50 protein-coding genes and 1 tRNA gene (1 of these 51 cut by a window edge) are annotated in these 55,663 nt (G+C 68.8%); 21 read left to right on the forward strand and 30 right to left on the reverse strand.

Annotated features, from left to right (window positions below; translation table 11 throughout):
- Window positions 1-268: 268 nt before the first annotated feature.
- Window positions 269-751, reverse strand: coding sequence for a hypothetical protein (locus CY658_RS32610; protein WP_143713824.1), 483 nt, complete (start codon window positions 749-751; stop codon window positions 269-271).
- On the opposite strand from CY658_RS32610, the gene CY658_RS30735 reads away from it, so the two are divergent.
- A complete protein-coding gene (locus CY658_RS30735; RefSeq protein WP_101493783.1) occupies window positions 741-2,645 on the forward strand; it encodes an ATP-binding cassette domain-containing protein in 1,905 nt (634 codons plus the stop codon). The genes CY658_RS32610 and CY658_RS30735 overlap by 11 nt on opposite strands.
- A gap of 106 nt (window positions 2,646-2,751) precedes the next feature.
- On the forward strand, window positions 2,752-4,482 hold the full coding sequence (locus CY658_RS30740; protein WP_101493784.1) for a phospholipase D family protein: 1,731 nt from the start codon (window positions 2,752-2,754) through the stop codon (window positions 4,480-4,482).
- 24 nt (window positions 4,483-4,506) lie between these two features.
- Here CY658_RS30740 and CY658_RS30745 read toward each other — a convergent pair whose 3' ends face one another.
- The 4 genes from CY658_RS30745 to CY658_RS30760 form a co-directional block, all read right to left on the reverse strand.
- Window positions 4,507-5,436, reverse strand: a complete 930-nt coding sequence (locus CY658_RS30745; protein WP_101493785.1) for a copper chaperone PCu(A)C — start codon at window positions 5,434-5,436, stop codon at window positions 4,507-4,509.
- Window positions 5,437-5,467: 31 nt separating this feature from the next.
- A complete protein-coding gene (locus CY658_RS30750; protein WP_101493786.1) occupies window positions 5,468-7,807 on the reverse strand; it encodes a TonB-dependent receptor in 2,340 nt (779 codons plus the stop codon).
- A gap of 86 nt (window positions 7,808-7,893) precedes the next feature.
- A complete protein-coding gene (locus CY658_RS30755) occupies window positions 7,894-8,265 on the reverse strand; it encodes a DUF2946 family protein (protein ID WP_101493787.1) in 372 nt (123 codons plus the stop codon).
- Between the two features lie 11 nt (window positions 8,266-8,276).
- Window positions 8,277-9,533: a TraB/GumN family protein gene (locus tag CY658_RS30760; protein ID WP_101493879.1), complete on the reverse strand. Its 1,257-nt coding sequence runs from the start codon at window positions 9,531-9,533 to the stop codon at window positions 8,277-8,279.
- A gap of 65 nt (window positions 9,534-9,598) precedes the next feature.
- Between CY658_RS30760 and CY658_RS30765 the strand changes: the two genes are divergently transcribed.
- Both CY658_RS30765 and CY658_RS30770 read left to right on the forward strand, forming a co-directional pair.
- Window positions 9,599-10,012 carry a VOC family protein gene (locus CY658_RS30765; protein WP_101493788.1) on the forward strand — a complete coding sequence of 138 codons (414 nt, stop codon included), beginning with the start codon at window positions 9,599-9,601 and terminating at the stop codon, window positions 10,010-10,012.
- Window positions 10,009-11,214 carry a toxin-antitoxin system YwqK family antitoxin gene (locus CY658_RS30770; protein WP_257885033.1) on the forward strand — a complete coding sequence of 402 codons (1,206 nt, stop codon included), beginning with the start codon at window positions 10,009-10,011 and terminating at the stop codon, window positions 11,212-11,214. Before CY658_RS30765 ends, CY658_RS30770 begins: the two co-directional genes overlap by 4 nt.
- Window positions 11,215-11,235: 21 nt before the next feature.
- Here CY658_RS30770 and CY658_RS30775 read toward each other — a convergent pair whose 3' ends face one another.
- The 3 genes from CY658_RS30775 to CY658_RS30785 are packed head-to-tail and all read right to left on the reverse strand — an operon-like array spanning window position 11,236 to window position 14,205.
- Complete coding sequence (locus CY658_RS30775; protein WP_101493789.1) at window positions 11,236-12,210, reverse strand: Bug family tripartite tricarboxylate transporter substrate binding protein; 975 nt, start codon at window positions 12,208-12,210, stop codon at window positions 11,236-11,238.
- A 4-nt stretch (window positions 12,211-12,214) separates the two neighbouring features.
- On the reverse strand, window positions 12,215-12,451 hold the full coding sequence (locus tag CY658_RS30780; protein WP_101493790.1) for a hypothetical protein: 237 nt from the start codon (window positions 12,449-12,451) through the stop codon (window positions 12,215-12,217).
- Window positions 12,448-14,205 (reverse strand): FAD-dependent monooxygenase, encoded by a 1,758-nt coding sequence (locus CY658_RS30785; RefSeq protein ID WP_101493791.1) that lies wholly within the window; start codon window positions 14,203-14,205, stop codon window positions 12,448-12,450. The genes CY658_RS30780 and CY658_RS30785 overlap by 4 nt, the downstream gene beginning before the upstream one ends.
- Before the next feature lie 84 nt (window positions 14,206-14,289).
- Between CY658_RS30785 and CY658_RS30790 the strand changes: the two genes are divergently transcribed.
- Window positions 14,290-15,078, forward strand: a complete 789-nt coding sequence (locus tag CY658_RS30790) for a helix-turn-helix transcriptional regulator (protein WP_101493792.1) — start codon at window positions 14,290-14,292, stop codon at window positions 15,076-15,078.
- Between the two features lie 183 nt (window positions 15,079-15,261).
- On the opposite strand, the gene CY658_RS30795 is transcribed toward CY658_RS30790, so the two are convergent.
- Window positions 15,262-16,329 carry a fumarylacetoacetate hydrolase family protein gene (locus tag CY658_RS30795; protein WP_099793295.1) on the reverse strand — a complete coding sequence of 356 codons (1,068 nt, stop codon included), beginning with the start codon at window positions 16,327-16,329 and terminating at the stop codon, window positions 15,262-15,264.
- A 124-nt stretch (window positions 16,330-16,453) separates the two neighbouring features.
- Here CY658_RS30795 and CY658_RS30800 point away from each other — a divergent pair, with 124 nt between their 5' ends.
- Window positions 16,454-17,626 (forward strand): DUF3108 domain-containing protein, encoded by a 1,173-nt coding sequence (locus CY658_RS30800; protein WP_101493793.1) that lies wholly within the window; start codon window positions 16,454-16,456, stop codon window positions 17,624-17,626.
- A gap of 109 nt (window positions 17,627-17,735) precedes the next feature.
- The gene (locus CY658_RS30805; RefSeq protein WP_056577200.1) at window positions 17,736-18,017 is read left to right on the forward strand and encodes a BTH_I0359 family protein; all 282 of its coding nucleotides are present in this window, start codon (window positions 17,736-17,738) and stop codon (window positions 18,015-18,017) included.
- Between the two features lie 69 nt (window positions 18,018-18,086).
- Here the strand turns inward: CY658_RS30805 and CY658_RS30810 are convergent, their stop codons facing one another.
- A complete protein-coding gene (locus CY658_RS30810) occupies window positions 18,087-19,142 on the reverse strand; it encodes an AbrB family transcriptional regulator (protein ID WP_101493881.1) in 1,056 nt (351 codons plus the stop codon).
- 120 nt (window positions 19,143-19,262) lie between these two features.
- Here CY658_RS30810 and CY658_RS30815 point away from each other — a divergent pair, with 120 nt between their 5' ends.
- A complete protein-coding gene (locus tag CY658_RS30815) occupies window positions 19,263-20,036 on the forward strand; it encodes a ChaN family lipoprotein (protein ID WP_257885034.1) in 774 nt (257 codons plus the stop codon).
- Here the strand turns inward: CY658_RS30815 and CY658_RS30820 are convergent.
- Entirely contained in the window at window positions 20,020-21,354 is a 1,335-nt protein-coding gene (locus tag CY658_RS30820) for an aminotransferase class III-fold pyridoxal phosphate-dependent enzyme (RefSeq protein WP_101493795.1), read from the reverse strand. The two genes, CY658_RS30815 and CY658_RS30820, sit on opposite strands and share 17 nt — an antisense overlap.
- A gap of 70 nt (window positions 21,355-21,424) precedes the next feature.
- Here CY658_RS30820 and purU point away from each other — a divergent pair, with 70 nt between their 5' ends.
- Together purU and CY658_RS30830 are read left to right on the forward strand one after the other, a co-directional pair.
- On the forward strand, window positions 21,425-22,282 hold the full coding sequence (purU, locus tag CY658_RS30825; protein WP_101493796.1) for a formyltetrahydrofolate deformylase: 858 nt from the start codon (window positions 21,425-21,427) through the stop codon (window positions 22,280-22,282).
- A 22-nt stretch (window positions 22,283-22,304) separates the two neighbouring features.
- Window positions 22,305-23,546: a S1 family peptidase gene (locus CY658_RS30830; protein ID WP_101493797.1), complete on the forward strand. Its 1,242-nt coding sequence runs from the start codon at window positions 22,305-22,307 to the stop codon at window positions 23,544-23,546.
- A gap of 35 nt (window positions 23,547-23,581) precedes the next feature.
- On the opposite strand, the gene CY658_RS30835 is transcribed toward CY658_RS30830, so the two are convergent.
- From CY658_RS30835 to CY658_RS30850, 4 genes are all read right to left on the reverse strand, one after another.
- Complete coding sequence (locus CY658_RS30835) at window positions 23,582-23,953, reverse strand: YXWGXW repeat-containing protein (RefSeq protein ID WP_101493798.1); 372 nt, start codon at window positions 23,951-23,953, stop codon at window positions 23,582-23,584.
- Between the two features lie 112 nt (window positions 23,954-24,065).
- The gene (locus CY658_RS30840) at window positions 24,066-25,409 is read right to left on the reverse strand and encodes an SGNH/GDSL hydrolase family protein (protein ID WP_257885035.1); all 1,344 of its coding nucleotides are present in this window, start codon (window positions 25,407-25,409) and stop codon (window positions 24,066-24,068) included.
- Window positions 25,410-25,475: 66 nt separating this feature from the next.
- Entirely contained in the window at window positions 25,476-28,781 is a 3,306-nt protein-coding gene (locus CY658_RS30845) for a carboxyl transferase domain-containing protein (protein WP_101493800.1), read from the reverse strand.
- Window positions 28,782-28,797: 16 nt separating this feature from the next.
- Window positions 28,798-30,441, reverse strand: a complete 1,644-nt coding sequence (locus CY658_RS30850) for an AMP-binding protein (RefSeq protein ID WP_257885036.1) — start codon at window positions 30,439-30,441, stop codon at window positions 28,798-28,800.
- A gap of 85 nt (window positions 30,442-30,526) precedes the next feature.
- Between CY658_RS30850 and CY658_RS30855 the strand changes: the two genes are divergently transcribed.
- The 3 genes from CY658_RS30855 (at window position 30,527) to CY658_RS30865 (ending at window position 36,016) form a co-directional block, all read left to right on the forward strand.
- Window positions 30,527-31,207, forward strand: coding sequence for a TetR/AcrR family transcriptional regulator (locus CY658_RS30855; RefSeq protein ID WP_101493801.1), 681 nt, complete (start codon window positions 30,527-30,529; stop codon window positions 31,205-31,207).
- Between the two features lie 33 nt (window positions 31,208-31,240).
- A complete protein-coding gene (locus tag CY658_RS30860) occupies window positions 31,241-32,500 on the forward strand; it encodes a branched-chain amino acid ABC transporter substrate-binding protein (RefSeq protein ID WP_101493802.1) in 1,260 nt (419 codons plus the stop codon).
- A gap of 297 nt (window positions 32,501-32,797) precedes the next feature.
- Window positions 32,798-36,016, forward strand: coding sequence for a bifunctional cytochrome P450/NADPH--P450 reductase (locus CY658_RS30865; protein WP_101493803.1), 3,219 nt, complete (start codon window positions 32,798-32,800; stop codon window positions 36,014-36,016).
- Between the two features lie 75 nt (window positions 36,017-36,091).
- Here CY658_RS30865 and CY658_RS30870 read toward each other — a convergent pair whose 3' ends face one another.
- From CY658_RS30870 to CY658_RS30890, 5 genes are all read right to left on the reverse strand, one after another.
- Window positions 36,092-36,865, reverse strand: a complete 774-nt coding sequence (locus CY658_RS30870; protein WP_101493804.1) for an esterase/lipase family protein — start codon at window positions 36,863-36,865, stop codon at window positions 36,092-36,094.
- A gap of 84 nt (window positions 36,866-36,949) precedes the next feature.
- Window positions 36,950-37,585: a TetR/AcrR family transcriptional regulator gene (locus CY658_RS30875; protein WP_101493805.1), complete on the reverse strand. Its 636-nt coding sequence runs from the start codon at window positions 37,583-37,585 to the stop codon at window positions 36,950-36,952.
- Between the two features lie 30 nt (window positions 37,586-37,615).
- Window positions 37,616-38,128, reverse strand: a complete 513-nt coding sequence (locus CY658_RS30880; RefSeq protein WP_101493806.1) for a phasin family protein — start codon at window positions 38,126-38,128, stop codon at window positions 37,616-37,618.
- A 56-nt stretch (window positions 38,129-38,184) separates the two neighbouring features.
- On the reverse strand, window positions 38,185-38,739 hold the full coding sequence (locus CY658_RS30885; protein ID WP_099793325.1) for a hypothetical protein: 555 nt from the start codon (window positions 38,737-38,739) through the stop codon (window positions 38,185-38,187).
- Window positions 38,740-38,884: 145 nt separating this feature from the next.
- Window positions 38,885-40,579, reverse strand: a complete 1,695-nt coding sequence (locus CY658_RS30890; protein WP_101493807.1) for a WS/DGAT/MGAT family O-acyltransferase — start codon at window positions 40,577-40,579, stop codon at window positions 38,885-38,887.
- Between the two features lie 235 nt (window positions 40,580-40,814).
- Between CY658_RS30890 and CY658_RS30895 the strand changes: the two genes are divergently transcribed.
- Window positions 40,815-42,866 (forward strand): prolyl oligopeptidase family serine peptidase, encoded by a 2,052-nt coding sequence (locus tag CY658_RS30895; RefSeq protein ID WP_101493808.1) that lies wholly within the window; start codon window positions 40,815-40,817, stop codon window positions 42,864-42,866.
- Window positions 42,863-43,810 carry an arginase gene (gene rocF / locus CY658_RS30900; RefSeq protein WP_101493809.1) on the forward strand — a complete coding sequence of 316 codons (948 nt, stop codon included), beginning with the start codon at window positions 42,863-42,865 and terminating at the stop codon, window positions 43,808-43,810. Before CY658_RS30895 ends, rocF begins: the two co-directional genes overlap by 4 nt.
- A 13-nt stretch (window positions 43,811-43,823) precedes the next feature.
- Here the strand turns inward: rocF and CY658_RS30905 are convergent, their stop codons facing one another.
- Together CY658_RS30905 and CY658_RS30910 are read right to left on the reverse strand one after the other, a co-directional pair.
- On the reverse strand, window positions 43,824-44,510 hold the full coding sequence (locus tag CY658_RS30905; RefSeq protein WP_101493810.1) for a DUF2242 domain-containing protein: 687 nt from the start codon (window positions 44,508-44,510) through the stop codon (window positions 43,824-43,826).
- 104 nt (window positions 44,511-44,614) lie between these two features.
- Entirely contained in the window at window positions 44,615-45,889 is a 1,275-nt protein-coding gene (locus CY658_RS30910) for a Glu/Leu/Phe/Val family dehydrogenase (protein ID WP_099793335.1), read from the reverse strand.
- 251 nt (window positions 45,890-46,140) lie between these two features.
- Between CY658_RS30910 and CY658_RS30915 the strand changes: the two genes are divergently transcribed.
- Together CY658_RS30915 and CY658_RS30920 are read left to right on the forward strand one after the other, a co-directional pair.
- Complete coding sequence (locus CY658_RS30915) at window positions 46,141-46,596, forward strand: hypothetical protein (RefSeq protein WP_099793336.1); 456 nt, start codon at window positions 46,141-46,143, stop codon at window positions 46,594-46,596.
- A gap of 143 nt (window positions 46,597-46,739) precedes the next feature.
- On the forward strand, window positions 46,740-47,207 hold the full coding sequence (locus CY658_RS30920) for an Lrp/AsnC ligand binding domain-containing protein (protein WP_062478450.1): 468 nt from the start codon (window positions 46,740-46,742) through the stop codon (window positions 47,205-47,207).
- Between the two features lie 7 nt (window positions 47,208-47,214).
- On the opposite strand, the gene CY658_RS30925 is transcribed toward CY658_RS30920, so the two are convergent.
- Window positions 47,215-47,916, reverse strand: coding sequence for a YggS family pyridoxal phosphate-dependent enzyme (locus CY658_RS30925; protein WP_101493811.1), 702 nt, complete (start codon window positions 47,914-47,916; stop codon window positions 47,215-47,217).
- 51 nt (window positions 47,917-47,967) lie between these two features.
- Here CY658_RS30925 and CY658_RS30930 point away from each other — a divergent pair, with 51 nt between their 5' ends.
- From CY658_RS30930 to CY658_RS30940, 3 genes are all read left to right on the forward strand, one after another.
- Window positions 47,968-49,011 (forward strand): type IV pilus twitching motility protein PilT, encoded by a 1,044-nt coding sequence (locus tag CY658_RS30930; RefSeq protein WP_056576373.1) that lies wholly within the window; start codon window positions 47,968-47,970, stop codon window positions 49,009-49,011.
- A gap of 29 nt (window positions 49,012-49,040) precedes the next feature.
- Complete coding sequence (locus CY658_RS30935; RefSeq protein WP_101493812.1) at window positions 49,041-50,177, forward strand: PilT/PilU family type 4a pilus ATPase; 1,137 nt, start codon at window positions 49,041-49,043, stop codon at window positions 50,175-50,177.
- A gap of 65 nt (window positions 50,178-50,242) precedes the next feature.
- A complete protein-coding gene (locus CY658_RS30940) occupies window positions 50,243-51,151 on the forward strand; it encodes an NAD(P)-dependent oxidoreductase (protein WP_101493813.1) in 909 nt (302 codons plus the stop codon).
- Between the two features lie 30 nt (window positions 51,152-51,181).
- Here the strand turns inward: CY658_RS30940 and CY658_RS30945 are convergent, their stop codons facing one another.
- From CY658_RS30945 to CY658_RS30955, 3 genes are all read right to left on the reverse strand, one after another.
- The gene (locus CY658_RS30945) at window positions 51,182-51,967 is read right to left on the reverse strand and encodes a BON domain-containing protein (RefSeq protein WP_180839091.1); all 786 of its coding nucleotides are present in this window, start codon (window positions 51,965-51,967) and stop codon (window positions 51,182-51,184) included.
- Entirely contained in the window at window positions 51,964-52,614 is a 651-nt protein-coding gene (locus tag CY658_RS30950) for an SIS domain-containing protein (RefSeq protein ID WP_099793368.1), read from the reverse strand. The genes CY658_RS30945 and CY658_RS30950 overlap by 4 nt, the downstream gene beginning before the upstream one ends.
- Window positions 52,615-52,699: 85 nt before the next feature.
- Window positions 52,700-53,071: a YraN family protein gene (locus tag CY658_RS30955; protein ID WP_101493814.1), complete on the reverse strand. Its 372-nt coding sequence runs from the start codon at window positions 53,069-53,071 to the stop codon at window positions 52,700-52,702.
- Between the two features lie 47 nt (window positions 53,072-53,118).
- Here CY658_RS30955 and rsmI point away from each other — a divergent pair, with 47 nt between their 5' ends.
- Entirely contained in the window at window positions 53,119-54,090 is a 972-nt protein-coding gene (rsmI, locus tag CY658_RS30960; protein WP_095746992.1) for a 16S rRNA (cytidine(1402)-2'-O)-methyltransferase, read from the forward strand.
- A gap of 3 nt (window positions 54,091-54,093) precedes the next feature.
- Here rsmI and CY658_RS30965 read toward each other — a convergent pair whose 3' ends face one another.
- The 4 genes from CY658_RS30965 to CY658_RS30980 form a co-directional block, all read right to left on the reverse strand.
- Window positions 54,094-54,822, reverse strand: coding sequence for a glutathione S-transferase (locus CY658_RS30965; RefSeq protein WP_101493815.1), 729 nt, complete (start codon window positions 54,820-54,822; stop codon window positions 54,094-54,096).
- Between the two features lie 88 nt (window positions 54,823-54,910).
- Entirely contained in the window at window positions 54,911-55,135 is a 225-nt protein-coding gene (locus tag CY658_RS30970) for a hypothetical protein (RefSeq protein ID WP_101493816.1), read from the reverse strand.
- Window positions 55,136-55,298: 163 nt separating this feature from the next.
- Window positions 55,299-55,373: transfer RNA gene (locus CY658_RS30975), tRNA-Arg, on the reverse strand.
- 42 nt (window positions 55,374-55,415) lie between these two features.
- On the reverse strand, window positions 55,416-55,663 hold the 3' portion of the coding sequence (locus CY658_RS30980) for a TetR family transcriptional regulator (protein WP_101493817.1). 427 nt of this gene lie beyond the right edge of the window; only the last 248 of its 675 coding nucleotides appear in the window; its start codon lies beyond the right edge, outside the window; it ends in the stop codon at window positions 55,416-55,418.

A 55,663-nucleotide genomic window follows, 5' to 3' on the forward strand; every position in this document is an offset into this window, starting at 1 on the left:
TGAACTTCACTTCTATCTCATGAGCGTTTTTAAGTCTTGCGACTTGTTCCGAAGAACTTACGCAATTACCTTCAAACGCCCACGCTTATCGGCTGTAATTTTTTAACGATCACCGAAGCAACTTATCGTTTACTTCGTTTTGCTTCGCTGCGATCAGCGGAGCCTTGTAGTCTAGCACGATTTTTTAAGTATCGTCAAACTTTTTTCGCTTTCTTCAACTTCTTTTTCCGCATCCCGAATCTTTCGATTCAAGCTGCCGAAGTTGTTTTCAGCGTAGCCTTCGATTATGCACTGTTTTTTCAAACCGCGTCAACTTTCGGAGACTTTTTTCGCTTTCCACTTCTTCTTTCCTGCAACCCGAACCTTTCAGTTCAAGTCGCTGAAGTTGTTTCCAGCGAAGCCTTCGATTATGCACTGTTTTTTCAAACCGCGTCAACTTTCGAAGACTTTCTTCACCACCCACAACCAGCACTCCTGAGAGCACCAGTCGCTTCGAAAACCAGAGGTATTCAGCAGCGAAGCCCACGAGTATATGACAGATTTCGAGCCCTGCAAGCCAAGCCGAAAGAAACTTGAAGAAGACCTTGATCGCCTCGCTCACCGCCAGCCTCAAGCCTCTTTCCTGGTTGTCAGCGCCTCTCCTGGATGACTCCAGACCCTCTCTATATAGAGAGCCACAAAGAAGCCCTCTCCGCTGGTCGCCAAGCGCCTTCACCCGCCCCTCCGATAATCCGTGCCACATGGCACTCATCACACTCCTCAACGCGCAGCTCGCGTTCGGTCACGTCCCGCTGCTGGATCATGCGGACTTCTCTCTTCTTGAATCGGAACGCATCGGCCTGATCGGCCGCAATGGCGCCGGCAAGTCGTCGATGCTCAAGATATTGGGCGGACTGGAAAAGCCCGACGACGGCACGCTGCAACTGCAGCAGAACCTTCGCGTCGCCTACGTGGCGCAGGAGCCCGCGCTGGACATGGATGCGGACGTCTTCACCGCCGCCAGCCAGGGCTTGGGCGAAGTCATCGCCATCCGTGACCTGTACCTCTCTGGCGCCGACGGACTCGACCTGGACGCCCTGCAGTCCAAGATTGAAGCCTACGACGCCTGGAACTGGGAGCAGCGCGTCGAAGAGACGCTGCACCGCCTCCACCTCGACCGCAACGCGCGCGTCGGCTCGCTCTCGGGCGGCACGCGCAAGCGGGTCGCGCTGGCCCAGGCCCTGGTGGCCGCGCCGGACGTGCTCCTATTAGACGAACCCACCAACCACCTGGACCTCGACTCCATCGAGTGGCTGGAACAGCTGCTGATCGACTTCAAGGGCAGCGTCGTCACCATCACCCACGACCGCAGCTTCCTGAACCGCGTCGCCACCCGCATCGTGGAACTCGACCGCGGCAAGCTGGGTTCCTACCCCGGCAACTTCGAGCAGTACCTCCTTCAGAAGGAAGAGCAGCTCGCCCAGGAAGCAATCATCAGCGCCAAGGCCGACAAGCTGCTGGCGCAGGAAGAGATCTGGATCCGCAAGGGCGTCGAGGCCCGCCGCACGCGCAGCCAGAGCCGCATCACGCGGCTGCAGGAACTGCGCGCCAGCCGCTCCGCGCGCCGCGAGGTGCAAGGCAGCGTCAACATGGACGTGGCCTCGGGCCAGTCCAGCGGCAAGATCGTGGCCGAGCTCACCGAAGCCACCAAGTCCTTCGGCGAGAAGACCGTGATCCGCAACTTCAGCGGCACCATCCTGCGCGGCGACAAGATCGGCCTGCTGGGCCCCAACGGCGCGGGCAAGACGACGCTGCTCAAGCTGATCCTCGGCGAGCTCGAACCCGACAGCGGCAAGATCCGCCGCGGCACCAACCTGCAGGTGGCGTATTTCGACCAGATGCGCGACAAGCTCGACCTCGACGCCACGCTCGAAGACTTCATCAGCCCCGGCAGCGAGTGGATCGAAATCGGCAGCCAGAAGAAGCACGTCAAAAGCTACCTGTCGGACTTCCTGTTCTCCCCCGCGCGCGCCAACTCCCCCGTGCGCTCGCTCAGCGGCGGCGAACGCAACCGCCTGCTGCTGGCGCGCCTGTTCGCGCGCCCGGCCAACGTGCTGGTGCTCGACGAGCCGACCAACGACCTGGACATCGACACGCTCGAACTGCTCGAAGGCCTGCTGCAGGACTACGACGGCACCGTGTTCCTCGTGAGCCACGACCGCACCTTCCTCGACAACGTGGTGACCAGCACGATCGCCTTCGAGGGTGACGGCCGCTGGCGCGAGTACGAGGGCAGCGTGGAAGACTGGCTGATCCAGTCGAAGCGCGCGCGCGAGATCGCCGAGCAGCGCCTCGCGTCGGCACCGCCGGCTCCTGCCGCCGCACCGGCCCCGGCCCCCGCGGCTGCACCCGCCGCCGCCCCCACGGGCGGGCCCCGCAAGAAGCTCTCGTACAAGGAGCAGCGCGAACTCGAAGCCCTGCCCGCGCAGATCGAAGCCCTCGAAACCGAGCAGAAGCGCATCAGCGAAATGCTCGAGCTCGACGGCGGCGCCATCTACGCGAGCGACGCCTCGCGCGCGGTCGAACTGAGCGAGCGTCACGCGAAGATCGACGACGAGCTGCTCGCCGCGCTGGAGCGCCAGGAAGAACTCGGCGCCGGGCGCTGAGCGTCGCTTTCCTGCGCCGGTTGGCCGCCCGTCCCACCCACGGCGGGCGCCAACTCGGCTATACATGCGGCACCGCCTTCCCCGGCTCCCGGAAAGATCCCGCCGCATGCCTTCTTCTTCCTTCCACGCGTTGGTCCGCCGCAGCGCCGCGCTGCTGGCGATCCTGGTGCTCGGCGCCTGCGCGCAGCTGCCGAAGGATGTGGACCGTCCCGTCTCGACCGCGCTCGCCTCGCCCGACGGCACGGCGCTGGCCACGCTGCTGAAAGAGCGGCGGCAGGCCGACAAGGCCCGCTTCGACTCGGGCTTCCTCTTGCTGGGCGGTCCGCAGGCCGCCTACGGCAGCCGCTTGGCGCTGATCGAGAGCGCTCAGAAAACGCTGGATCTGCAGTACTACGCCATCCATGCCGACGCCAGCACCGGCCGGCTGGTGCGCGGGCTGCAGGCGGCGGCCGAGCGTGGCGTGCGGGTGCGCATCCTGCTGGACGATTTCCACACCATCGGCCGCGACGCGCTGGTGCTCGGCCTGGCCTTCATCCCGAACATCGAGATGCGCCTGTTCAATCCGCTGGCGGGCTCGCGCGGCACCGGCTTCAACCGCATGCTCAACGCCATCGGCGAGGTCTCGCGCATCCAGCAGCGCATGCACAACAAGCTGTTCCTGGCCGACAACGTGATGGGCGTGACCGGCGGGCGCAACCTGGGCGACGCCTACTTCGGCAATGCCACCAACGGCAACTTCGTCGACGTCGACGTGCTGGCGGCCGGCCCGATCGTGCAGGACCTCTCGCGCAGCTTCGACAGCTACTGGAACAACGAGCGCGCCTACCCGGTGCAGTCGCTGGTCTCGCGCGAGGAGTTCCAGCGCATCCGCGAGCGCGCCCAGCGCGTCGAGAAGGAACTCGGCGACGAAGCCGCCGAAGCCCGCAACCGCCCGAAGCCACCCGACGGCGAGCCCCGCCCCGGCGCGGCGCCCACGGCCGAACAGCGCGCCCGCGCCTGGGACGAGAAGCCGCTCGACTTGCGCAGCGCCGCCTTCGTCTGGGCGCCAGCGCTCATGCTGGCCGATGCACCCGGCAAGATCCCCGCCGACCGCGGCCCCGGCGCGACGCGCAACCCCGACCTCGTGGTGAGCCGGCCCGCGCTGCCGTCGCGCAACGCCGCAGCGCTGGCCGACCTGGCGTCGAGCGGCGACACGGTGGTCGAAGGCCTGCTGCACCTGATCGGCCAGGCGCGCACCGACCTGCTGATCATCTCGCCCTACTTCGTGCCCGGCCCCGACATGCAGCAGGCTTTCGCCGCAGCGCGCGCGCGGGGCGTGCGCATCCGCGTACTGACGAATTCACTCGCTTCGAACGATGCGCCCATCGCCCACGTGGGCTATGCGCGCCACCGCAAAGCGCTGCTGACCGCGGGCGTCGAGCTGTACGAGCTGCGCAGTGAACAGACCGACTTCGGCAATGTGTTCGGCTCCTCGGGCAGCAGCAGCGCGGGCAGCGCCGGTGGTGAATCGCGCGCGATGCTGCACTCCAAGGTGCTGGTGATGGACGGCCGGCTGCTGGTGGTCGGCTCGATGAACCTCGACCTGCGCTCGCAGCTGCAGAACACCGAGATCGCGCTGCTGATCCGCAGCAGCGAACTCTCGCGCGTGGCGGCCGAGCAGATCGAGCGCGGCATGCGCGAGCGCTCATGGCATGTCGAACTCGAGAAGGGCACGCTGGTGTGGCACGCGCCCGAAGGCAGCGGCCTGCAGGACACGGACACCGAGCCCGACGCGAGCGCCACGCTGCGCTTCCTGCTGCGGCTGTTCGGGCCGCTGGCGCCGGACCAGCTGCTCTGACGTTCCGGCGAGACCCCGAGGGGGTCAGTGCTTGTGCTGGTGCGCACCGCCTGCTGCGGGCGCCGGTGCCGCGGCGGCGCCTTCGGGCGCACCGACCGGCAGCTTGAGTTCCAGCGTCGTCTTCGCGCCCTTGGCGTCCTCGAACTTCAGGGTCATGGGCACGGTCGCGCCCTTGGTCATCGCGCCCTTCAGGTCCATCAGCATCACGTGGTAGCCGCCGGGCTTGAGCTCGACGGTCTTGCCGGCCGGCAGGTCGAGGCCGCCGGTCAGTTCGCGCATGCGCATCGTGTCGCCTTCCATCTTCATCTCGTGCACCTCGGCCACGCCGGCGGCGGGCGTCGAGATGCCGACCAGCTTCGTGCCCGTGGGCGCGGTGAGCTTCATGAAGGCGCCGGTGCCGCTCTGGCCCGGCACCGACTGGCGCACCCAGGCGTCGCGCACGTCGACCGTGGCCACGCCCTGCGCGACCACATCGAGCTTGGCGGCGGGCTTCTTCAGGCCGGCCGTGGTGCTGCCCGAGGCGGGCACTTCCGCCCAGTCGACGCTGCCGACATCGCAGTCCTGGCGGACCTTGAACCACAGCGGGCCCGGCGCGGCGGGCACCTTGCCGCGCAGCACGAACTCGCCGCGCTCGCTGCCAGGCAGCGCGTTCTGCGGCGTCTCTGCGGTCCAGCGAACTTCGCCTTCGGCGCTGCCGGCCTTCGGTGCATCGAGCTTCCAGCCCTTGCGCGCCTGCGCATCGGTGAGCACGAAGCCCTTGGGCAGGCGCACCGCGAGGCCGGTGGTGGTCTTGGCGCCTTCGCAGGCGTGGCCGACGCGGAAGGCGGCGTTGTACTCGCTGCCCACGGTAGCGCCGCCCGGGGGCAGGCTCACGTGGGCGCCGGCGGCGCTGGCACCGGCCAGCAGGGCGCAGGCGGCGAGGGTGTGGAAGGTGGGGGTCGAGAGCTTTGTCATGGCGTGTGTCCTTGGAGAGGAAAAGTGAGGGTCAAAGGTCGAACTTGAGTTCGGCCACGAAGGTGCGTTGCGGGTACGGGTGGAAGGCCCAGTAGGTCCGGTTGTTGAGGTTGTCGATGCCGACGGCGGCGCTCCACTGGCGGTCGATGCGGTAGCGGATGCGTGCGTCGACCACGAAGAACTTCGAGAAGCCCATGAAGGCCATCCCGTTCGGGTCGCTGTTGTCGAGCGTGCCGTACTGCCGGCCGCTGTAGCGCGCGCCGACCGTGTAGCTCCACTTGGCATCGGGCCGGTAGGTGGCGAGCAACGAGGCGCGCACCTTGGGCACGCGCGGCTGGTCGCGCCCGACGCTGGCCGGGAAGCCGCTGTTGGCGGTGATCTTCGAATCGGTCAGCGTGAGGCTGCCGCTGAGGTCGAGCCCCTGGATGCCCGCATCGACCGTGTTCAGCGCCACCTCCAGCCCGCGCGTGCGGATGGCGTCGACGTTTTGCACAGTGCTCACGAGGTTGGTGAGCGCCTGGGTGTAGAGCGCGTCTTTCGTGTGCTCGAAGAACAGCGTGGTGCGCAGCACGCCGTCGAGCCCCCAGCGCTTGAGGTCGCGCTCGGCGCTCAGCTCGGCGGTCCACGAACGCTCCGGGCGCAGGTTCGGGTTGGTGTTGACGATGCGGTTGCCCTCGATCGAGCCCTGGTAGAGCTCGCTCACGGTGGGCATGCGCACGGCGCGGCCGGTCGAGGCCTTGAAGAGCCAGTCGGGCGTGGCCTGCCAGGCGAGCGCGGCCTTGGGCGAGACGAAGCGGTTCTTGCGCGGCGCGAAGTCGAGCAGCTTCGCCGCGTTGCCGAGCTGGCCGCTGTACGCCTCCCAGCGCTCGTGGCGCAGGCCCAGCGTGGTCTTCCAGTCTTTGGCGAAGCGCCAGGTGTCCTGCACGTAGAGCGAGCGCAGCCGCGTGTTGCCGTTGAAGGCGGAGAACGGCGACACGGCCGGCCCGCCGATCCAGTCGCGCGTGTTGCCGATGGCGCTGCGTAGCCGCGCGGTGTCCTGCTGGAAGCCGAAGTCGACCACGTGCGCGCCCACGCCTTCGGCCGAGCCGGTGGGCCGCCACGTGCCCGCAGCCTTGAAGGTGTGCCAGCCGGTGCCGCCCATGTCGGTGGTGCGGCCGGGGCCGCCGTAGAACGCGCCGGGCAACGCCACGGTCGGCGTGCGCGAGGTGTCCTTGGCGTAGTCGAACAGGCTCGCCGCGACTTCCCAGTCGAACACGCCGCCGGTGTGGCTCTTCACCGAGAGGCCGTGCATGTAGTGCGTGAGCGCCGTCTCGGTCGGTGCGAAGGCGGCGGCCGGCGTGTCCAGGGTGTAGGTGCGCCCGCCGAGGTTCACGCGCCCGCCGTACACGGGCTGCCCGAAGGCGTCGCGAAGGTAGGTGTCGGTGCTGCCGTGCGTGGTGTTGTGCCAGGCGCCCAGCGTGTAGGTGGCGCGCACCGTGGGCGAGAAGTCGTAGGCCAGCTTGAGCTTGGCCTGCTCCTGGGTCGTGTCGTAAGCGGTCGTGCCGCCCAGCAGCCACCACGGCTGGTTCGACGGGTTCAGCCCGAGCAGCGCGCCGGTGACGGGCGTACCGGCATTGCCCACCGTACCCGCGCTGACGAGCCGGTTGGCGAACGACAGCACCTGCCCCTTGCTGTGGGTGCGCGAGGCGCCGAGCCACCACGACCAGTCGCCGCTGCGGCTGCCCAGCGACAGGTCGAGCTGCTGGCCGCCCGGCGACGAATGGCTCTTGTCCAGGTCGAAGTTCGAGGCGAAGCCGCTGAGCTTGACGTGCGCCTCGAGCTGCGTGGGCATGCGCGTCACGTAGTCGACCACGGCGCCCACCGAGTTGCCCGGGTAGGCGGCCGAGAACGGACCATAGAGCACGTCGACGCGCTCGATCTCGTCGGGCGACACCATGCCCCAGCGCGGCGCGAAGGTGGCGCCGTTGCCCAGCGGGTTCGACAGCATGATGCCGTCCGCGTAGACCATCGCGCGGGCGCTGTTGCCCGTGCCCGAGGCGCGCGTGGCGAGCACCGCGTGGTTGAAGTCGCCGATGTAGCGCTTGCGCACCAGCAGGCTCGGCAGGTACTTGAGCGCGTCTTCGGCGTCGGTCGCGTTGACCGTCTCGGCGATCTGCTCGGCGGTCACGCCTTCGATGGTGGTGGGGATCTGCGTCGGCAGCGAGGTCGGCCGGCCACCACTGATGGTGACGGTGCCGAGCGTGCGGCCCGGGGCAGCCGCAGCACCGGCCTCGGGCGGATCAACGTCCGGCGGCGTTTGCTGCTGCGCCCACACCGGCGCGCTGAGAGGAAATGCCATGGCGATCGCCAGGGCGCGGGAGTGCTGCTTCATGGGGAACCGGCTCCACGAACTTCAAGCCAAAGGGACTGCCTGCGCGCACCCGGGGTGCACCGGCAGGCAGCGCTGTTGCTGATCGCTCAGGCGGAACGCGGGGGCCCACGGGCCGGCAGCGGTGCGGCCGTGGCCGCGGCATGGCGCGCGGCGGGAATCGGTTGAAGCATGCGTCCCAGCGGCAGGGGCGCATCGAAAGCGGTTGCCAGCGGCGGCGGGGGCGGTGCGCCGGTCAGCACGCACAGCGGGCAGTCCATGTGCGTGGCGCCCATGTCCTGCACGCCGTCTTCGGTGTGGACCACCACCTTGATGGTCCCGGCGCCGGAACACACCAGTTCCATCGCCTGCGGATGCACCATCGGCGACGCCACCGCCACGCCCAGCGACAGCACGAACCACAACAGCACCCACCGGCCGAGACGGCCGATCAGGCGGGGGTGGGGGCGCAGCGTGTGCATGGCGGTCGCGATTATCGGCGCACTTTGCTGTTCGCGGCCTTGGGGGCGGCCTTGCCCTTCGGCGCGGCAGCAGCCTTCGCGGCCGGCTTGGCCCCGCCCTTCGCTGCGGCCTTCTGGCTCTGGCTCTGGCTCTGGCCCTTGCTCGCCTTCTGCCCCTTGACGTTCTTGCCGCCACGCACCGCCTTGCGGGCCGGCGGCTCGGGCGCCGCGAGTGGCGGCATCGGCAGCGCCATCTGTGCCTGCGCCTCGGTGAGCACCGGCGTCACGGTGAAGCCGCGCGCCGCCATCAGCGTGGGCAGCCCCTGCGCGCCGACCATGTGCAGCGCGCCGACCGCGGCGAACGCGCTGCGCCCGCCCGCATGCAGTCGCTCTATGCCGTCGGCCAGGCCGGGGTTGCGGTCGTCGAGCAGGCGCTTCATGAGGCGCTGCTCGGCCGGCGTGTTCAGGCACCCGCACCACTCGGGGTACCGCGCCAGCCGGGCCGCGTCGCTGCGCGCCCAGATGTCGGCCAGCGTCTTGAGCTGGCCGCGCAGCCGGCCCGATTCCAGCTCGTCGAGCATGGCGTCGATCTGCTCGGCCTCCTCGGCTTCGGAACCGCCGGTGAGCCAGCGCAGCTGGTCGGCCGCGTTCTCGAGCGCGACGATCGGCTTGTTGCTGTTGCGGGCCGAGACGGCCAGCGTCTCGTCGACGCCGAACTCGGCATACAGGCCGTCGGCGCGCGCCGCCAGCGCGGTCAGCGTCGTGACCTGCAGGATGGGCGGCAGCCTGGCGGTCGAACCCGGCGACACGCAGGCCTCGGCGTTCTGGCGTTCGAGCCGGCGGGCGCGTTCGCCGCTGAGCACGCGCGCCACCGCGGCCGGGTCGGCGGGTTGGCTCAGGGCGCGCACCGTCGCCTCGTCGCGCGAGTCGAGCTCGAGCGCGAGCGTGTCGCTCTGCGCCATCGCCTTTTGCACGGTCGGGCCGGGGCGCACCCATTCGCCGCGCCCCAGGTGCAGGGTGCCGTAGAGCCACGAGGTGCGACCGTCGCGCTCGATGCGCCACAGCAGGCCGCGGTCGACGCCGTTGCGCAGGCCGATGCCGGGCTTCTCGAGGCTCGCGATGGCCGAGGGCGGGCAGGCGGCGGCATGCGCCGCGACCGCGATGAAACAACCACCGACACCGGCCAGGGCCTGGCGGGTCAGACGTGCAAGAAGGCGCTGGGGCGCCGGCCGGTCGGTGCCGCGCGACAGCAGGCGCAGCGGTGCGACGAGGGCTCGGAGTATCCGCAAGGCGAGCTCCATGATTGAAAGAAAGTCCGGCATTCTCACAGCAGCGCTGCCCATAATCCAAAACCATGCAAAGCATCTTTCACCTTGCCATTCACGTGCGCGACCTTGACGGCGCCCGCCGCTTCTACGGCGACGTGCTCGGCTGCGCCGAAGGCCGCAGCACCGACACCTGGGTCGACTTCGACTTCTTCGGCCACCAGATCTCGCTGCACCTCGGTGAACCCTTCGCCACCACCCGCACCGGCCGCGTCGGCGATGCGATGGTGCCCATGCCGCACTTCGGCATCGTGCTCGCGCTGCCCGACTGGCAGGCACTGGCCGGGCGCCTCGAGGCCGCCGGCACCGAGTTCGTGCTGAAGCCGCAGGTGCGCTTCGAAGGCCAGCCGGGCGAGCAGTGGACGATGTTCTTCTGCGACCCCTTCGGCAACCCGATCGAGGTCAAGGGCTTCCGTTCGCTCGACACGCTTTACGACAAGTGACCCCGCGCCCGCCCGCTCCCGCTCTTCGGACGCCCCGGGCGGCCGCGTCCTTCTTCGGCCCGGCCGCGATCGCATGGGTCGCGCTGCTGGGTACCCCGGTGGTCCACGCGCAGCAGGAGTGCGAGCTCAACGGCCAGCGCGTGAGCCCGGCCGATGGCAACAGCACCACCGGCAAGACCGGTCTGATGCGCTGCAAGGACCGCGGCACCGGCGAGCTCCAGCGCGAGCAGCAGGTGCAGAACGGCGTCTTCATGGGCCTGGTGCGCTTCTATGAAAAGGGCAAGCTCGCGCGCGAACATACCGTCAACGCCAAGGGCAACATGCAGGGCCGCGCGCGCGAGTTCGCGCCCGGCGGCCAGGTGCTGCGCGACGCCACCTACGACGACGGCCAGGAGCGCGGCCTCGTGCGCAGCTTCTACCCCGGCGGCCAGCTGCGGCGCGCCACCTTCCATCCCGACCGCGGCACCGAGCGCGCCATGGTCGAGTTCACCGAGCGCGGCCAGATGTCGATGCTGCGCTGCGCCGAGGCGCCCGTGCTGGCGCCGGTGGCCGACGATGCCAAGCTGTGCGGCTTCACGGGCGGGCCGTCGAACGTCGACCTGTTCGACGCGCGCGGCACGCTGCGCTCGAAGCTCTCGTACCAGGCGGGCAAGCGCGTGCGCACGCAGGAGTTCTACGACAACGGCAAGCCGTCGGTGCTCGACGAGACCAGCGGCAACCGGCGCGTGGAGCGCAGCTTTTCGTCAGAAGGCGTGAAGCGGCGCGAAACCGTGTGGCTGCTGATCGGTCGCTCGTCGATCCGCCAGCGCGAGCAGGAGTTTTCCGACCGCGGCTCGCTGGTGCGCGACCAGCGCTGGAACGCCTCGGGCGAGCCCGTGAGCGACGACAGCTTTCACCTCAACGGCCAGCCGCGCAGCAAGGCCGTCTACAGCAGCACCGGCAGTGAGCGCACGGTCGAAGTGACCGAGTTCTACGACAGCGGCCAGCGCGCCGCGCAGGGCCGCTACCTCGCGCCGGGGCGCAGCCGGCAGGTGCCCGTGGGCACGCACCAACGCTTCAATGAAAAGGGCGAGCTGCTGGCCGAGTCGAGCTTCGACGACAAGGGCCGCGTGACGCGCGAACGCAGCTGGGACGAGAACGGCGAACTGCAGCGCGACGACGAAGTCTTCGAAGACGGCTCGCGAAAAGCGTTCACCCGCTGAGGTGAACGCCCCCCGGCAGCATCAGTCCAGCTTGATGCCGGCCTGCTTGATGATCGGGCCCCAGCGCTTCGATTCCGCGCGCGACAGCGCCGCGAACTGCGCCGGCGTGCCGGGCATCGCTTCCATGCCGAAGTCGTCAAAACGCTTTTGCACGGCCGGCGTGCTGAAGGCCTTGTTCAGGTCGCTGTTGAGCTTGTTCACCACGGCGGCGGGCAGGCCGGCCGGGCCGAGGATGCCCTGGAACGCGAACACCTCGGTGTTGGGCACGCCCACTTCAGCCAGCGTCGGCACGTCGGGCAGGCGCTTGCTGCGCGCGCCCGAGCCGATGGCCAGCACGCGCACCTTGTTGCCCTGCATGATCGGCAGGCCCGAGGCCAGGTCCAGGAACATGCATGGCACCTGGCCGCCCATCACGTCGGCCATGGCCGGCGCCGCGCCGCGGTACGGGATGTGGGTGATGAAGGTGCCGGTGCGCGCCTTGAACATTTCCATCGCCAGGTGGTGCGGCGAGCCATTGCCGGGCGACGCGTAGTTGACCTTGCCCGGGTTGGCCTTCACGTAGGCCAGGAACTCCTTGAAGTTCTTCGCCGGAAAGTCCGGGTGCACCACCAGCGCGAGCGGGAACTTGCCGATGGCGCCGATGTAGGTGAAGTCCTTCTCGGGGTTGAACGGCAGCTTGCTGAACAGGTGCTCGTTGAAGGCCAGCACGGCGTTGTCGGCCGAGAGCACCGTGTAACCGTCGGGCTTGCTCTTGGCGACCAGGTCGGCGCCGATGTTGGTCGACGCGCCGGGGCGGTTGTCGACCACGATCTGCTGGCCCAGCGTCTGGCGCATGGCCTCGGCCAGCACGCGTGCGATCACGTCGGTGCCGCCGCCCGCGGGGTACGGCACGACCCACTTGATGAGCTGCGCGGGGTAGTCCTGTGCGTGGGCGAAGGGAGCAGCGGCCACGGCGGTGCCGGAAGCGAGCGTGGCGAGAAGGGTGCGGCGATCCATGAGATCAATCTCCTGTTTGTTGTTCGGAAGCGGACAGCGATGGTACGGGCAGCGCGCGCAACGCGTCGGCCAGCGCGGCGCGGCAGCGCGCCTCGTCGCCGACCTGCTCGAACAGCAGCAGCGCGAGCCGCGCGAGGAACAGCGATTCGCGTTCGGCGCCGGCCTCGGTGATGGCGCGCGCGCACTCGGCGTACAGGCGGTCGCGGGCGTCGGGGTGGAGCGCAGGGGCGGCGGTCGTCATGCGGGAATGTCCTGTGAGTTGGCAACGGCCGCGCGGGCCAGCGCGGCGGGCAGTGCACCGGTCGGCAGGCGGTGCCAGCGCGCGGCCACGTGGCCGTCGGGGCGCAGCAGGTAAATGGCACCGTCTTGCGCGCCTAGCGCTGCGAAGACAGCGGTGGACGCCTGCGCATCGGCGCCTTCAGTGCCGACACTCGCGATGCTGCGAACCGCAAAAGGCAAGGCGCCCTGCTGCGCTCGCTCGATGTCGGCGGCGGGCGGCGAAGCCGCATCCGGACGCAACACCAGCAGCGTGAACACCGGCGCGATCCAGTCCGTGAGATGGCCCTGTTCGAGTGCCTGCTCCGGCATCACCTCGCCGGGCAACGGCCCCGCCGGCAATGCATCGCCTTCGCTCGACAGCGCCGAATCGTCATAGCGCACGGCCTGCGTCTGGCGCGGGTTGATGAGCTGCGCGATGCCGCGGTGCGCCTCGGACAGCGACAGCGCCGCCTCGCGCAGCAGGTCGAAGCCGCGCGAGGGCGGCGACATGAACTCGGTGCTGCGCATCGCGGCCTCGGCGTTGATGTAGAAGGCCGCGATGCGCTCCTGCGAGTACGCATCGAGCAGCGCCGCGTCCGACAGGCCCTTCGCCACGCAGGCCAGCTTCCAGGCCAGGTTGTCGGCGTCGTCGAAGCCCGAGTTGAGGCCGCGCACGCCGAAGATCGGCATCGCATGCGCTGCGTTGCCCGCGAACACGACGCGGCCGTGGCGGTAGCTGTCGAGCGTCATCGCGCCGGCGCGGTACACCGAGGTCCATACCGTCTTCCACGGCAGGTGGCCTTCGCCGATGGCGTTGAGGTGGCGCTGCACGAACTCGACCACGGCTGCGGGCTGCAGCGCGTCTTCGGTGCTTTGCCCCGCGCGCAGCTGGTAGTCGATGCGCCAGATGTCATCGGGCTGGCGGTGCATCAGCACGGTCGAACCGGGATTCCACGGCGGGTCGAACCAGGCGCGGCGCTCGGTCGGGTGGCCGCTGTGCAGTTCGATGTCGATGATCACGTAGCGGCCTTCATAGCCCGTGCCCTCGAGCGCCAGCCCGAGCGACTTGCGCACGAAGCTCTGGCCGCCGTCGCAGGCCGCGAGCCACTGGCCGCGCAGGCGGTAGGCGCCTTCGGCGTTGCGCACGTCGAGCGTCACGCCCCCGCCATCCTCGTCCTGCGCGAGCGCCGTGAGCTCGGTGCCCCAGCGGATGTCCACGAGCCCCGGCGTCGCAGCGTTGCGGCGTTCGATCTCGTCCAGCAGGTACTGCTCGATGTAGTACTGCTCCAGGTTGATCATCGGCGGCAGCTTCTGCTGCGCGTCCTGCGGCATCTCGAAGCGGAACACCTCGGCCGTCTTGTAGAAGCTGCGCCCCACGCTCCACGGCAGGCCCTTGCCCAGGAAGGCCGGCAGCGCGCCCAGGCGCTCGACGATCTCCAGGCTGCGACGCGAGATGCAGGCCGCGCGGCTGCCCACGCAGACCGTGTCATCGGCCTCGAGCACCACGCTGCGCACGCCGTGGTTGGCGAGCCCCAGCGCCAGCGCCATGCCCACCGGGCCGCCGCCCGCGATCACGACCGGGTGGCAGCCGGGCTCCATGCCGTCGGCACCGAGCGACGGCAGCCGGGGCGCGAAGCGCGTGTAGTGGAAGGCGCCGACCGAGGGCGGCAGCGCGGTCGCGAAGGACGGCGGCGGCACGGGGCCGGTGGCGGCGTCGGCGGTACGGGTGGTGGTCATGGAACGGGATTGTCCCGATGCATCGCCCGCTCCAATGTCATAACTTCGTAGGAGGTATTTACCCTAGTATTCCTTCGAAACCCCATGAAACGCTGGCGCCTCCATTCCGCCGCCGACGCGCAGTTGTCGGCAGCCGTCGTCGGCGACGTGCTCGCGGGCATCGGCACGCCGCACCTGGCGGCCAGCTGCCTGGCGGCGATGCACCGCGTGATGCCCGTCACCTTCTGCACCGTGTTCGGCGTCGATGCCACCGGCCGCATCGAGACCGTCTCGGCCGCCAGCAGCTACGGCCACACGGCCGAGCGCACCGCCGAGCGTTACGTGGCGCAGCGCTTCGACCTGCTCGACCCGAACATGGCGTGGCTGGCCGCGCGCAAGCTGCCGAAACGCGCACAGCTGTGGATGGGCCACCAGCACGGCGACGAAGTGGCCGACCCCGCCTACCGCGCCGCCTGTTACGGCGACGTGGGCATCCGCGAGCGCAGTTCGGTGCTGCTGCTGCGCCCGAGCGGCCAGCGCGTGGCCGTGAGCTTCTATCGCAGCCTGGCGCAGCCCGAGTTCGGCGAGACCGACTTCGCCGTCATCGCCGCCCACGCCACGCTGCTGGCCGACGCCGCCAGCGCCCACAGCCGCAGCGCGGCGGCCGTGCACGAAGCGGCCGCGCCCACCCTCACCTCGCGACTGCTGACGCTGAGCCTGCGCGAACGCGAGGTGATCGGCCACCTGATGGCCGGCCGCACCGCGAAGGACACAGCGCGCGCGCTGGGGGTCGAGCTGAGCACGGTGCGCACGCATCAGTACCGGGCGTTCCGGCGGTTGGGGATTCGGACGCAGAAGGAGTTGCTGCGGGGCGGCGTGGTGGCTGCCGCCTGACCAGCGTCGTCGATGACGCTCAGCCGCCGATCAGGCAATTGAAAGTGGCCCACCGCCGGAGCTGCAGCAGGTCGGGCGCCCCGCACGTCAAGCTAGTGACGCAATCTATTTTTGCCCCCATGGGAGCAATATCGATCAACCAGTCAGCAATCCAATGAGTTTTGACCTCATGGGATCAAAACTTCAATCCCCAGCGGATTCCTCACCCGCCTTCACCACCGACACCGGCGCCTCCACCGCCCGCCCCGCCGTCGACACGATCTCCTGATCGATCGCGCCGAACAGCGAGCGCCCGTCCAGCCCTTTCATCTCGATGCGAATCGTGTCGCCGAACTTCATGAAATCGGTGGCGGGGGCGCCGTCCTGGATGGTTTCGATGCAGCGCTTTTCGGCGATGCACGAGTAGCCCTTGGGCCATTCCATGCGGCCGTTTTTCTCGACGCCCTTGTTGCTCACGGTGCCGCTGCCGACGATGCTGCCGGCGCGCACGTTGCGGGTCTTGGCGATGTGGGCGATGAGCTGGCCGAAGTGGAAGGTCATCTCGGGGCCGGCGTCGCACAGGCCGACCTTGCGGCCGTTCCAGCTGCTTTGCAGCGCCAGGTGCACGCGCCCGTCCTGCCAGGCCGCGCCGATCTCGTCGAGCGTGACGGCCACGGGGCTGAAGGCGGTGGCGGGCTTGCTCTGGAAGAAGCCGAAGCCCTTGGCCAGCTCGGCCGGAATGAGGTTGCGCAGACTCACGTCGTTGGCCAGCATCACGAGGCGGATGCCATCGAGCGCCTGGTCGGGGGTGGAACCCATCTTGATATCGCCGGTGACGACGGCGATCTCGGCCTCGAAGTCGATGCCCATGGCCTCGCTGGGCACGATCACGTCGTCAACCGGGCCCAGGAAGTCGTCGCTGCCGCCCTGGTACATGAGCGGGTCGGTATAGAAGCTCTCGGGCACCTCGGCGTTGCGCGCCTGGCGCACCAGCTCGACGTGGTTCAGGTAGGCCGAGCCGTCGGCCCACTGGTAAGCGCGCGGCAGCGGCGCCATGCACTGGGCGGGGTCGAAGGGGAAGGCGTGGCGTGCGCGACCCTGGTTGAGCGCGTCGTACAGGTCCTGCAGCTGCGGGCTCATGAAGCCCCAGTCGTCCAGCACCTGCTGCAGCCGATGGGCGATGCCGGTAGCGTAGTGGGCGAGCGTGAGGTCGCGCGAGACGACGACCAACTGGCCGTCGCGCGAGCCGTCCTTCAGGGTGGCGAGTTTCATGATGCGGGCGTGAGCTAGGGGAGCAAGGGCGCGGCGGTGCGCCCCCTACTAAACTGGTTGAACGGGCGGCAGTGTACCGAGTGGTCTTCGTGAACCTCGGCGCCGCAGCCCACTCCACACACCCATGTCGACGCACGTCGCGCCCCCACCGCTGTCCCTCGGCCTGCCCGGACGACCGTCCTGGCGCGCGCTCGCGGGGCTGACGCTGCTGGTAGCGCTGGCGCACCTGCTGCTGCTCGGGCTGGCGCCCATGGCCATCGGGCCGGAGCCTTCGCCGCTGGCCAGCAAGTTCATCACGCGCACGATCGTGATCGCGCCACCCGCGGCGGAAGCGCCCGCGGCACCGGCCGCCGCGCCGGTCGCGGCCAAGCCACCGCCGCCGGCCAAGCCAAAGCGCCCGCGCGAGGCGTCGGTGCCTCGCCCCAAGCCGGCCCCAGCCCCCGTGCCCGAAGCATCGACACAGACGCCGCCCCCCGAAACGCCCGACCAGACAGCGCAAGCCGCTACAGATTCAGGAGCAACAGCGCCCGAAACGCCCGCCAGCGCCCCGGCCGCCGCCACGGGCAACACGGCCGGTGGCACGCAGGGCGGCACGACCACGGCCGGCAGTGGCGCCTCGGGCACCATCGCCGGCACCCAGGCGCTGCGGATTCCGGGCTCGGTCACGCTCGATTTCGAGGCCACGGGCCAGAAAGGTGCCTCCCCGCAGCGCGGCGTGTTCGGCGAACTGGTCTGGCTGCAGGACGGCAGCCGCTACGACGGGCGGCTCTCGCTCAAGGCGGTGTTCTTCACCCTGCTGAACTGGCACAGCACCGGCAAGATCGGCCCCTCGGGCCTGGAGCCCGAGCGCTATTCGGAAAGCCGCAAGGCCGAGGTCGCCTCGCATTTCGTACGCGACCAGGGACAGATCGTCTTCAGCAACAACGCGCCGCCCGTGCCCCTGCAGCCCGGCGCGCAGGACCGCATGAGCGTCATGATGCAGCTGGGCGGCCTGCTGGCGGCCAGCCCGGCGCGGTACCCGGCCGGCACACGGATCTCGGTGCAGACCGTGGGCGTGCGCGACGGCGATGTGTGGGTCTTCGAGGTCGGCGACGAGGAACAGCTGAGCCTGCCGGCCGGCGAATTCACCGCGCGCAAGCTCACCCGCACGCCCCGCAAGGAATTCGACCGGAAACTGGAACTCTGGCTGGCGCCGAAGTACGGTTATCTGCCCGTGCGCATCCGGCAAACCGAGGCAAACGGCGATTTTGCTGACGCCCAATTGCGCAAACCCCTACCCCAGCCGCCCGCGAATTGAGGCAAAAAGGTTCACATATCAACAGCGCGACGACAACTGTTCTTGAAACTGGCGCGTTGATTGCTACCTAAACCCCATGAACGCCATCGACATCCTCACAGGGCCCGCCATGAACATGCTTTACGACTCCGAGTCCTTCGTCGTCGTGCACGTCCAGCCGAATGACGGCGACGAGCCGAGCACGAAGCCCAACGGCCCCGTGCTGGAGCGTCACGGCTTCGAGATCGTGGACAAGCGCTCCGGCAAGGAGGTGTATCTCGACGGTTCCTGGGCCGAACTGTTCCAGCAGCAGATCGCCGCGTGGCAGCTCAACACGCCCACGCAGGAAGAGGTCGAGGACACGCTCGAAGGCTACGCCGAGCTGGCGCACACGCCGGTGCTGGTGCACTGAGCGGCCTGCCCCTCCTGAACGAAACAAGCGCCCCGCGGGGCGCTTTTTCTTTGCCTGTCTCCCGAGCCCTCAGCGCTCGGTCCAGCGGTACATCGGCCCCACGATCAGCAGCACCGCCACCAGCCGGCACACCTGGAAGGCCGTGACCACCGGCACGCCCAGCTGCAGCACCTTGGCCGTGATCGACATCTCGGCGATGCCGCCGGGCGAGGTGCCCAGGATCATCGTGGCCGGGTGCAGCCCGGTCGCCCACGCCAGCAGCCAGGCCGCGCCGCCGCACAGCACCAGCATGCCGACCGTGCCCAGCGCCACCGAACCGAGCCAGCGCGGCGCCGTGTGCAGAAACTCGCGGCTGAAGCGCACGCCCAGGCTCACGGCGATCACCAGCTGCGCGGTGTTCGACAGCCAGGTCGGCACGGCCGACAGCGACTGCCCCGCGACCGTGAGCCCCATTGCCACCAGCAGCGGCCCCATGAACCACGGATTCGTGCGGCCCAGCGCCCGCATCACCAGCCCGCCCACGCCGGTGGCCAGCACCAGCAGGGCCAGCCCGGCCGGGTTCACCTCGCGCACGCCGGGCGGGTTGATCTCCAGGCCGTGCAGCCCGCTCCACTGCATCGCGAACGGGATCGTCACCGTCACCACCATCAGCCGCAGGCTGTGCGCAGCGGCCACGAGGTCGGTGCGCGCGCCGGCCGATTCGGCCAGCAGCGTCATCTCCGAGGCCCCGCCGATGGCACCTGCGAAGTAAGTCGTGGCTCTCATGGATTTCGCCGGCACATGCGGCATGCGTGCCGCATGCACGCGGTGCAGCCAACGACCGAAGGCCCAGCCCAGCAGCAGCGCCCAGCCGATGGCCAGCAAGATCGCCCACCACACGCCGGCCACCAGCGTCACCACCTGCGGCGTGAAATACAGGCCCAGCGCCATGCCGATGGCCCATTGCCCCATGTTGCGCAGCGGCGTGTGGCTGGCGGTCGGCAGGCCCGCGATCGAGGCCAGCGACACCGCGAACAGCGGGCCGATCATCCAGGGCAGCGGGGTGTGCAGCGCGACACACACGAGGGCGGCGGCCAGCGCCAGCAGCAGCGTGGCCAGCACGCGGAAGAGAAATCGGAACGACACGGGCAGGAACAAACGACGTCAAACGGCGGAAAAGGACGACAGCCCGGTGCAGGGCGCCGGGCATAGTATGGCGGGATGCTCCCTCGCCCTTCCCGTGCTTCCCGGCTCCTGGCCCCCCTGATGGCAGCCGCCCTGCTCGCCGGCTGCGCCGCGCTGTCCGCCGAAGCGCCCGTCGCGCGCCGCGTGGCAGCCCTGCTGCCGGCCGATGCCTTGCTGCTGGGCGAGCAGCACGACGCCCCCGAACACCACACGCTCGAGCGCGAAACCGTGCAGGCCCTGGTCGAGCGCGGCCAGCTTGCCGCGCTGGCGCTCGAGATGGCCGAGGAAGGCCGCAGCAGCGCCCGCCTGCCCGTCACCGCGACCGACGCGCAGGTGCAGACCGCCCTCGGCTGGAACGACAAGGCCTGGCCCTGGACGCGCTACGGCCCCAGCGTGATGACGGCCGTGCGCGCCGGCGTGCCGGTGGTCGGCGCCAACCTGCCACGTGCGCGCATGAAGGACGCGATGGCCGACGTCTCGCTCGACGTGCAGCTCAACGGCGAGGCCTACGCCATGCAGCAGGAGGCCGTGCGCGAAGGCCATTGCAAGCTGCTGCCCGAATCGCAGATCGGCCCGATGACGCGCATCCAGGTCGGGCGCGACCGCGCCATGGCGCAGGCGGTGATGAAGGCCCGCCAACCAGGCAAGACGGTGCTGCTGATTGCGGGCGCAGGCCACGTCACCAAGGTGCTGGGCGTGCCGCAGCACCTGCCGACGGATGTGTCGGTAAAGACCGTCCACCTGCAGGCCGGCGGTTCGACCGAAGACGACACCGCCGCCTACGACGCCACCTGGCGCACACCGGCGCTGCCGCCGGTGGACTACTGCGCGGGCGTGCTCAAGCGAACTTCTTGATCGAATCCGCCAGCGTGTTGACCAGCGTGTCGATGTGCTGCTTCTCGACGATGTAGGGCGGCGCAATCACCAGCACGTCGCCCGCAGCCCGCACCAGCGCGCCCTTGTGGAAGCAGTCGAGGAACACGTCGTACGCCCGCTTGCCCGGCGAGCCCGCAATGGGCGCCAGCTCCACCGCCGCCGCCAGGCCCAGGCTGCGGATGCCGATCACGTTCGGCAAGCCCTTGAAGGTGCTGTGGAAGGCATCGCCCAGCACCTTGCCCATTTCGCCGGCGCGCGCGAACAGGTTTTCTTCCTTGTAGAGATCGAGCGTGGCCACCGCCGCCGCGCAGGCCACCGGATGGCCCGAGTAGGTGTAGCCGTGGAAGAACTCGACCACGTGTTCGGGCGCGTCGGTCTTCATCATCGCGTCGTAGAGCTTGTCGCGACAGATCACGCCACCCAGCGGAATCACGCCGTTGGTCACGCACTTGGCGAAGTTCAGCATGTCGGGCACGACGCCGAAGAAGTCGGACGCGAAGTTGGTGCCCATGCGCCCGAAGCCGGTGATGACCTCGTCGAAGATCAGCAGGATGCCGTGCTTGTCGCAGATCTCGCGCAGGCGCTTCAGGTAGCCCTGCGGCCCCAGGTACCAGCCGGCCGAACCGGCCACCGGCTCCACGATGATCGCGGCGATGTTGCTCGGGTCGTGCAGCGGCAGGATGCGCGTTTCGAGTTCGACCAGCGGGTCTTCGGCCCACACCGGTTCCTGGTTGTGGATGTACGCATGGTTCACCGGGTCATGGATGAAGCGCATGTGGTCCACGCGCGGCAAGAAGGCCGAACCGAACACCTTGCGGTTGCCCGGAATGCCGCCCACCGACATGCCGCCGAAGCCCACGCCGTGGTAGCCCTTCTCGCGGCCGATGAACACGTTGCGGTGGCCTTCGCCGCGCGCACGGTGGTAGGCCAGCGCCACCTTCATCGAGGTGTCGGCGGCCTCGGAGCCCGAGTTGCAGAACAACACCTTGTTCAGGTCGCCCGGGGCCAGCGCGGCGATCATCTCGGCCGCCTTGAAGGCCTTGTCGTTGCTGACCTGGAAGGCGGTGGCGTAGTCCAGCGTGTCCAGCTGCTTCTTGATCGCCTCGTTGATCGGCTTGCGGTTGTGGCCCGCGCCCACGCACCACAGCGACGAGATGCCGTCGACGACCTTCTTGCCGTCGTGCGTCGTGAACGTCATGCCGTCGGCCGCCACGAAAACCCGCGGGTCTTTCTTGAAATGGCGGTTGGGCGTGAAGGGCAACCACTGGTTGTCCATGTTGAAGTCCTGGAAGGCCATGTCTCGCTCCTGCGGTGATGTGGTCGAGCAAAATCGCGATTCTGGCACCCCTGCCACAATTACGCCCCTGATGACGACCCCAACGCCCGCCTACATCCTGAACCTCTCCTGTCCCGACCGGACGGGCATCGTGCACGCCGTCTCGGGCTTCCTGCTCGAGCGCGGCGCCAACATCGAAGAGGCCGCCCAATACAACGACCACGGCACCGGCCTGTTCTTCATGCGCGTGCGCTTCGCCTGCGGTGAGCACAGCGAAGCCGTGCTGCGCGAGGAGCTGAAGACCTTCGCCACCGGCTTCGGCATGAGCCTGCAACTGCACGCCGCCGCCCAGCCGATGAAGACCGTGATCCTGGTCAGCAAAGAAGGCCACTGCCTGAACGACCTGCTGTTCCGCTGGAAGAGCGGCCTGCTGTCGATCGACGTGCGCGCCATCATCTCGAACCACCGCGACTTCTACCAGCTGGCCGCCAGCTACAACGTGCCCTTCCACCACATTCCGGTGACGGGGGCGACCAAGGCGCAGGCCGAAGCGAAGCAGCTGGAAATCATCGAGGCCGAGGGTGCCGAACTCGTGGTGCTCGCGCGCTACATGCAGATCTTGAGCAACGACCTGTGCAAGAGCCTGGCCGGCCGCGCAATCAACATCCACCACTCGTTCCTGCCCAGCTTCAAGGGCGCCAAGCCCTACTACCAGGCACACGACCGCGGCGTGAAGCTGATAGGCGCCACCGCCCACTACGTGACGGCCGACCTCGACGAAGGCCCGATCATCGAGCAGGACGTGGCCCGCGCCGACCACACCGACACGGTCGAAGACCTCACGGCCCGCGGCCGCGATACCGAAAGCCAGGTGCTGGCCCGCGCCGTGAAGTGGCACAGCGAGCACCGCGTGCTGCTGAACGGCCACCGCACGGTCGTCTTCCGCTAACCCACCCAACCGCCACTCCCAGATGCGCCTGCAGCTCCCGCTTTTTGCCCTCGCTGCCGCTCTGGCAGCGCCCGTCACCTTCGCCCAGGACGCACGCGTCGGCGGCGCCCCGCTGGCGCCCGACGCGCTGTTCGCGCGCGTCTCGCCCAGCGTCTGGGTCGTGCAAGCCAGCGACGCCCAAGGCAAGCTCCTGGCCACCGGCAGCGCGGTGGTCACCGGCCCGGGCACGGCCGTCACCAGCTGCAAGCTGCTGGCCAAGGCGAGTGCCGTGGTGCTGCGCCGCGACAACATGAGCTACGGCGCGGTGCTGGACCTCCCTGACGTCGAACGGGACCTGTGCCAGCTGCGCATCGCGAACCTCGTGTCGCCGACGCTGGGCGTCGTGCCCGCGGGGGCGCTGCAGGTCGGCGCGCCGCTGTACGTCATCGGATCGCCGCGCGGCCGTGAGTTGACGCTCGGCATTTCCATGCTTGGCGGCGTGCGCCGCAATGCCGCGGGCGCGCTCGAATCGCTGCAACTGGCCACGCCGACCGAAGCAGGCTTGGCGGGTGCCGGCCTGTTCGATGCACAAGGTCGCCTGGTGGGACTCGTCGGCGGCTCGGCCCCGGCGACCCTCGCCCTGCCGGCCGCGTGGATCGCGGAACTGCCGACGCGCGGCCAACGCGCCCTCGATCGCCTGGCGGCACAGCCCGCGCCGACGTCGCTGCTGCGCCCGAACATCGTGGAGTACCAGCTGCACGACCGCCTCACCAACACGCACCGCAAGGTGATCTACCGCGCGGACGCGGCCACCACCACCGACGACCGTCTCAGCTTCAACAACGGCGGCTATGTCGAAAAGACGGGCGGCGAGGTCGTCAGCGTCACGACAGCCGTGGCCGGCGAGTTCGACGGCGTCATGCCGCCGGGCGGCTGGGCCCGGCCGAGCCTGGAGCCCGACGCGGCCTGGGCCACGGAGTACGACGCCACCATGGGCGGCACGCGCATCAAGATGGACCTGCGCGCCAGCGTGGTGGACGACGCGGCCACGCTGCCGTTCGACGGCCGCGAACTCAAGGTGGTGAAGATCAACTACCGGGGCTACACCCAGCGCTTCGCGAACGCGGGCGCTTGGAGCGGCAACCAGTTCGGAACCTACCGCGCCAGCGTGTGGTTCTCGCCGGAGCTGGGCCGCGTCGTCCGCTTCGAGGTGCAGACGCGCGGCGGCGCGAGCGGCGGCGCGTTCCAGGTCAGCGAAGTACTCGAGCTGGTGAGCCTGCGCTGACCGGATAGCGCGCCGCGCGCGCTATCGGCTATCGATCAATTGCGGTACGGGTTGTTCGGGCGCCGGTCATCGCGGTTCGGCACGCCATCGCCGTCACGGTCCCAGCGGCCGCGGTTGTATTCCCAGCGGCCATTGTTCTCGCGCCATTCCGGCGGACGGTAGGCATAGCCCGGGCGTGCACGCACGTACATGCCGCGCACCCACACATGGCGACCGCCACGCCACTCGTAGTGACCCGGCGACCACACGTAGCCGCGACGCGGTGGCGGCATGCGCTCGTAGCGCGGCTCGGGCGGCGGCCCCTGGATGATCACTGCTTGTGCCTGCGCGGCCGTGGGAACGGTCAGGGCGCCCATGGACAGCAACGAGGCGGCACCGATGGAAAGAGCAACTGCAAGTGTTTTCATGAGAAAGCCCCATGGTTGTTGGAGGAGCTTTCATGCTGCCGGGGCCGTGTGAACCGCCTGTAAGCGGTGCGCGAAATCTTGTGTAGAGCTGTTTCTCGCCCGCGCGAGTGCTTTATTCCTGCAGTTCGCGCAGGTCGATGGCCGCGGCCATGGCCGCGTGGCCGGCGCGGTTGGGATGCAGGTGATCGCCGCTGTCGAATGTGGGATTCAGCTGACGCGGCGCGGTGGGGTCGCGCAGCACGGCGTCGAAGTCGATCACGCCGTCCACGTCCTGGCGGCTGCGCACCCAGCGGTTCACGGCCTCGCGCATGGCCTCGTTGGCCTCGTTGGCCTCGGTCGCGTAGGGCGTGTTGCCAAACGGCGGCACGGTGCCCAGCAGCACCTTCACGCCCTTGGCGCGCGCCTGCTTCACCAGCTGTCCGAGGCCGTCGGTGATGCGCTCGGCGGTGGGCACTTCGTGCGGCGCCACCTCCACGCCGGGCAGCGCCCCGAACGCGGCGCGGCCGATGTCGTTGGTGCCCAGCAGCACGATGGCGTGCGTCACGCCGCTCTGGCCCAGCACGTCGCGCGCAAAGCGCGACAGACCGTTGGGTCCGATGCTGTCGACCAGCAGGCGGTTGCCGCCGATGCCGGCGTTGATCACCGACACCTCGTGCGCCTGCGGGCTGTCGCGCAACCGCGTGGCGAGCATGTCGGGGTAGGCGCCGGTGCCCGATTCGCCGCCGCCCGCGGTGATCGAATCGCCGAACGCGACCACGGTGCGTACCGGCTGCGTGGTGAGCACGTCGAGCCCGGTCACGATGTGGTTCATGGGCAGCGGCGCGGCCTTCGGCAGCTTGGGCGCCATCACTGCGTTGCCCTCGGCCAGCCAGCCGCCGCCGGCGCCCATCAGGTACATCGTGGCGAACGGCGTGGTGCGGTCCAGGTAGAGGCTGACCGCCACCGACTGCCCGGCCTCGACCTTCAGCGCCACACCGTCGCTCCAGGCTTCGGCGCCCGGCGCGATGGTGGTGGTGGCGCGCCCGCCGAAGCGCAGCGTGCGCAGCGAGGCCGGCGAGACGGCGTCCGTGCCGGTGCCCAACGCCACGCTGGCCGCGGCGATGCGCAGCGGCGTCTTGCCGAAGCGATTCGAAAAGCGGATGCGCACGCGCTCGCCGTCGAGCGAGGGCTGCAGCACCTGGCGCAGCGTCTGCGCACGGAACGCGCGCGTGTCCGGCGCGCCGCCCATCGCTGCCATGAGCGGGTTCGCGGCCATCTCGCGAAAGTCGAGCACCGCCACGGCCCAGCCCGCCACCCAGCGCGCCTCGGCCGGCTGGCGCGCCGCCTGCTCGGCCTGCTTCGCCCACACCGCCTGCACGCCCACGAGCAGCACCGCAAGGCCAAGAACGGCCATCCAGTGTGCAGGGGAGAGAGCGGCGTCGCGCAGACCGGCGCGCCAGCGGGCAAGGAGGTTCATGCGTGCAAAAACGGCCCAGTGTACGGAGCCGCCTTGCCCTCGCCAGTGACGAGGTCTAACCCCGGGTTACCAAGTGTCGACGTACGCCAAGGCCGCCTCGGCCGGCCGCGTCGCCGACGCCAGCCCGCGCACCAGCCAGCTGCGCGTGTCCGCCGGATCGATCACAGCGTCGATCTCCAGCGTCTGCGCCATGTGGATCGCCTCGCCGTTCGCGTACTGCTGCGCCACCAACTGCTTGAACAGCGCATCGCGTTCCGCGCCCTCGGGCACGGCCGCGAGTTCCTTGCGAAAGCCCAGTCGCACCGCGCCTTCGAGGCCCATGGCGCCGAATTCGCCGGTGGGCCAGGCCACGGTGAACACGGGCGCGTCGAAGCCGCCGGCGGTCATGGCCTGCGCGCCCAGGCCGTAGCCCTTGCGCAGCACCACCGCGAAGAAAGGCACGCGCAAATGCGAGGCCACCATGAACATGCGGCACACGTGGCGCACCTGCGCCTGCGCCTCGACTTCGGGCCCGACCATGAAGCCGGGCGTGTCGCACAACGACACGATCGGTAACCCGTGGGCATTGCACAGTTGCATGAAGCGCGCGGATTTGTCGGCCGCCTCCACGTCGATCGCGCCGCCCAGGTGGTGCGGGTTGTTCGCCATCAAGCCGACCGGCTTGCCTTCGATGCGCGCCAGCGCGGTGACGATGCCCGCGCCGAAGCCCGCGCGCAGTTCGAGCAGCGAGCCGGTGTCGGCCACGCCGCGCATCGCGGCGCGCACGTCGTACACGCGCAGCCGGTTCTCGGGTACCACGTGGCGCAGCGTGCGCGGATCGGCGCACTGCCAGTCGCTCACCGGGCCCTGGAAGTACGACAGGTACTGCTTGGCCGCAGCGACGGCGGCGGCCTCGTCTTCCACCAGGATGTCGATCACGCCGTTGCGCGACTGCACGCTGCTCGGCCCGATCTGCTCGGGCGCGAAAGTGCCCAGGCCGCCGCCTTCGATCATCGCGGGGCCGCTCATGCCGATGTTGCTGCCCTTGGTCGCGATGATCACGTCGGCGCAGCCCAGCAGCGCCGCGTTGCCCGCGAAGCAGCGGCCATGCACGATGCCGACGACGGGCACCTTGCCCGACAGCGCCGCGAACTGGCTGAAGGTGTGGTTGTTCAGGCCCGCAACGATCGGCATGTCGGTGTCGCCCGGCCGCCCGCCCCCGCCTTCGGCGAACAGCACCACCGGCAGCTTGAGCTGGTGCGCCACCGCGAGCAGCCGGTCGGTCTTGTGGTGGTTGCGCATGCCCTGCGTGCCGGCCAGCACGGTGTAGTCGTAGGCCAGCACGGCGCAGCGCGATTTCTCCGGGCCGAACTGCTTCGCGTTGATGCTGCCCAGCCCCGTCACCATGCCGTCGGCCGGCGTGTTGGCGATGAGGTCTTCGAGCGAGCGGCGGCGCGTCTGCGCGGCGATGGCGAGCGCGCCGTACTCGATGAAGCTGCCCGGGTCTTCGGCCGTGTCGCACAAGTCGGCGATGTTTTCGCGTGCGGTGCGCCCGCCCTGCGCATGGCGCTTGTCGACGGCCGCCTTGCGGTTCGCATCGAGCGTGGGCGCATGGCGGTCGATGACCTTCTGCAGATCGGGGCGGACCGCATCGAGGTCGTGCGCGATGCGCGCCTGCGCCTCGACACCCTGCGCATCGACGGCCTCCAGCCGCACCAGCGACTGGCCTTCGACGAGGTAGTCGCCGGGCGCGGCCAGCAGCGCGAGCACGCGGCCGGCCACGGGCGCGTGCAGCAGGTGCTCCATCTTCATGGCTTCGAGCACGCCGAGCTGTGCGCCGGCGGGCAGCACGTCGCCCACCGCGACTTCGAACTGCACCAGCTTCGCGGGCATCGGCGCCTTGACGGTGAGGCCGTCGTCTTCGCCCTCTTCCTGCACCGGTGCGCTCACCATCGCGGGTGCGGCGGGCGCGGTCACCTTCTTTGTGTGCTTTTCAAACGCCTTCGCGTCGGCGAGCAGGTCGCCCAGGTGCGCTTCCACGAAGCGCGTGTGCACGGCCTGCGTCGCGAACTCGGGCCGCGCGGCGATGGCGCACAGCAGCGGCAGGTTGGTGGCGATGCCGTCGATGTGGCATTCGTCGAGCGCGCGCAGAGAGCGACGCAGTGCGTCCGCGAAACGCGGCGACGGCGAATGCACGATGAGCTTGGCCAGCAGCGTGTCGTAGTGCGGCGACGGTGCCAGGCCCGCATAGCCGTGCGTGTCGACGCGCACGCCGGGACCGGCCGGCAGGTCGAAGCGCGCGAGCGTGCCGCCCGCGGGGCGCGCATTGCCTTGCGCATCGAGCGTCTCGGCGTTGATGCGCCACTGCACCGCGAAGCCGCGCTGCGGCGCCGTGCGATCGGCCTCCACGCCGAGTGCGCTCAAGGTGTCGCCCGAGGCGACGGCGAGCTGCAGCTGCACGAGGTCCAGCCCCGTCACCGCCTCGGTCACCGTGTGCTCGACCTGCAGGCGCGGGTTCGCTTCGATGAAGACAAAAGGCAAGGTGGCCGATGCGGCATCGACCAGGAATTCAAACGTGCCGAGTCCGCGATAGCCCACGGCCTTGGCCATGCGCAACGCGGCCTGCGTGACCTGCGCGCGCAGCGGCTCGGGCAGCGACGGGCTCGGCGCGATTTCCACCAGCTTCTGGAAGCGGCGCTGCAGCGTGCACTCGCGCTCGCCGAGGCTGGCCACGGCGCTGCCGTCGCCGAGCACCTGCACCTCGATGTGCCGCGCGTTGCGCATCAGGCGCTCGACGTACACGCCCTCGATGCCGAACGCCGCCTTGGCTTCGGACATGCAGCGCGCATGCGCCTCGGGCAACTCTTCGGCGTTCAGCACCGCGCGCATGCCGCGCCCGCCGCCGCCGCCGATGGCCTTGACCATCACGCCCGCGCCCTGCGCATGCTGCTCGGCGAAGAAGGCCTGCGCCTGCGCGAGCGTCACCGCACCGGCGCTGCCGGGCATCACGGGCACGTCGCACTGCGCGGCCAGTTCGCGGGCGCGGGCCTTGTCGCCGAACAGGCCCAGCTGCTCGGGCGTGGGGCCGATGAAGACCAGGCCCGCGTCGGCGCAGGCCTGTGCGAAGTCGGCACGCTCGCTGAGGAAGCCGTAGCCGGGATGCACCGCATCGCAGCCTTGCGCCTTCGCCACGGCGATCAACGCGGCCACGTCGAGGTAAGCCGAGGGGCCGGTCGCATCGAGCGCCACCGCCACATCGGCCAGTTGCACATGGAGCGCGGTGGCGTCGTCGCGCGCATGCACCGCCACGCTGGCGATGCCCAGGTCGCGCAGCGCGCGCACCAGGCGCACGGCGATCTCGCCGCGGTTGGTAATCAGAACTTTGGAAAACACGCAGTCGGCCTTTCTTTCAGGTCTTGTCTTTGAGCAGGCGGCGCAGCACCTTGCCCGCGCCGGTGGTCGGCAGTGCGTCGATGAAGCTCACGGCGCGCGGCGCCTTGTAGCTCGCCATGTTCTCGCGCGCCCAGGCCACGAGCGCATCGGCCTCGAGCGTGGCGCCGGGCTTGCGCACGATGAAGGCCTTCACGACCTCGCCCTTCTCGGGATCGGGCTGCGCAATGACGGCCGCCTGCGCCACCGCCGGGTGCTTGATGAGGATGGTCTCGACCTCTTCGGGGAACACGCTGTAGCCCGAGACCTTGATCATTTCCTTGAAGCGGCCGATGAAGGTGAGGTAGCCGTCGGCGTCGAGCTTGCCCATGTCGCCCGTGTGCACCCAGCCGTTGCGCAAGGTGGCGGCCGTGGCCTCGGGCTTGTTCCAGTAGCCCTTGAACGAGCCGGCGCTGGTGAGCACGATCTCGCCGACCTCGCCCGTGGGCATGTCGGCCTGCGTCTCGGTGTCGATGATGCGGATGGTCACGCCCGGCACCGGCACGCCCTGCGTGCCCCAGCGCGGCGCTTCGTGCGGCGTGTAGGTGTCGCAGGTGTGGGTTTCGCTCAGGCCGTAAGCGGCCTCGAAGGAGCTGCAGTGGTTCGCGTGCGAGCGCCACTGCGCGGCCAGCGGTTCGGTGAAGGCGATGCCGAAGCTGGTCACCGGGTTCATCTTCAGGCTAGCCAGGTCGAAGCGGGCGATGTCGGGCACCTGCATGCAGGCCACGTTCATCGGCGCGATGCTGTACCACCAGCTCACCTTGTAGGTGGCAATGGCCTGCAGCACGGTGCGCGGGTCGAAGCGGTGCAGCAGCACCGAGGCGGCGCCGCTGAGCACGGGCACGTTGACGCCCATGAGCATGCCGGCGATGTGATACAGCGGCGCGATCGACAGCAGCACGTCGCCGGGCCCCACGCCGTTGCAGTCGGCCGCGGCGCGCGTCTTGTAGAGCGCGTTGCCGTAGCTGAGCATCGCGCCCTTGGGCAGGCCGGTGGTGCCCGAGGTGTAGGTCATGAGCGCGATGTCGTCCATGTCGATGGCGACGGGCTGCGGCGTAGCGCCGCTGCGCATCACGGCGAAGAAGTCTTCGCAGCCTTCGGGCACGCTGCGTTCGGCCGTGCGCTCGGCGGCGAGTTCGGCCGGCAGGTCGAGCGTGGGCTCGGCGGGCAGCAGGTCGGCGTAGTGCACGACGAACACATGCGCGAGTGCGCTCTCGGCCTGCACCTTGCGCACCACCGGCAGGAGCGGCGCGGCCGCGACGATCACGCGCGCCTTCAGGTCGTTGACCTGGTAGGCCAGCTCGTGCTCCTTGTTGAGCGGCCCGCTCGGGCAGACGATGGCGCCGATCTTCTGGATGCCGAAGTGCGCCACCAGGTACTGCGGGCAGTTGTTGAGGAACAGCACCACGGGTTCGCCCTTGGCCACGCCCAGGGCCTGCAGGCGCGCGGCAAAGGCGTCGCTCGCGCGGTCGAGCTCGGCCCAGCTCAGGGCCTGGCCGTACCAGAGGCAGGCGGTGCTGTCGCCGCGCTCGCGCGCATGGTCGCGCAGGTAGGCGTGCAGCGGCTGCTGCACGCGCGGCGGCAGCTCTTTCAGACGTGCGGGGGTGGCGGGCGTTGTCTCCATGGCGTCACTTTCTCAGGGTTATCGATAGCCGCCTGCGCAGGGCCGGCGCTTGCCAATGCGGCATCGTGCACGAACAATCCTACCCATGGGTATAACTTCCGCGACACCGAACAAACCCTCTGCCACGCACGCAGCGCAACCGCACCTGCCGCAGGGCACGGGCCGCCAGCGCGCCGCCACGCAGGGCACCGACCTGCAGCGCGAGCGCATCCTGCAGGCGGCGGCGCAGCTGTTTGCCACGCAGGGCTACGCCAACACGACCATGGCGCAGATCGTGCGCGAGCTGGGCGTGACCAAGCCCTTCGTGTATTACTACTTCCGCGACAAGCAGGAGATCTTCGAGACGCTGTCGTGGCGCCCCGCGGTCGACTGCTTCACCGCGCTCGACTTCGCCGCCACCGACCCGCGCCGCGCGAGCGAGAAGGTGATGGAGGGCATCGAGGGGCTGATCCGCGCCACCATCGCGCACCATCCGGTGGCCTTCTTCGCGTACCGCGAGCCGCAGGTGTACCGCCCCGAATACCTCGAAGCACAGAAGAAGCTCGCACACCACTTCTACGACCTGCTGTGCCCGCTGCTCGAAGAAGCCCGGCGCGACGGCGACCTCGACTTCGACGAGACCAAGATCACCGCGCTCGCGGCCTGCAGCCTGCCGGGATTTCTCTACAGCTGGTACCGCCCGGGCGGGCGCCTCTCGCCCGACGAGGTGGTGGCGCAGCTCACGAAGCTGGCCAGCCGCGTGATCGGGCTGCGCGCGAAGCACTGATTCCGTCTTTCACACACCCTCCGGAGACACCTCATGAAGCTCACGCATGCGCCCTTGGCGCGGATCGCCCTTGCCTCCCTGTTTGCCATCGCCGGCACGGCCGCGCAGGCACAGCAGCCGACCTACAAGATCGCCTACATCGATCCGCTGTCGGGGCCGTTTGCCAACGTGGGCGAGCTGATGCTGATGCACACGCAGTACGCCATCGAGGACATCAACGCCAAGGGCGGCGTGCTCGGCGGCATGAAGCTGCAGCTGCTGCAATTCGACAGCAAGCTCTCGGCGCAGGAAAGCCAGAGCGCGCTGCAGGCGGCCATCGACCAGGGCGCGAAGGCGATCGTCACGGGCGGCTCGGGCTCGTCGGTGGTGACGGCGCTGGTGCTGGCCGTGGCGCGCTGGAACCAGCGCAACCCGGGCAAGGAACTGATTGTGCTGAACCACTCGTCGATCGACCCCGAGATGACCGGCAAGGGCTGCAGCTTCTGGCACTTCCAGACCGAGGCCAACACGGCCATGAAGATGAAGGCGCTGGCCAACTACATCAAGAAGACGCCGGACGTGAAGAAGGTCTACCTGCTGAACCAGGACTACGCCCACGGCAAGCAGTGGGCGAGCTACGGCCGCCAGCTGGTGGGCCTGGCGCGCCCCGACATCCAGTTCGTCGGCGAGACGCTGCACCCCATCGGACGCGTGAAAGACTTCGCACCCTACGTCGCCAACATCAAGCAAAGCGGCGCCGATTCGGTCATCACCGGCAACTGGGGCCAGGACATGACGCTGCTGCAGAAGGCGGCGGGCGACGCGGGCTACAACCTGCGCTACTTCAACCACAGCGCGGGTTCGGTGCCGGGCACGGTCACGTCGGTGTCGCAGGCCAAGACCGGGCAGCTCACGTGGGTGGCCGAATGGCACCCCGGCCAGGCCGACACGCCGAAGGTCGACGCGCTCGCCAAGGCCTACAAGGCCAAGACCGGCAAGGACTTCCTCGCACCGCGCATCGACCTCACGCCGCGCCTGCTGGCCGCCGCCATCGCCAAGGCCGGCAGCGTCGACACGGTGAAGGTGGCGCGCGCCCTCGAAGACCTGAGCTTCGACTCGGTGGTGGGCCCGGTGCGCATGCGCGCCGAAGACCACCAGCTGCTGCTGCCGCAGGTGGTGAACACCATCGCGCCGGTGGACGGCAAGGCGGTGAAGACGGGCTGGGAAGGCACCAGCTACGGCTTCCGCACCGACGCGGTCTATACCGGGAACGAGCTGGCGCAGGGCACCGACTGCAAGATGGTCCGGCCCTGACCTCTTTGAGTGCTTTTGGGGGACGTGCCCAGGCCACCGGGCACTTCCCTCCGCGAATGTCCCCCGGGCTTCGCCCTCCTCCTTGATTTCGCTGCGGGAAGCACCCAGTGCCCTGGGCACGGGGCACGCTGCCGGTTCATGACCTCTCTGTGAATGGCGATCACGCTGCCTGTGTGAACGCCCCAGCCGCCTCCTAAGGGAAACCCCGTCCTGCCTGCCCCCTGTGCCGTCGGGATACTCCGGATTCGCATCCCGGACATCCGAAGCGGGTCCCTACGCAGGCACAAGAAGGCACACATGGCAGGAAAGAACTCGCTCCATCCGATCCCCCATCCGGCGAAGAAACCCTTCGTCGGCAATCTGCTGTCCATCGGCTCCGACTCGCCGGTGCTCGACATGTGGAAGATTGCGCAAGACCTCGGCGGCATCTACTGGCTCGACATGCCGGGCATGCCGGTGATCGTGGTGTCGTCGCCCGCGCTGGTCGACGAGCTCTGCGAAGAGCCGCGCTTCGACAAGAGCACGCGCGGTGCACTGCGCCGGTTGCGGGCTGCGTCGCACGGCCTCTTTACTTCGGACACGCACGAAGAGACCTGGTCGAAGCCGCACAACATCCTGCTGGCCAACTTCAGCCAGCGCGCGATGCAGGCCTACCACCCGATGATGCTGGACATCGCGGGGCAGCTGGTCACCAAGTGGGAGCGCCTCAATTTCGATGAAGAGGTGGACGTGGTGCGCGACATGACCGCGCTCACGCTGGACACCATCGGCCTGTGCGGCTTCGGCTACCGCTTCAACTCGTTCTACCGCGAGGGCTTTCATCCTTTCGTCGATGCGATGGTGCGCACGCTGGAGACGGTGCAGAACCGGCGCGGCCTGCCGCTCGAGGAGCTGATGCTCAAGAAGGAGCTGGCGCAGCAGCGCAAGGACATCCGCTACATGCACAAGATGGTGGAAGACATCATCGAGGAGCGGCGCGCAAGCGGTGCCGACATTGCCACCAAGCCCGACCTGCTGAGCTACATGATCGCGGGCGTGGACAAGAAGAGCGGCGAGAAGCTCACCGACAAGATGATCCGCGACGAGTGCATCGAATTCCTCATCGCGGGGCACGAGACCACCAGCGGCCTGCTGTCGTTCGCCATCTACTTCCTGCTGAACAACCCCGAGGCCATGGCCAAGGCGCAGGCCGAAGTCGACAGCGTGTTCGGCGGCGACACCACGCAAAAGCCCACCTACGCGCAGGTCAACCGGCTGCAGTACGTGATGCAGGTGCTGAAGGAGTCGCTGCGCCTGTACCCGACCGCGCCGGCGATCTCGATGCGCGCCAAGGAAGACACGACGATCGGCGGCCAGTACACGATCAAGAAGAACAACATGGTCATCATGCATGCGCTGGCGCTGCACCGTGACAAGGGCATCTGGGGCGAGAACGCCGATCAGTTCAACCCCGACCACTTCAGCCGCGAGGCCGAGCGCGAGCGGCCCGTGAACGCATTCAAGCCCTTCGGCAACGGACAGCGCGCCTGCATCGGGCGGCAGTTCGCCCTGCAGGAGGCGGTGCTCACGCTGGGCATGATCCTGCAGCGCTTCAACCTGGTCGATCACACGGGCTACAAGCTCAAGATCAAGGAAGCGCTGACGATCAAGCCCGAGAACTTCAAGATCAAGGCGCTGCTGCGCGACCCGGCCTCGCGCCCGCGCGGCAATGGCGAGACGACCGCCGCGCCCGATGCGCCGGTCAAGCCGGCTGCGCGCAAGCCGCAGGCAGCGCGCCACGGCACCTCGCTGCTGGTGCTGCAGGGCTCCAACCTCGGCACGGCCGAAGACCTGGCGCGCCAGCTGGCCGAGGCCGGCGAACTGCGCGGCTTCTCGACCCAGCTGGCCTCGCTCGACGACTATGCCGAGCGGCTGCCGGCCAGCGGCGCGGTGGCGATCGTCTGCGCCTCGTACAACGGCGTCGCGCCCGACAACGCGGCCGAGTTCCATCGCTGGCTCGACAAGGCCGACGATGCACTCAACGGCGTGCGCTTCAGCGTGTTCGGCTGCGGCAACACCGACTGGGCCGCCACCTACCAGGCCGTGCCGCGCCGCATCGACGAACGGCTTGAAGCCTTGGGTGCCGACCGCGTGCACGCACGCGGCGAAGGCGATGCGCGCGAGGACATGGACGGCGCCTTCCAGGACTGGAGCGACGCGCTGTGGCCCGCGCTGGTGAAGGCCTTCGACATCAAGAACGGTGCCGACACGCCGGCCGAGGCCGAGCCGCTGTACACGCTCGAAGAGCTGCCGCCGCCGCAGAAGAACGCGCTGGTCGATGCGCTGGGCGCCGTGGCGCTGCGCGTGATCGAGAACCGCGAACTGCAAAGCGCCGGCGCCAACGGCGAGGCCGGTCGCTCCACGCGCCACGTCGAGCTGACGCTGCCCGAGGGCGTCAACTACGTACCCGGCGACCACCTGAGCGTGGTGCCGCGCAACAGCCCGGCGCAGGTCGAGCGCGCGATGGCGCGCTTCGGCTTCGACCGCTCGGCGCACGTGCGGCTGCAGGCCGTGCCGGGGCGCAAGGCGGCGCTGCCAGTCGACCAGGTCATCGCGGTCGATCGGCTGCTCGGCGACTACGTCGAGCTGCAGGACGTGGCCACGCGCAAGCAGATCGCCACGCTGGCGGCGTACACCGAGTGCCCCTTCACCAAGCCGAAGCTCGTCGCGCTCTCGGGCAGCGACGAGACCTCGCAGGCCGCGTACAAGGCCGAGGTGCTGCACAAGCGCAAGTCGCTGCTGGAGCTGCTCGAAGAGCACCGCGCGTGCCAGGTGCCGTTTGCCGTGTTCCTCGAAATGCTGTCGCCGCTGTCGCCGCGCTATTACTCGATCTCCTCGTCGCCGACGATGACGCCGGGGCGCTGCAGCGTGACGGTGGGCGTGGTGAGCGCGCCCGCGATGTCGGGCAACGGCACCTTCGAGGGCGTGTGCTCCAACTTCCTGGCGCGCGCGGAGGCCGGCGACACGGTGCACGGCGTGATCCGCGAGACCACGGCCGAAGGCTTCCGCCTGCCGGACGATGCCAACCGGCCGCTCATCATGGTCGGCCCGGGCACCGGCCTGGCGCCGTTCCGCGGCTTCCTGCAGGAACGTGCGGCGCAGGTCGAACGCGGCGAGGCGCTGGGCGAGGCGATGCTGTTCTTCGGCTGCCGCCACCCCGAGCAGGACTTCATCTACGCCGAGGAGCTGCAGGCCTGGTCGCACCGCGGCCTGATGAAGCTGCACACGGCCTTCTCGCGCGCCGGTGACCGCAAGATCTACGTGCAGGACCTGATCCGCGAACAGGGCGCGGCGGTGTGGAAGCTGCTCGAAGCGGGCGCCGTGGTGTACGTGTGCGGCGACGGCTCGCGCATGGAGCCCGACGTGCGGCGCACGCTCAGCGACCTCGCGCGCGAGCACGGGCAGGACAGCGCGGCGTGGATGGACCGGATGATTGCCGAGCAGCGCTATGTGCTCGACGTGTGGGCCGGGGCCTGAAGAACCCAGTCTGGAGCCCCAAAGAAGAAGACCGGCATTCGCCGGTCTTTTTTATTGGGGAGTGCGCGCCTCAGGTCAGGCGTTGCGGTCCGGGTCCGGGTACACCAGCGGCCCGAGCATGCCGCGGTTGAACGGCTTCCACGCGCCCTCGGGCTGCGCCAGCCGGTCGGCCACCGCATAGAGCACGGCCGGGTGCGCGCCGAGCCCCAGGTGGCTCGCGACCACCTCGATGTTCTCGGACTGCGGACCGGTCTTCTCGAGGCTGCAGCGCCATGCCACGACGCCGTCGGTGCGGCTGAAGATCGAGGTCGTGGGCACGGGCGGTGTGGGTTCGACGAACTTCATGCGGCGCGGGTCGTGCGAGCTCTGGCCGCTCACGCCTTCGTACACGCGCCAGGCGTTGGTGGCGCGCGGGCTGCCCGAGAACGGGCTGCCGAGCGTGATCACGTTGCGGATGAGGTCCTTCTGCGCCGAGGCCAGCAGCCGCGCGTAGACGCCGCCCAGGCTCCAGCCGATGACGCTGACCTTCTGGCCGCTCTTGTCGGCCAGGGTCTTGAGCAGGTCGACCATGCCGTCCTCGACGCCGGCGCGCGGGCCCAGGTTGCGGCCCTGGCCCCAGCCGTGCGCGTCGTAGCCGCGGCTGCACAGGTAGCGGCGCAGCAGCAGCGTGGACACGTCGCTGGCCACGAGGCCGGGCAGCACGAGCACGGGGTGCCCGTCGCCGCGTGGCGCGAGCTGCAGCAAGGGCCACATGGCGAGGCCGGCGCCGGTTTCCCAGAGGGCGCGCGCTTCGGCCAGCAAGAGCAGGCGCGACGGCGGTGCGATGGGTTCGTGGGTGGCGGTGGACATGATGGCGGCTTCCTTTCTGTTCTTTCTTCTGTAGGACGACGATGGGGGTGCGAAGTTGCACTCCCCGTCGGACGACGACTTCATTTATCCGAGGTATTTGCCCCTCAGGTAATCAAGATAAGCCCTCGATTCGCTGGAAACATACGGAGAAACCAGCGTGAGTGTGTAGAAAGCCGCCAAACCGGGATCGGCTTGCGCCAAGGCGTCGCGTCCCGGCACCAGCCGCTCGAACGAGAGCCAGCAGGTGGTGGTGAAGACCATCTGCAGCGCCAGGATGCGCGCCTGCTCGGCGCTGGTCTCGATCACGCCCGACGCCACCAGCCCTTCGCACAGCGTCTGGGCGGCGAGCAGGTTCTGCGCGGTCATGGCCTGGGCGCGCTGGCCCAGGGCCGGGTACTCGCTGGCCAGGAAGGCCATGTCGCGGTAGATGAAGCGGTATTCGTCGATGGCCTCGAAGCGCAGGTGCAGTGCGAGCCACAGGTCGTCGATGGCGGCAATGGAAGCCGACGAGCCGTTGAGCACTTCGAGCCGCTGCTCGAAGCGCCGGAACAGCCATTCGACGATCAGCTGCTTGGCCTTGAAGTGGTAGTGCAGGTTGCCCGGGCTCATGCCGAGCTCGGCCGCGATCTTGTGCGTGGACACGGCCGGAAGGCCTTGTGCGTTGAACAGCGCGAGGCTGGTCTGCAGGATGCGATCGCGCGTGGTGTTGGAGCTGGCCACAAGCGGCGTGTTGCGTGCGTTGTGTGCCGCTCAGCGCTTGCCGCCGGAGCCGCTTGAACTGGCGCGTGGGCCGGACGGTTTCTCGAGTGTCGCGAGGCGTTCGCGCAACAGCGCCACCTCGTCGCGCAGCGCCTGCACCTCGTCGGCGCTGGGCATGCCCAGGCGTTGCAGGGCGGTGGCGACACGCTGGTCGAACACGTCCTCGAACTTGCGGATGCCGAAGGTGTCGAGGCTGGGGAAGCCGCGCGTCAGCGCCGCCTTGGCACCCGCTGCGTCGGCCTTGCCCTGCCCGATGCCGAGCAGGCCTTCGATCACGTTGGCCTGGCGCTTGGCGACGTCGTTGCGCACGTTGTCCAGCGCCTTGAGGCCGGCGCGCAGCAGCGCTTCGGCCTTGTTGGTGCCCGCAGCAGCAGTGTCTGCAGGCGGTGTTTTCGCAGCCGGCGCCGCCTTGCGGGGCGCGGCTTTCTTCTTGGCCGCCGGAGCCTTCTTCGCAGGCGCCGCCCTCTTCTTCAACTTTGCAGTGTCATCGGGACGGGTCGCCATGCGGTGGTGCTCCAGGGGCGGTAGAAATGAAAAAGGGCGCGGTCAGCGCCCCGGGATCAGGCCGCCTTGCGGGCAGCGCGACGAACCGGCTTCTTGGCCGCAGCGACCTTGGCCTTCACGGTGCGCACGGGGGCGGCGGCTTCTTCGGTGCCGCTCACACGGGCTTCGATCTGCTTGGTGCCGGCGACGATGCGGTCAGCGATTTGCACCGACACGGTGGCGAAGGGCTGGTTCACGGTCGATAGGGCGTTCAGCACGGTGGTGGCAGCGGGCGATTCGATCTGGGCGACGCGGTTGGCGACGGTTTCGATGCCGCTGGTGGTGCCGGCAGCGACGCGGTCCATCGCGTTCACGATGCGGCTGGTGTCGATGTCCAGGCGGTTCGACAGGAAACCATGCACCTTCTCTTGCGCGCCGATCAGGTTGGCCTTGATCTGCTCGCTCACCAACGGAATCTGGCGGTTGCCCAGGAACTCGCTGTAACGCGAAGCGGCACCGCCCAGCAGGCGCTGCACGCCGGTGCGGTAGGCACCGACCAGGGTCTTGCCGGCGTCGTTGTACTGGCCGACGACGTGGATGGCGGCGGAAGCGATGTTGGTTTGCGTGGACATGTGAGATTTCCTTGAAGTTGATGGGCTCGCGGGGAATCGCGATGGGCCAATCATCTTCCGCAAGGCCTAGGCCTGGAAAACTAGAACGGTCGGAAAACTAGTCCAACTGCCCCAATTTTTTGCCCAGGCCGGGCCCGCCTGTCGATCATGCCGCAGCGGCGCGGGGCGATGCGGCGGCCTTGCGGGCCGCGGGCCGGGGTGCCGCCTTCTTCACCGCGGCCTTCTTGGCAGGGGCTTTCTTCGCGGCCGCCTTCACCGGTGCGGCCTTGGCGGGCGCCTTCTTCTTGGCTGCGACAGCCTTCACCGGCGCCTTCTTGCGCGCGGCCGGCTTGCGGGCAGGAGCTGCGGCCTTGGCTTCTTCTTTTTCTTCCGGCGCAGGCGCGGCCACGGGCTTGGGCGCAGCCGTCGCACCGGCAGCGGACGGGTGCTTCTCGGTGAGCGCCATCAGCAGCTTGTGCTCGGCCAGCAGGTAGTCGCCGATCTCGGTGATGTCGGGCACGGCACGGCGGCAGGCGATCAGGCCGTAGTCCATGCGGCCGTTGTAGCTCTGCACGGTGACGTTGAGCGCCGTGCCGTGGCTGGCGATCGACACGGGGTAGTAGCAGGTGACCAGCGCGCCCGCGAAGTACATCGGGAACGGCGCGCCCGCCACGTTCGAGACGGCCACGTTGGCCGCCGGCGGCAGCAGGTTGACGATGCCCGAGCGCCCCACCATCGACGCAATGCCCGACATCAGCCAGGGCGCGGCGAAGGTCGGGAAATCGTCCAGGATCACGGCCTTGAAGCGGTTCATCGTCGACTTGGAGCTGTTCGACGAGGTGTTGATCGCCTTCAGCCGCTGCACCGGGTCGGTGATGTCGGTGGCCAGGCTCACGAGGATCATGCTGGCCTGGTTGTTGGCCGTCTGGTCGCCGGCCTCGCGCAGGCTCACCGGCACGCCGGCCACCAGCGGCTTGGCCGGCAGCTCGTTGTTGTCGGCCAGGTAGTGGCGCAGCGCGCCGGCCACGGTGCCCAGCACCACGTCGTTGAGCGTCACGCCGAAGTGCTTGGCGATGTACTTGGTCTCGGCCAGCGAGATGGTGCGGCCCGCGAAGGTGCGCTGGTTGGTGATCGATACGTTGAGCGAGGTGCGCGGCGCGAAGAGGTTGAACTTCTTCGGCGCGGCGGCCGCGGCCTTGTCGGCCGCCTTCTCGTCGGGCTTGGCCAGGCCGCCGATGGCGCGTGCGATGGCCGGCGCCATCTTGAAGAGCTTCACGTACTGCTGCGCCGTGTTGCGCAGCGCGGCCGTGGCGAGTTCGGCCATGCCCAGCTGGTAGCCGCTGCTGCGCGGGCGCGAGCGCGGCGGCTTGATCACGCGGCCCGTGGCCTCCAGGTCGAAGATGGCCTTGCCCACTTCCACGCCGGCCTGCCCGTCGATGCCCGCATGGTGCACCTTGGTGTACAGCGCCACCTGGCCGCTCTGCAGGCCGTCGATGATGAAGAACTCCCACATCGGGCGGCTGCGGTCGATGAGCGTGGAATGCAACCGCGCCACGTACTGCTGCAGCTGGCGGTTGGTGCCGGGCTTGGGCAGCGTGATGTGGCGCACGTGGTAGTCGATGTCGATGTCGTCGTCGTCCACCCAGACGGGGTTGGACATGTCGAAGGGCATCAGCGCGAGCTTGCGCGTGAACACATCGGCCAGGTGGATGCGGCTGGCCATGAACGCCTTGGCGTCTTCGTAGAAGTCGCCCTTGTAGCCCTTGGGCAGATCCAGCACGTTGAGCGAGCCCACGTGCATCGGCATCTCGGGGGTTTCCAGGTGCAGGAAGGTGGCATCAAGACCGCTCAGGTGTTTCATGTGTGGTTCTCCTCGTTGGGGCAAGCGCCGTTCGGCAGGATACCGTGGGCATGGCGTTCGTGGGCCTTCGCTTCTTCAGTGTTTCCACCGGGGGAAGGCACGCGCGAGACAGGGGTTTGTCCCAAGCTTTGCGGGGATGCGCGTCCACTTGTAATGAAAAAATCAACGCACTTCGCGGGCCGCAACAACTGCTCACAGGCGGGTGCGGTCACGGGGGCTTCGTACACTGTGCCGCATGACCTCTGCGCACGACAACGACGACAACCTCTGGCTCGAAGACATCGACGGCGAAGCCGCTCTGGACTGGGCTCGCCAGCAGAATGCACGCACCGTTCACACCCATGCGCAGTCGCCCGACTTCCAGGCGATCGAGCAGGGCCTGCTCGAGGTGCTCGACTCGGACGCGCGCATTCCGATGGTCAGCAAGATCGGGCCGCTGTACTACAACTTCTGGCGCGACAAGGCGCACCCCAAGGGCCTGTGGCGCCGCACCACGCTCGCCGAGTACCGCACGCCCGAGCCCGACTGGGAGACCGTGCTCGACCTCGACGCGCTGGCCGCGGAAGACGGCGAGAACTGGGTCTGGCACGGTGCCGACTGCCTGGAGCCTGCCTACGAACGCTGCCTGATCTCGCTGTCGCGCGGCGGCGCCGATGCCGATGTGGTGCGCGAGTTCGATCTGGTGAACATGACCTTCGTCGAAGGCGGCTTCACGCTGCCCGAGGCAAAGAACCACGTCACCTGGAAAGACATCGACCACCTCTACGTGGGCACCGATTTCGGCCCCGGCTCCATGACCAGTTCGAGCTACCCGCGCCTCGTGAAGCAATGGCGGCGCGGCACGCCGCTGTCCGAGGCCGTCACCGTGTACGAAGGCGCGCACGAAGACATGTCGGTGAGCGCCTGGAGCGATCACACGCCCGGCTTCGAGCGCGATTTCGTCTCGCGCCAGATCGACTTCTACGACAGCGAAACCTGGCTGCGCGCGCCCGATGGCACGCTCGCCAAGCTCGACGTGCCCGACGACGCCAACACCGGCGTCACGCGCGAGTGGCTGCTGATCGAGCCGCGCGAAGACTGGACCGTGGCCGGCCGCACCTACACCGCCGGCTCGCTGCTGGCCGCGCGCTTCGACGACTACATGGCCGGCGCGCGCGAGCTCACGCTGCTGTTCGAGCCCGACGACACGACCGCGCTCGACGACTACTCATGGACGCGCCACCACCTCATTCTCAACGTGATGCACGACGTGGTGAACCGGCTCGAAGTGCTCACGCCGCCGGCCGACGGCCTGGGCGACTGGGCGCGCGACAGCCTGGGCGGCGCGCCCGCGCTCTCGTGCGTGGCGGCCGGCGGCATCGACGAGACCGAGAGCGACGACTACTTCCTGACCGTGAGCGGTTTCCTGCAGCCGACCACGCTGTACATCGGCACCCTCGGCCAGGGCGAGCCGCAGCCGCTGAAGCACAGCCCCGGCTTCTTCGACGCCTCGCGCTTTCGCGTGAGCCAGCATTTCGCGACCTCGGCGGACGGCACGCGCGTGCCCTACTTCGAGATCGCCGCCAAGGACCTCGTGGCCGACGGCACGAATCCCACGCTGCAGTACGCCTACGGCGGCTTCGAGATCTCGCTGGAGCCGAGCTACAGCGGCGGCATCGGCCGCTCCTGGCTCGAACGTGGCGGCGTGTACGTGGTGGCGAACATCCGCGGCGGCGGTGAGTACGGCCCGCGCTGGCACCAGGCCGCGCTGCAGGAGAACCGCCTGCGCACCTGCGAAGATTTCGCGGCCGTGTCGCAAGACCTGTTCGCGCGCGGCATCACCTCGCCCGCGCACCTGGGCGCCATGGGCGGCAGCAACGGCGGCCTGCTCATGGGCAACATGCTCACGCTGTACCCGCAGCTGTACGGCGCCATCGTGAGCGAAGTGGCGCTGCTCGACATGAAGCGCTACACGCAGCTGTCGGCCGGTGCCTCATGGATCGCGGAATACGGCGACCCGGAACAGCCCGACGAATGGGAATTCATCCAGACCTTCTCGCCCTACGAGAACGCCAAGGCCGGCACGCCCTACCCGCCCGCGCTTTTCACCACCTCCACGCGCGACGACCGCGTGGGGCCGGTGCATGCGCGCAAGATGCACGCGAAGCTGCTCGCACTCGGGCACGACAGCAGCTTCTACGAAAACATGGAAGGCGGCCACAGCGCCGCCGCGGACAACAAGGCGTCCGCCTTCATGGATGCGCTCGGCTACGCCTACCTCTGGCACCACATCGGGAGACCGACATGAACAGCAGCAGCAGCAGCAGCACCGCCGTCACCGTCACCACCACCCTCGAACTGATCGGCGCACCGACCGACATCGGCGCCAGCGTGCGCGGCGCGGGCATGGGGCCCGACGCGCTGCGCGTGGCGGGCCTGGCCGAGGCACTGGCGGGCCAGGGCTTCACGGTGCTCGACCGCGGCAACCTCGCGGGCCCGGCCACGCCGTGGGCGCCACCCGCCAACGGGCTGCGCCACCTCACCGAGGTGATCGCGTGGAACCGATCGGTCTACGCCGCCGTCGACACCGCGCTGGGCGCCGGCCACGTGCCCGTGATGCTGGGCGGCGACCACTGCCTGGCGATCGGCTCGATCAGCGCCGTGGCCTGGCATGCGCGCCAGCGCGGCAAGAAGCTGCGCGTGCTGTGGCTCGACGCGCACTCCGACGTCAACACCGAGACCACGAGCCCCAGCGGCAACCTGCACGGCATGCCCGTGTCGTGCCTGCTGGGCCACGGGCCCGCGGACCTCACGGGCTGGAGCGGCGAGCCCGCGGCGCTGGCGCACGACGCCATCCGCTTCATCGGCATCCGCAGCGTGGACGACGACGAGAAGAAAGCGATTCGCACGCTCGACCTGACCGTGTTCGACATGCGTCACATCGACGAGAACGGCATGCGCACCACCATGACCGAGGCGCTGCAGGACGTGGACGAGGACACCCACCTGCACGTGAGCTTCGACCTCGACTGCCTTGACCCGGCCGACGCACCCGGCGTGGGCACGGGCGTGCGCGGCGGGCCGACCTACCGCGAGATGCAGCTGTGCATGGAAATGATCGCCGACACCGGGCGGCTCGGCTCGGTCGACGTGGTGGAACTCAACCCCGCGCTCGACGTGCGCAACCAGACGGCCGAGGTGGCGGTGGAGCTCATCGAGAGCCTGTTCGGCAAGTCGACGCTGGTGCGCTGAGCGCGCTGCGTGTTTAGCCGCGGTTCGGCGACGGCGACACCGGGAAGGTGGTGGCGGCGGGGCGCGCAGACGGCTTTGGTGTCTCGTCCGCTGGCGCCGCATCGGCCGGCATGTCCGGGCCGCCGCCCTGCAGGAAGCGCTCGACCAGCGTGAAGAAGCGGTCGTAGAAACGTTCGTCGGTGAGCGTCTGGCTCGCCACCTTGACCATCGCCTCGTTGCTGCCGCCGAAGGGCAGCGAGAGCGAGCCGATGGCGCCCACGCCCAGGCTGGCCGAGTTGCTGCCCTTCTTCAGGCCGTAGCGGTCCTGCAATGCCGTCGCGAAGGCCACGGTGCTGCGTCCGGCCGAAGCGCTGCCGGTCCCACCCTGGCGTGCGCAGACCACGCGGAACTCGACCTCGACGTGCGTCTCAGCCGCGGGCTGGAAGCTCTTGTGCGCGGTCACCAGGTCGGCGTTGGCGGCCGTGACCATGTAGCCCTGGCTCAGCAGCGCGCGGCGCGCGGCTTCGCAGGTCTGCGCCTCGCTGGCGGCGTAGTTGCGCGTGTGGGTGGTGGTCGAGTCGAAGTCTTCGGGCTCGTAGGCCTGGCGCGTGCCCAAGGTGCCGCAGCCGACCAGCAGGAGCACCGACAGCAGGCTCGGGAACAGAAACGCCGGCACGCGGGCCGGCGAAGAGAAGAAAGCAGTAGAAGAGGTGGGGGGCATGGCAGGGCGGAAAGGACACCGGATGCTAACCACCCGGCGGCTTTGCTTCGAGCCCCCGGCGGGCCGGGGGTTCCCGAAGGGCCCTGAAAGCCCCAGAGATCGCGTCAGGGATAGAGGCCGCGTTCCTGGCGCGCCATCAGGATGCGCTCGCAGGCCACCGCATACGTCGCCGTGCGCAGCGAGATCTTGTGCTTGTCGGCCGTGTCCCAGATCTGGTTGAGCGCGTTCATCATGATGCGGTCCAGGCGCACGTTGATCTCGTCCTCGTCCCAGAAGAAGGACGAGAAGTCCTGCACCCATTCGAAGTACGAGACCGTCACGCCGCCGGCGTTGCAGATCACGTCGGGCACGACCAGCACGCCGCGCTCGGCCAGGATGTCGTCGGCCTCGGGCACCGTCGGGCCGTTGGCGCCTTCGAGCACCAGCTTGGCGGTGGTCTTCTTGGCCCGTTCGGCGGTGATCTGGCCTTCGAGGGCGGCCGGGATCAGGATGTCGCAGGCCACATCCCAGAAGTCTTCGTTCGGCACGATGTCGCCGCCGGCCTTGAAGCCGACCACGCCGTCGGTGCGCGAGATGGGCACGAGCTGGGCCAAATCGAGGCCGTTGGTGTTCACGATGGTGCCGGTGTGGTCCTGCACCGCGACGATCTTGGCGCCGGCCTCCACGAAGAGTTCGGCCGCGACCGAGCCCACGTTGCCGAAGCCCTGCACCGCGATGCGCGCGCCGCGCAGGTCCAGGCCCAGGCGGCGGGCCGCTTCACGGCCGGTGACGAACACGCCGCGGCCGGTGGCCTTCACGCGGCCCAGCGAACCGCCCAGGTGCAGCGGCTTGCCCGTGACCACGCCGGTGGCAGTGCCGCCGGTGTTCATCGAGTAGGTGTCCATCATCCACGCCATGATCTGCGCGTTGGTGTTCACGTCGGGCGCGGGGATGTCGGTGTGCGGGCCGATGATGATGCCGATCTCGCTGGTGTAGCGGCGCGTGACCTTCTCGAGCTCTTGCAGCGAGAGCTTCTTCGGATCGACGCGGATGCCGCCCTTGGCACCGCCGTACGGCAGGTTGACGGCCGCGGTCTTGATGGTCATCCAGGCCGACAGCGCCATCACTTCTTCGAGCGTGACGTCGGGGTGGAAGCGCACGCCGCCCTTGCCCGGGCCGCGGCTCATGTTGTGCTGCACGCGGTAGCCCTCGAAGTGGGCGATGGTGCCGTTGTCCATCTCGATCGGCACGTCGACGATCAGCGCACGCTTGGGACGCTTGAGGGTTTCGACCCAGCGCGCCAGCGGGCCGAGGTACGGCACGACACGATCGACCTGCGACAGATAGGTGCCCCAGGGGCTGTTGGCCGTCGGATTGACGAAGGAGAGTTTCTCGTTCATGAAAGATCCCTTGGTTGGAATGGATGGGCGCAACGATATGCCGACTGCGGGCGGTGCGCCATGGCTTATGCATGCCGCGATGGCGGTTATGCAAGAGAAGTTGGAAGGCCCCTTGCGCTGCCGCAAGACGCGGCCCGATGCAGGTGGATACGCACATGACAAAACCGTCATCCAGACGTTATCGACCGCGTGGATGCGCTTCGTACAGTCGTTCTCACCAACCAAGCAACCACCTCAAGGAGTGAACGAACATGAAGCTGTCTTCCACCACCCGCCTGCTGAACACCGCCGCCGTTGCCGCCCTGCTCGGCCTCGTGGCCGCGCCGAGCTTTGCCGGCAACTACGCCGAAGGCGATCCGCGTCCCGCGCCCTTCGCGTCGTCGACGACGCGCGCCGCCGTGACGGCCGACGCCCAGCAGTGGCTGAAGACCGCGCCCACCCAGGGCTACAACGAAAACATGGGCCAGGAGCCCGTCGTCGTCTCGGCCAACAGCCGCGCCGCCGTGGCCGCCGACACCCAACTGTGGATTCGCTCGGGCCTGGCCGCCCAGCAGTCGGGCGAAGCCGGCGCCGACATGTCGCGCCCCGGCTACCGCGAAGCCCAGGCCGCCTACACCAAGCTGCGCGAAGGCCCGGCCTACGGCGCGCTGGTCGACCAGCTCTCGGGCCGCCAGGCCGCCGCACCCGGCGCGCCCACGGTGCGCTGAATGCGGTGACCCACGGCTTTCGGTAGTCCAAACGACTGCGAAAGGGTAGTCCAACGGCATTTCCTTGGTTCTATCTCCTATGGCCGTGGCAAATAGGCCGCATTTTTTGCAGTCGATCGATGTGTGCGCCGGATAATTCTCGAATGCTTGATCTGGACCGCATCGATCTGCGCCTGCTGAAGATCCTTCAGGAAGACGGGCGCATCACCAACCTCAAGCTGGCGGAGGCCGTCGCGCTCTCCCCCACAGCGGTGCTGGCGCGCGTGCAGCGCCTCACGCGCGACGGCTTCATCCTGGGCTACGAGGCCCGCCTCGACCCCTACAAGCTGGGACGCGGCTTCACCGTGTTCGTCGAGGTGCTGCTCGACCGCACCACCGCCAACGTCTTCGACCAGTTCAAGGCCGCCGTGCAGGTGCGCGACGAGATCATGGAATGCCACATGGTCGCCGGCGGCTTCGACTACCTCCTCAAGACCCGCATGGCCGACATGGCCGCCTACCGCGAGTTCGCCGGCACCGTGCTGTGGCAGCTGCCGGGCGTGCGCGAGACGCGCACGTATGCGGTGATGGAAGAGGTGAAGAGCAGCGCGCGCTTGCCGCTCGGGGTCTGAGCCGGCCCTAGGCCGGCTTGCGTGCCCTGCCGCCGAAGATCGCGGTCCCCACCCTGACCATCGTGCTGCCGGCACTGACCGCCGCCTCGAGGTCCCCGCTCATGCCCAGCGACAGCGTGTCCAGCGCGATGCCTGCCGCGCGGATCGCCTCGAACACCGCATGCGCGCGCAGGCAGAGTTCGCGCTGCGCCGCGAAATCCGCCGCCGGTTCGGGGATCGCCATGAGCCCGCGCAGCCGCAGCTGTGGCAAGGCCGCCACAGCGCGCGCGAGCGCCAAAGCGTCTTCCGGCGGCACGCCGGACTTGTTCGCGCCGCCGTCCACGTTGACCTGCAGGCACACCTGCAGCGGCGGCAGATGGGCCGGCCGCTGGGCCGACAGGCGCTCCGCGATCTTCAGGCGGTCGATGCTGTGGACCCAGTCGAACTGCTCGGCCACAGGCCGTGTCTTGTTGCTCTGCAGAGGGCCGATGCAGTGCCATTCGAGCTCCGCGCGCAGGTCGGCCAGCGCGGCGATCTTGTCCAGACCCTCCTGCACGTAGTTTTCGCCGAACGCCGCCTGGCCCGCCGCGTGCGCCTCGCGCACCGCCTCCGGCCCGAAGGTCTTGGACACCGCCAGCAGGCGCACCGCCGCCGGGTCGCGCCCGGCGTCTGTACAGGCCTGGTCGATCCGGGCCCTTACTTGCTGGAGGTCGTCGCCAATCATCGTCATAATCTTCCGAATTCGTATCAAAACGTCACTAAAGCCTGCCCGAGGAGCCCCGTGGACATCACCCAACTGCTGGCGTTCAGCGTCAAGAACAAAGCCTCCGACCTGCACCTGTCGGCCGGCCTGCCGCCGATGATCCGCGTGAACGGCGACGTGCGCCGCATCAACGTCGATGCACTGGACCACAAGGCGGTGCACGCCATGGTGTACGACATCATGAGCGACACGCACCGCAAGCACTACGAAGAGTTCCTGGAGGTCGACTTCTCGTTCGAGATCGACGGCCTCGCGCGCTTCCGCGTGAACGCCTTCAACCAGGCGCGCGGTGCGGCCGCCGTGTTCCGGACCATTCCTTCGAAGATCCTCACGCTGGAGCAGCTCAACGCCCCGAAGATTTTCGGCGAACTCGCACTCAAGCCGCGCGGGCTGGTGCTGGTGACGGGCCCCACGGGCTCGGGCAAGTCGACCACGCTGGCGGCGATGGTGAACTACCTCAACGAGAACGAGTACGGCCACATCCTCACGGTGGAAGACCCGATCGAGTTCGTGCACGAATCGAAGAAGTGCCTGATCAACCAGCGTGAAGTGGGGCCGATGACGCTGTCGTTCTCGAATGCACTGCGCTCCGCGCTGCGTGAAGACCCGGACGCGATTCTGGTGGGCGAGTTGCGCGACCTCGAGACCATTCGCCTCGCGATGACCGCGGCCGAAACGGGCCACCTGGTGTTCGGCACGCTGCACACCTCGTCGGCCGCCAAGACCATCGACCGGATCATCGACGTGTTCCCGGGCGAAGAAAAAGAAATGATCCGCGCGATGCTGTCGGAATCGCTGCAGGCCGTGATCTCGCAGACGCTGTGCAAGACCAAGGACGGCCAGGGCCGCGTGGCGGCGCACGAGATCATGCTGGGCACGCCGGCCATCCGCAACCTGATCCGCGAGGCCAAGGTCGCGCAGATGTACTCCACCATCCAGACCGGCCAGGGTTCGGGCATGCAGACGCTCGACCAGAACCTGACAGAGCTGGTGCGCCGCAATACGATCTCTGCCGCCGAAGCGCGCGGCAAGGCCAAGATTCCCGAGAATTTCCCCGGCTGATTCGAACAGCCACCCGGAGCACAGACATCATGGAACGCGATCAAGCCAGCCAGTTCATCAACGACCTGCTCAAGCTCATGGTGAGCCGCAACGGCAGCGACCTGTTCATCACCGCCGACTTCCCGCCGGCCATCAAGGTCGACGGCAAGGTCACCAAGGTGTCGCAGCAGGCGCTGGGCGCGCAGCACACGCTGGCGCTCACGCGCTCGATCATGAACGACCGCCAGACGGCCGAGTTCGAGCGCACCAAGGAGTGCAACTTCGCGATCTCGCCCACCGGCATCGGCCGCTTCCGCGTGAACGCCTTCGTGCAGCAGGGCAAGGTCGGCATGGTGCTGCGGACCATTCCCGCCAAGCTGCCGACCATCGACGGGCTGGGCATGCCGCAGGTGCTGAAAGACGTGGCGATGACCAAGCGCGGCCTCACCATCCTGGTGGGCGCCACGGGCTCGGGCAAGTCGACCACGCTGGCCGCGATGGTCGACTGGCGCAACGAAAACTCCTACGGCCACATCGTCACGGTGGAAGACCCGGTCGAGTTCGTGCACCCGCACAAGAACTGCGTGGTGACGCAGCGCGAAGTGGGCATCGACACCGACAGCTGGGAAGCCGCACTGAAGAACACGCTGCGCCAGGCGCCCGACGTGATCCTGATGGGCGAAATCCGCGACCGCGAGACCATGGAGCACGCCGTGGCCTTTGCCGAAACCGGCCACCTGTGCATGGCCACGCTGCACGCCAACAGCGCGAACCAGGCGCTCGACCGCATCATCAACTTCTTCCCCGAAGAGCGCCGCGCGCAGCTGCTGATGGACTTGTCGCTGAACCTGCGCTCGCTGGTGTCGCAGCGGCTGGTGCCCACCGAAGACGGCCAGGGCCGCGTGGCAGCGGTCGAGATCCTGCTGAACACGCCGTTGATCTCCGACCTGATCTTCAAGGGCGAGGTGGGCGAGATCAAGGAGATCATGAAGAAGAGCCGCAACCTGGGCATGCAGACCTTCGACCAGGCGCTGTTCGACCTGTTCGAGGGCAACGCCATCAACTTCGAAGAAGCGATCCGCAACGCCGATTCGGCCAACGACCTGCGCCTGCAGATCAAGCTCAACAGCCAGCGCGCGCGCAGCACCGACCTGGCGGCCGGCACCGAGCACTTCGCGATCGTCTGAGGCCAGCACCGCCGGCGCACCGCGGGGCGCGCCGGCTTTCTTTCTTTGGCTTTAAGCTGTCGGCCATGAGCAGCATCAACCCCCGCACCTACGAATCCGTTCCCGCCCAGACGGTGGCCTTTCTCGGCCTCGGCGTCATGGGCGGGCCCATGGCCGGGCACCTGGCCAAGGCCGGCCACACGGTCACGGTCTACAACCGCACGCCCGCCAAGTCGCAGGCCTGGGTCGCCGAGTTCGGCGCGCCGGGCCGCCACGCCCCCACCCCCCGCGAAGCCGCGGCCGGCGCGGACATCGTGTTCTGCTGCGTCGGCAACGACGACGACCTGCGCTCGGTGGTGCTGGGCGATGACGGCGCCCTGGCCGGCATGAAGCCCGGCGCCGTGCTGGTCGACCACACCACGGCCTCGGCCGACGTGGCGCGCGAGCTGTCGAAGGCGGCGCTGGCGCGCGGCCTGCACTTCATCGACGCCCCGGTGTCGGGCGGCCAGGCGGGCGCGCAGAACGGCGCGCTCACCGTGATGTGCGGCGGCGACGCGGCGGTGTTCGAACGCATCAAGCCGGTCGCCATGGCCTTCTCGCGCGCAGTCACGCTGCTGGGCGAGAGCGGCGCGGGCCAGCTCGCGAAGATGGTCAACCAGATCGCCATTGCGGGGCTGGTGCAAGGCCTGTCGGAAGCCATCGCCTTCGGCCAGCGCGCCGGCCTCGACATGGAAGCCGTGCTGGGCGTCATCAGCAAGGGCGCGGCCCAGAGCTGGCAGATGGAGAACCGCGGCAAGACCATGATCGCCGGCAAGTTCGACTACGGCTTTGCCGTCGACTGGATGCGCAAGGACCTGGGCCTGGTGCTCGACGAAGCCAAGCGCAACGGCGCGCGCGTGCCGGTGACGGCGCTGGTCGACCAGTTCTATGCCGACGTGCAGCAGGCCGGCGGCAGGCGATGGGACACGTCGAGCCTCATCATCCGGCTCAAATGAAAAAAGCCCGCGGAAGCGGGCTTTTGTATTTCAGCGGACCGGCGTGGTGGTTGCCCCACCGGCCGGTGCGGGCAGCGGCTCCATCGGCGGCAGCGGCACGCGCGAACCCGAGGAAGCAGCTGGCGCCGAAGGCGTTGCGTTGCTGACGGGCGCCGGGCCCGTGCCGCCGCGCTGCGCGCCGGACTGGTTGGCCGCCTGGCTCGCCGCGAGGTCGGCCTCGCTCACCACCTCGACCACGCGCACCACCTTCGCCACGCCGGTCACGCCGCGCGTGATCTCGGTGGCACGGTCGGTCTCGCGCCGGGTGGCGATGCCCATCAGGTAGACCGTGCTGCGCTCGGTCACGACCTTGAAGGAGTTGGCGAAGATGTCCTTGGCGTCGAGCAGCGAGGCCTTCACCTTGCCGGTGATGTACAGGTCATTCGAGCGGTCCTGGAACGTGCTCGGGGCGCCGATGGTGAGTTCGTTGACCACCGAGCGCACGTTGACGACGCGGCTCACCTCGTCCTCGACGCGGCGGCGGTCGGCGTCGTTGCCGACGGCGCCGGTCAGCAGCACCTGGCGGTTGAAGCTGGTGACGCTCACGTACATGTTGTCGTTGGCGATGTCGCGCACGCGGGCCGCGGCACGCAACTCGATGCCCTGGTCGTCGAGCTGCGCGCCCGAGCTGCGGCGGTCGGTCGCTACCATGCCCACGCCCACCATTGCCGCGCCGCCCACGACGAGCGGCACGCAGGCGGACAGGCCGGCCACCAGAGCGGCGCCGAGGGTGAGCGCCAGAGCGAAACGTTGGGTCGATGCCTTGGTCATGGTCATGAGGAAACTTCCTGTTCTCCGAGTAACTGGGCATCCACGCCGTCGCACAGGCAATGCAGCGCGAGCAGGTGGATTTCGTGAATGCGCGCCGCACGCTCGTGCGGCACGCTGATCTGGACGTCGGTTTCGCGCAGCGCGCGGCCGATCGTGCCGCCTGTGCCGCCCGTGGCTGCGGCACCTGGCGCGGCCGCTGCCAAGCCGGTCGCGGCGTTGCCGAGCAGCGCCACCACCGTCATGTCGCGCTCGTGCGCGGCGAGCACGGCGGCCAGCACCGCGGACGAATGCCCGCTGGCGCTGAGCACCAGCAGCACGTCGCCAGCCTGGCCGAGCGCGCGCACCTGGCGCGCGAAGCGGTCGGCATCGGCGGCCTGCGGGCTGTCGGCCGCCGGGTCGGTGGTGTCGCCGGGCAGCGCGATGGCGCCCAGCTCGGGCCGCTCGCGTTCGAAGCGGCCCACGAAATTGGAGGCGAACTGCGCGGCCAGCAAGCCCGACACGCCGGCCCCGCAGGCCAGCACCTTGCCGCCGCTGGTCACGCAGGCCAGCAGCGCCTGCATCGCTTGAGAGATGGGTTTGCTGAGGACCGGGCCGGTCTGGTATTTGAGGTCGGCACTGTCAATGAAGTGCTGCTGAATCCGTTGCTCGAGCATGGGGCGCGATGATAACTGGGGGTCGTGAAACAAGACGTTGGTGTGGTGGAGCCTTCAGGAAGGCTTCAGTTCCCTGGCGGGTGCGTCAGCCGGCATCGAAGGCGGCTTTCAACCAGGTGATTTTCTCCTCGATCAGCACCACGTCGAAACGGCACGGCGGCAGCGACCGCAACCGACCCAGGTAATGCCGCGCGGCCAGCACGATGCGCCGCTGCTTGCCGGCCGTGATGCTGCCGCCCGCGCCGCCGTGCGAGGCCGCGCTGCGCTGGCGCACCTCGACGAACACCAGCGTGCCGTCGCGCGGATCGCGCATGATCAGGTCGACCTCGCCGCCGCCGCGCCCCGGCGTTCGATAATTGCGCGCGACCGGCACGAGGCCGGCCCGGCGCAGGTGGTCGAGCGCGGCGTCTTCCGCCGCATCGCCGCGATGCTTCGTCGTCGTGGTGCTTGTCGTCATGGCTCCCTGCCCTGTTTTTTGTTTTCGCTGCCCTACGGAGAAACCTCTTGGCTTCACTCGCCCCTGCTTCCTTCGGCGCCGCCCTGCCGGCCGCGCACGACGCCGCGGGCGCGCAGCATTATCCGCAGGGCACGCTGTATGTCGTCGCCACGCCGATCGGCAACCTGGCCGACATCACGCTGCGTGCGCTGCATGTGCTGCAGCTGGTGGACGTCATCGCCTGCGAGGACACGCGCCACACGCAGACGCTGCTGCGTGCCTACGGCATCGACCGCCCCGGCGCGCGGCTGCTCGCGGTACATCAGCACAACGAGGCCGAGGCCGCGCAGGCCGTGGTCGCGCGGCTCGCACAGGGCGAACGCATCGCCTACGTGAGCGACGCCGGCACGCCCGGTGTGAGCGACCCCGGCGCGCGCCTGGCCGCCGCCGTGCGCGCGGCCGGCCAGCGCGTGCTGCCGCTGCCGGGCGCCAGCAGCGTCGTCACGCTCGTGAGCGCGGCCGGGCTCGTGGCCGACGGCGGCGAGAGCAACGCACACAACAGCAGCGCCTTCGTGTTCGCGGGCTTCCTGCCGACCAAGGCCGGCGAGCGCGACACCGCCGTGCAGGCGCTCGCACAAGAGCCGCGCGCCGTGGTGCTGCTGGAAGCGCCGCACCGCATCGAAACCCTGGCACGCGCACTCGCCGTGCTGGGCGAGCGCCGCATCACCGTGGGCCGCGAGCTCACCAAGCAGTTCGAAGAAATCGCCACCGTGGCCGCCAGCGCACTGCCCGACTGGTTCAGCGCCGACCGCGACCGCACGCGCGGCGAGTTCGCCCTGGTGCTGCACCCCGTGGCGGTGAGCGGTGACGGCGGCGCGGAAGGCGAACGCGTGCTGCGCCTGCTGCTGGCGGAACTGCCGGTGAAGACAGCCGTGAAGCTGGCCGCAGAGATCAGCGGCGCGCCGCGCAACACGCTGTATGAGCTGGCACTGCGCATCCGCAACGAAGCCGGCAGCGACGACGACACCGACGGCGCGTAGCCCTCAGCCGTCCAGCTCGGCGTAGCGCCGAAAGATCCCGTCCTCGTTGAACGCGATGCGGCGCGGGCTCTGCAGATAGTCGTGCACGCGCTGGCGCCGCCGGATGTTGGCGTGCAGCTTTGCGACCGACGGCGTCGCGGCCAGCGCCCGCGCGGCGGCTTTCGGAAAAGCGTACTGCAGCCCATCCACCAGCTGGAACAGTGACAGGTCGGCGTAGGTCAGCACGTCGCCGACGAGGTGCAGGTCGCCCGAGGGATTGCGCTGCAGCACCTGCTCGAACCAGTTCAGGAATTTCGGGATGCGTGCTTCGCGGAAGGCCTGTGCACGCTGCAAGGCCGCATCGCGCTGGTCTTCGTAGTAGTCGCCGGTCGAGATCGGGTGGTGGGTGTCGTGCGCCTCGGCCACGGCGTCGGCGATGGTCAGCTGTAGCTGGTGCGTCCACAGGCCGTCGGATTCGCCAATGCCGGCCAGGCCGAGCTTCGGGCCGAGGTACAGCAGGATCGCGGCGGTCTGGCCGACCACGATGTCGCCGTCGATGAGAAACGGCGGTGCGAACGCGGCGCGCGGGTTGTCAGGGTCGCCGAGCCGCTGGCCCAGCGCGGACTCGCCTCCGCCTTGCGACGCGGGCAGCCGCGCGACATCGACGTAGTCGGCGCCCGCCGCCTCGAGTGCGAGTCGCACGAATTCGCCGCGGCCCTGGATCGTGGGCCAGTAATGAAGTTGGTATGCCATGCGGCCATGGTGTCAGGGCCGGCGGGACGCTGCAACCGATGGCCGGTTACGAGGGTGTCAGATCAGGCGACGCAAGCGCGCGGCCGGCTCACCAGAACTTCCACCACGGGCGCGGCGGCTGGCGCAGGGCCAGGGGGCGGGTGTCCAGGTCGGCACTCTGGCTCGGCGGAATCGAATCGCCGAAGCGGCGGCGCATCTCGGCCTCCAGGGCGTGTGCGATGCCGCGGGCCTGTTTCTCGCCGCGCAGCGCGCGCCGACGCCATTCGGCGGCGTGTGCTGCGAGGCTGGTTTCGTCCAGTTCGGAGAGCTCCATATGCGGGGAATTTTTACATGCATGCGTCCGTGTGACGGGGTGCAACGGCGTGTCACTGCCCGGTCACGCGGATCTCCGGATCGGCCTTGTCTTGCAAGGCCAGGCCGGGTCGGGGAAGAAGTGAAAAAACCGGAAGCCCTTGCGGAATTTCCGGTCTTGAAGGTGGTCCCGCCGCCAGGAATCGAACCTGGATCTCAGCCTTCGGAGGGCCGAATTCTATCCGTTGAAATACAGCGAGAGGGGTGCTCCGGAATGCACCGGAGCCACACATTATGGCCTATCAGGCGGGGGCGGTTTCTGCGTCCTGCGCCGTCGGGACGCCACCGGCCGGCGTGCGCGGGAAACCCAGCCCGGCCAGGTAGACGCGGAAGGTGCGCCGGCCAGTGGGCACGAGGTCGAAGGCCGTGGGGTCGAGCAGCCAGTTCTGGATCAGCCCGCCGATGAGCGCGTGCATGCCCTGCGCCGCCATCGCGCCGGGCATCGGCAGCTTGATGCGGGCGCGCCGCGCGGCCAGCCGCAGGGCCTTTT

It is taken from the genome of Variovorax sp. RO1, assembly GCF_002849325.1.
Classification (GTDB): Bacteria; Pseudomonadota; Gammaproteobacteria; order Burkholderiales; family Burkholderiaceae_C; genus Variovorax.

Excerpts from the sequence above, each read along its gene's own strand:
- CY658_RS30735 (WP_101493783.1), top strand. The coding sequence starts at position 741 with ATGGCACTCATCACACTCCTCAACGCGCAGCTCGCGTTCGGTCACGTC.
- CY658_RS32610 (WP_143713824.1), bottom strand. The coding sequence starts at position 751 with ATGAGTGCCATGTGGCACGGATTATCGGAGGGGCGGGTGAAGGCGCTT.
- CY658_RS30740 (WP_101493784.1), top strand. The coding sequence starts at position 2,752 with ATGCCTTCTTCTTCCTTCCACGCGTTGGTCCGCCGCAGCGCCGCGCTG.
- CY658_RS30745 (WP_101493785.1), bottom strand. The coding sequence starts at position 5,436 with ATGACAAAGCTCTCGACCCCCACCTTCCACACCCTCGCCGCCTGCGCC.
- CY658_RS30750 (WP_101493786.1), bottom strand. The coding sequence starts at position 7,807 with ATGAAGCAGCACTCCCGCGCCCTGGCGATCGCCATGGCATTTCCTCTC.
- CY658_RS30755 (WP_101493787.1), bottom strand. The coding sequence starts at position 8,265 with ATGCACACGCTGCGCCCCCACCCCCGCCTGATCGGCCGTCTCGGCCGG.
- CY658_RS30765 (WP_101493788.1), top strand. The coding sequence starts at position 9,599 with ATGCAAAGCATCTTTCACCTTGCCATTCACGTGCGCGACCTTGACGGC.
- CY658_RS30775 (WP_101493789.1), bottom strand. The coding sequence starts at position 12,210 with ATGGATCGCCGCACCCTTCTCGCCACGCTCGCTTCCGGCACCGCCGTG.
- CY658_RS30780 (WP_101493790.1), bottom strand. The coding sequence starts at position 12,451 with ATGACGACCGCCGCCCCTGCGCTCCACCCCGACGCCCGCGACCGCCTG.
- CY658_RS30785 (WP_101493791.1), bottom strand. The coding sequence starts at position 14,205 with ATGACCACCACCCGTACCGCCGACGCCGCCACCGGCCCCGTGCCGCCG.
- CY658_RS30790 (WP_101493792.1), top strand. The coding sequence starts at position 14,290 with ATGAAACGCTGGCGCCTCCATTCCGCCGCCGACGCGCAGTTGTCGGCA.
- CY658_RS30795 (WP_099793295.1), bottom strand. The coding sequence starts at position 16,329 with ATGAAACTCGCCACCCTGAAGGACGGCTCGCGCGACGGCCAGTTGGTC.
- CY658_RS30800 (WP_101493793.1), top strand. The coding sequence starts at position 16,454 with ATGTCGACGCACGTCGCGCCCCCACCGCTGTCCCTCGGCCTGCCCGGA.
- CY658_RS30805 (WP_056577200.1), top strand. The coding sequence starts at position 17,736 with ATGAACATGCTTTACGACTCCGAGTCCTTCGTCGTCGTGCACGTCCAG.
- CY658_RS30815 (WP_257885034.1), top strand. The coding sequence starts at position 19,263 with ATGGCAGCCGCCCTGCTCGCCGGCTGCGCCGCGCTGTCCGCCGAAGCG.
- CY658_RS30820 (WP_101493795.1), bottom strand. The coding sequence starts at position 21,354 with ATGGCCTTCCAGGACTTCAACATGGACAACCAGTGGTTGCCCTTCACG.
- purU (WP_101493796.1), top strand. The coding sequence starts at position 21,425 with ATGACGACCCCAACGCCCGCCTACATCCTGAACCTCTCCTGTCCCGAC.
- CY658_RS30830 (WP_101493797.1), top strand. The coding sequence starts at position 22,305 with ATGCGCCTGCAGCTCCCGCTTTTTGCCCTCGCTGCCGCTCTGGCAGCG.
- CY658_RS30835 (WP_101493798.1), bottom strand. The coding sequence starts at position 23,953 with ATGAAAACACTTGCAGTTGCTCTTTCCATCGGTGCCGCCTCGTTGCTG.
- CY658_RS30840 (WP_257885035.1), bottom strand. The coding sequence starts at position 25,409 with ATGAACCTCCTTGCCCGCTGGCGCGCCGGTCTGCGCGACGCCGCTCTC.
- CY658_RS30850 (WP_257885036.1), bottom strand. The coding sequence starts at position 30,441 with ATGGAGACAACGCCCGCCACCCCCGCACGTCTGAAAGAGCTGCCGCCG.
- CY658_RS30855 (WP_101493801.1), top strand. The coding sequence starts at position 30,527 with ATGGGTATAACTTCCGCGACACCGAACAAACCCTCTGCCACGCACGCA.
- CY658_RS30860 (WP_101493802.1), top strand. The coding sequence starts at position 31,241 with ATGAAGCTCACGCATGCGCCCTTGGCGCGGATCGCCCTTGCCTCCCTG.
- CY658_RS30865 (WP_101493803.1), top strand. The coding sequence starts at position 32,798 with ATGGCAGGAAAGAACTCGCTCCATCCGATCCCCCATCCGGCGAAGAAA.
- CY658_RS30870 (WP_101493804.1), bottom strand. The coding sequence starts at position 36,865 with ATGTCCACCGCCACCCACGAACCCATCGCACCGCCGTCGCGCCTGCTC.
- CY658_RS30880 (WP_101493806.1), bottom strand. The coding sequence starts at position 38,128 with ATGGCGACCCGTCCCGATGACACTGCAAAGTTGAAGAAGAGGGCGGCG.
- CY658_RS30885 (WP_099793325.1), bottom strand. The coding sequence starts at position 38,739 with ATGTCCACGCAAACCAACATCGCTTCCGCCGCCATCCACGTCGTCGGC.
- CY658_RS30890 (WP_101493807.1), bottom strand. The coding sequence starts at position 40,579 with ATGAAACACCTGAGCGGTCTTGATGCCACCTTCCTGCACCTGGAAACC.
- CY658_RS30895 (WP_101493808.1), top strand. The coding sequence starts at position 40,815 with ATGACCTCTGCGCACGACAACGACGACAACCTCTGGCTCGAAGACATC.
- rocF (WP_101493809.1), top strand. The coding sequence starts at position 42,863 with ATGAACAGCAGCAGCAGCAGCAGCACCGCCGTCACCGTCACCACCACC.
- CY658_RS30905 (WP_101493810.1), bottom strand. The coding sequence starts at position 44,510 with ATGCCCCCCACCTCTTCTACTGCTTTCTTCTCTTCGCCGGCCCGCGTG.
- CY658_RS30910 (WP_099793335.1), bottom strand. The coding sequence starts at position 45,889 with ATGAACGAGAAACTCTCCTTCGTCAATCCGACGGCCAACAGCCCCTGG.
- CY658_RS30915 (WP_099793336.1), top strand. The coding sequence starts at position 46,141 with ATGAAGCTGTCTTCCACCACCCGCCTGCTGAACACCGCCGCCGTTGCC.
- CY658_RS30920 (WP_062478450.1), top strand. The coding sequence starts at position 46,740 with ATGCTTGATCTGGACCGCATCGATCTGCGCCTGCTGAAGATCCTTCAG.
- CY658_RS30925 (WP_101493811.1), bottom strand. The coding sequence starts at position 47,916 with ATGACGATGATTGGCGACGACCTCCAGCAAGTAAGGGCCCGGATCGAC.
- CY658_RS30935 (WP_101493812.1), top strand. The coding sequence starts at position 49,041 with ATGGAACGCGATCAAGCCAGCCAGTTCATCAACGACCTGCTCAAGCTC.
- CY658_RS30940 (WP_101493813.1), top strand. The coding sequence starts at position 50,243 with ATGAGCAGCATCAACCCCCGCACCTACGAATCCGTTCCCGCCCAGACG.
- CY658_RS30945 (WP_180839091.1), bottom strand. The coding sequence starts at position 51,967 with ATGACCATGACCAAGGCATCGACCCAACGTTTCGCTCTGGCGCTCACC.
- CY658_RS30950 (WP_099793368.1), bottom strand. The coding sequence starts at position 52,614 with ATGCTCGAGCAACGGATTCAGCAGCACTTCATTGACAGTGCCGACCTC.
- CY658_RS30955 (WP_101493814.1), bottom strand. The coding sequence starts at position 53,071 with ATGACGACAAGCACCACGACGACGAAGCATCGCGGCGATGCGGCGGAA.
- CY658_RS30965 (WP_101493815.1), bottom strand. The coding sequence starts at position 54,822 with ATGGCATACCAACTTCATTACTGGCCCACGATCCAGGGCCGCGGCGAA.
- CY658_RS30970 (WP_101493816.1), bottom strand. The coding sequence starts at position 55,135 with ATGGAGCTCTCCGAACTGGACGAAACCAGCCTCGCAGCACACGCCGCC.